The sequence below is a fragment of the Candidatus Vogelbacteria bacterium genome (assembly GCA_021414225.1).
Lineage (GTDB): Bacteria > Patescibacteriota > Minisyncoccia > Phycocordibacterales > XYD1-FULL-46-19 > JAIOOX01.
This window is the reverse complement of the sequence record JAIOOX010000002.1, coordinates 115,343-173,013: the sequence shown is the minus strand read 5'-3', so window position 1 is coordinate 173,013 and position 57,671 is coordinate 115,343. Positions and strand designations below refer to the sequence as shown.

Genomic DNA, 57,671 nt, shown 5'->3' with positions numbered 1-57,671 from the left:
TGACCAACTATAACAGTATCTTTTAGTTTAGGAGATAAGGCGGTCATCACTTCTTTCAAGCTCGGTGCAAATAACCAATCAGCGTCCGTATAACCATTAATCCGCAAAGCCTGAGGTTCAGCCACCTCGAGATGTTCTGGTTTTATTTTAAATTCAAACTCCTCGATTATTTCTAGTTTGGCCCCACGGTCTGGTTGTGGTACTTGGCGAGCAATAATGCCGGCGATTTCAATTATTTCATGCTTAAATGGATCGGTTCCGGTCGTTTCCACATCAACAAAAGCTAAATTGTGTTTTTTCATCTAGATTAAAAATAAAAATTTAAAAAAATAACTTGCTTATCATAACAAAAAGTCATCTTGAGACCAAACTAACGTAAATACTTTGCTTTGTTTTTTACGTGTTCTTCGTGGGTTTTCGCATAATGAAAATTTCCTTCTAGATCAGAGAGGTAATAAATATAATCAGATGGGGTAGGATTCAACACCGCCTTGATAGATTGTAGACCAGGATTACCAATTGGCCCCGGTGGTAAACCTTTGTATTTGTAAGTGTTGTAAGGAGAATCAAATTGGAGGTCCTTGGTGGTTACTTGAAAAGTATTTTTGCCAATAATATAAGGAAAAACAGCGTCTACTTGTAACCGCATACCAATATCAAACCGATTCCACAAAATACCAGCTACCATTTTTTGATCTTCAAATTTAGAGGCTTCCAATTCAACCAAAGAAGCCATGGTGATTATTTCTTTTTCGCCTCGAGCTGACAGTAAAATAGTAGGTCGTAGTGATGTTGTCTTACTGAAAAAATTACTCCTCATCATCTGCATAATCTCACTCTCATTAGCTAAAGGAGAGATGAAATAAGTATCTGGAAACAAATAACCTTCAGATGATGAGGCTAGGTTATAAAATACTGTTTTATTAAAGTTAGAAACATTATCAGCTAAAATATCAGCAATCACTTTAACAGTTACCCCTTCTGGGATAGTGACCTTAAACTGTTTTAAATTAAAATCACCATTGGCTAAACGTTTGGTAATACTAATAGTAGAGAGTGGTTTATCAAACAAATAATCACCAGCCACCATTTTATTATCAGCCAACGGCGAGCGCATTAAAATCTTAAAAACCGTCCTTGACCGAATAAAAGATCGATCGAAAAGATATTGAGCAGTGTCTGGAATAGTAGAACCTTTAGCAATCCGAACATAACCACCAGTTTCAAAATCTTCTGGAGGAGATAGCAAAACATAGTAAATGACACCAGACAAAAGAGTACTGGCCACCACCACTCCAGTTAGAATATGAATCCATCTTGGAATCCAAGCTAAAAAAGCTGGTTCTTCATTTAAACCAGTCTCAGGTGATTCGGGAATAATACTACCCACAGGTAAAGGTGACTCCATGATGATTATACTGGTAAGTTTGGTGGTGGTTCCGCTCGCTTAGACATAATCCGACCAAAGGTTGGAGTTTGAGAAATAGCCCCCGGAAAATGAAATAGAGTAGCTAATTCTTCAGTGTTTAAAACAAAAGTTTTACTAGGATAAGGCATCCAAAACAGACTCCGTAACCGATAAGAGTTAAATAAGTCGGCCTTCATTTTAGCTAAACGTAGACCCATAAAATCCTGCCAAGGATAATCAAAGCTGGTATCAAATTCCCGATCAAAACCATTCAGATTCTGGGAGTTAAATTGTTTAAACATACTCAAAATCGCTCCCTTGTAGTTGTTATTAATTTTACCTTCTGGAGCAAAATAAATCATCCTAATACCAGCTTCAAAACCAAGCTTAGAGATACTGCGCTCAATCGCTTCAATTACATCCTGTTCTCCTTTAGATAAAGACGGGATAATTGGAAAACCAGTAGCTGATAACTGTTTTGAGGCTTTCGTTTTGGCGTCACGCTTCATAATATCGTTAACAAGGGCTTCTCCTTCTTTTTTCCAACCTTCTTTCTCATACCATTTACCGCCTGGTTTTTGTTTTAAATCACGAGCAGCCATAATCGGTATCTGAACCCAAACTTGTTCACCTGGTTTGACTGAACCTAAAAATTCAATAATTGGAGTTAGAGGGTCAACACTCACCAAGGCGTCCTTTTCTTTTTTATCTAAACCATAATCAATATAAGTCTTAATTGGATAAGGATCAGCTTTAGTAAATTTTAGTACGGCTCCCCACATATCCCACTTAGCTTCCACAACCCCATAAGGTATTTTGTGGACATAATCTTCCGCCTCGTGAATTTCAATCTCTGGATATTGAGAATAGGCAGCTGCTTCAAATAGGTCACGAAACTTTTTTTCTAACCGAACAAAGAATTTAACATCTCCACCAAAAGAACACATCTCTAAAGAAAACCAGGAGCGGACCTTGCCTTTGATAAATTTATCAATCAGACTACCACCACCAGTTTGATGCAAGTTGGAGAAAATAATCTCCATACCAGACGGTGTTTTGGATATTTCTTTAGGCATTTTTATTTCCAATAACACCCAATCCATCTTTTTTACAAACCCATAACGAATATAGTAGAGATACAACCGCCAAATAATCAGACAAGAAATCAGTGGTGATAAATAATAGAAAAATGGCAGAATTTTAGGCAACAAATCTAGGTAGGTGTCCCAGAGAGAGAAAATCGACATAATTTAAATTATACACGATTTAAATGATAACAAAAAGAGCTCAGCTATTTTTTAGCTGAGCTCTTTTTGTTTAAACAATACTGTAGCGACCTTGAGAATCTTTTTTAAACAATTTAGGGTTTTGTAGATTAACTAAGATAGTATTTTCCTTAACATAACGCTCTTTCATCACTCGAGCAATAATTTCATCTTTAGTTAGAGGTGATTCTTTTTTAAGAATAGACCGAACAACGTCGGCTACTACTCCAGGGTTATAACCCCATTCAGCTAAAGCGTACAAACCTCGGCCTACTAAAACAAAACGCTTATCTTTAATCAATTCATTGTGACAAGTGGCTGGGTGAGCAATCTTACCAAATAATTTTTCAATCCCTTTTGCTACTTCATTGAAGTGCATTGGTGAGCCATGTTGTCGTAAAACCAAGAAGGCGTAGTCACGAATACCTCGCATGCGAACGTTTGGTGATTTTGACAAACCCCATTCACCTAATGGGTTTTGATTTAGACTTTTAGATAGGGTGATCCAACGACGAGCCATTTCTTTTTCACGGCCCCGAGCGGTATCAGCAATTTCTTTAAGTTCTACCAAGAAAGAATCCAACAATTGGGTTTCTGAAACCAGATCTTTTTCTGATAAGTTGGTACACAAGTTGGTTAGTGACTTGTGGATACGAGTAGCAAAATTCTTATCAGTGGTCCAACGGTGATGAAAATCCTCATCTTCTTTAAGTTTAGTGAAAGCTTCTGATATAACCAGTAAGAAGTGGATGTGGTTTTGGGAACTCTTATCTTTAGCTAAGGCATTCAAAAATTCTAATTCATGAACCACCCCACCAAAATCATTCATTACTTGTTTTAATTCAGTAAAAATAGGTTCAAATTTAGAAAAATCAGCAGATTTTTTGATGCCGTTTAAAGCAAAATTTTCAATCTGACGTACTCTTTCTCGAGTGATACCGTACTCTCCACCAATCGCTTCAAGAGTTAGGTGTTCAGCACTTTTTCCCAAACCATAACGCTTAGTCAGGATATCTCTGGCTCGTTCTGGTAAAAGGCCCAAGAGCTTCTTACCGACCTCTTTGGGTTTAAAAGTGATTAAATCTTTAGAATTCCCTTTTGGCATAATATTATATTTGTAGCATTTTTAATTAAAGACGTCAAGGGTAGGACCTAGACTACTATGTTGATAAGCTTATCTGGCACAAAAATAACCTTCTTAAATTCTTCACCAGTTAACCATTTCTGAACACTCTCACGGCTAATAGCCAGCTTTTCAATTTCAATCTGACTTAATCCCCTTTTGGCTTCAAAAGTATCACGAACCTTGCTATTAACTTGCACCACAATAGTCACTAAATCAGATACTAACTTACGTTTATTATATTTTGGCCAGCCAGCTAAGTGAATTGATTTCTTGTTACCAGTAGACCCCCACAGCTCGTCGGCGACATGGGGTGAAAAGGGGGCCAGTAGTAAAAGTAGGGTTTGGTAAGCTGACACTGGCACTAACTCCAAAGTCTCCAAATTATTAACTAAGATCATTAGAGTTGAAACAGCAGTATTAAAGTTAAATGACTCAATATCTGCTTCAACTTTTTTAATAGTTTGATTTAGTAGAATTTCAGTAGCTTCAGGCAAGGTAGTTTTAGTTGTAACCTTAGATTGCAGACGCCAAACCTTTTCTAGGAACCTCCGACTGCCAATCATACTATCTGTATTCCAAGCAATTTCTTGATCAAAAGGTCCCATGAACATTTCATACAAACGGAGAGTGTCAGCTCCATAAAGTTTGATCACATCATCCGGGTTGATAACATTCCCCCAACGTTTACTCATTTTGCGGCCATCAGCGCCCAAGATTAAACCTAAATTTTTACCAATTCGCTTAAATGGCTCCTTAGTTGAGACTGTTTTGATGTCATATAAAAACTTATGCCAAAAACGAGCATAGATCAGGTGTCTGGTCGCGTGTTCTGAACCACCAACATACATATCGACTGGTGCCCAGTATTTTTCCTTTTTAGGATCAACTAATGTTTTTTTATTTTTAGGATCCATAAACCGCAAATAATACCAAGAAGAACCGGCCCATTGAGGCATAGTATTAGTCTCTCGTTTAGCTGGACCCTTACAAGTCGGACATTTAGTATTCACCCACTTAGCAATATCAGCGAGCGGTGATTCACCAGTCCCAGTTGGCGCATAACTTTTTACCTCTGGTAATTTGACCGGTAAATCTTTCTCTGGAACAGGAACGACCCCACACTTACCACAGTGAATAACCGGGATTGGCTCACCCCAATAACGCTGTCGAGAAAAAACCCAATCTTTTAGTTTGTAGGTAGAAGTTAATTTTCCACCTACTGCTTTTACAATATCTTTTACAGACTTCTCGGATTCCAAACCAGTGAATTTTCCAGAGTTAACCAATACACCTGAACCAGAGTAAGCTTCATTTTCATTATTTATACGCGCAAACCACAAATCTAATTCCGCGCAAGTAAAATTATCTTGATTTATGGTTTTTGGATCAAGCCACACCACCTCGTGTTTATCACTCTCCTCATCAGAAACAGGCTCACGATCTTCGTTTTGAAGTTCAAATAAAATTGCATTAGAAAGGGCAATCCTGTTTTCATCTTTGTGAGCTGCAAAATATTCTCCACGCACCAAGCCTCCTAAAGTACGAACTAATTTTAAATTTTTATAACCCGTCTCTTCAAGAACTTCTCGTCGAGCAGCGATCACAATATCTTCTCCTTCATCTACACCACCAACCACAAAACCAGTCCATGGAAAATTTTTCCACTTAAGACATAGAAGTTTCCCTGTTTTTGGGTTAACAACCAACGCATGAATGGTTTTTCTTTCAACATTTTTTTTACCACTCTGTGGTGGGTTCTTTTTGTCTATCCGTACTGGAACTACTACCTGCTGTACAGGTAACAAATATTTTTTAGCAAACTCAAAATCTCGTTCATCGTGGGCAGGCACAGCCATAATCGCTCCAGTCCCAACGTCACCTAACACGTAATTAGTAATCCAAACTGGCACTTTTTCTTGATTGGCTGGATTGATCGCGTAGACACCAGCGAAAATACCCGTCTTCTCTGGGTTATCTTTGAAGGTAGTTTTAGCCCGATCAATCAAAACTTGGTCAATGTATTTTTTTACTTTGTCTTCAGTCTGCCAACCCATCTCTTGCCATTTTTTAGCCAACTCTGGAGCAATAGCCACAAAAGTCACACCAAAAATAGTATCTGGTCTGGTAGTAAAGACTTCTACTGAATATTTACCATCCGCTTCACCAGTAATACCAGCTAGAGGAAATTTTATTAACGCCCCCTCACTTTTACCAATCCAATTTTTCTGAGATTCTTTGATTGAATTTGGCCAATCTAAAGTTTCCAAGTCTTTCAGTAAACGATCAGCGTATTTGGTAATTTTCAGCACCCACTGGCGCATTGGCTTTTTTTCTACTACCGTACTACAACGCTCACACTTTCCATCTTCTACGTCTTCGTTAGCTAAGCCTGTCTGACAAGATGGACACCAATTGATTGGTTCAAAAGATTCATAAGCTAAACCTTTTTTGTATAACTGTAAAAAAATCCATTGAGTCCATTTGTAATATTCAGGGTCGGTTGTATCGATTTCTCGCTTCCAATCATAATTGAAACCAATCATCGACAACTGTTCTTTGTACCGTTTAATATTTTTGGTAACCGCTAATTTAGGGTGGACTTTGTTTTTAATAGCATAATTTTCCGCCGGTAACCCAAAAGCATCCCAACCCATCGGATGCAAAACATTAAAACCATTCATTCTTTTAAAACGAGAATAAATATCAGTTGCTATATAACCTTTTGGATGACCTACATGTAGACCTTCTCCCGATGGATAAGGAAACATATCAAGAACATAACACTTTGGTTTTTTAGAAGTTTCTTCAGTTTTGTAGAGACCAGTTTTCGTCCAAGTGGTTTGCCACTTTTTTTCAATCTTTTTGTGGTCGTACTCTGTGAGCTTTTTCGGAACGGCCATAATTTAATTTATTCTTTGATCTTTTTAATACCCAACCAAATTAGGGCTATCAGAGCCAAACCTAGGATAATAACTCGTAAGTAGTCGTCCATATCAGACCAGTAGCGGATAGTAGCCACAATAAATGACAACACCCCACCAAATGATAGACCGAGAGAAACAGCCGGGTAAGAACCTAAAGCAAAACCAACCCCTAAAGCAGCCACCCCAGCAATCACCAAAATAATAAAAACATTTCGATTATAAAGACTATTGGCTTCAGTGTATGTTTTCTGGCAAGTAAAGTTTGGATCACAGTAACCTTTTGGTTCTTTGAAGTCAGCTGGTACTGGTTTGGTTATCGCTTGGTTGTAATTAATGTTTTCTGTCCAACCACCACCAATCGCCACACATTTTTCCTGAGTATCTGGAGGTACTGTTACTTGTTGTTGTGGACAAAATTTATCCCAAACAGGAGCGTCATAAACTAAAGCAATGGAGAAATTCACAAAGAGATTAAGCACAATAATAATTCCTAAAATAAGTGCCCACTTGAGGATGTGTGTATTTTTCATAATTCGCACTATACCACAATTAACAGAAAAATAAAATTATCACTAAGGTTTGTAGGGTCCATGAAAAGATGGTAACGTACAAATATTCGGGGTGAAAGACTGGTCAACTCACCCTCTCTCTATTAGGAGTGACAGGATGGACCACCACAAAAATAAAGGGAGGTTTAGTAGCGGCGAGCGAACGATCTATTCAAACCCTGAAATTTTTGTGGTTTTTCCTTTATCTAGATTTTAAACTCGACACAATCACCGTCTTGGACAATATATTCTTTACCTTCAGTGCGAACCAGACCAAGTTCTCGCGCTTTACCCATCGATCCAGCTTCTAAAAGTTTCTGCCAATTGACCACCTCCGCGCGAATAAACTTATCTTTAAAATCAGTATGGATTGCCATACCAGCCACTGGGGCGGTCGAATTTTTCTTAATAGTCCAACCACGTGTTTCGTCTGCACCGGTCGTAAAATAACTCATCAGACCTAAAAGGTCATAACTAGTTTTAATCAAATCATTAACCCCATCATTTTCTACACCCAACTCTTGTTTGAATTCTTCTTTGTCCCCCGCTTCCAACTCTGACAATTCGTGTTCAATTCTGGCATCGACGGTCACAAATTTCGCTCCAGATGTTTTTAAAAATTCTTCAAACCGAGCTGTATCTGCTTGAGGTGAACCAGATTTCTGGTTCAAAACATACATAATCGGTTTAGCCGACAATAAATGCATATTGCGTCGATAAATTTCCTCTTTGTCATCTAAAGAGACAGCCGAGGCTAGCTGACCAGCTTCTAAGGCTGATTTAATTTTTTCTAAAACAATATTTTCAGCCACGGCTTCTTTATCACCCCTTTTTACTTCTCGACTGATATTACCTAGTCGTTTAGTAATGGTTTGTAAATCAGCTAAAATGAGTTCTAGGTTGATAGTCTCCACATCAGACATCGGATCGACTTTTCCAGACACGTGAGTAATATTCCCATCTTCAAATATCCGTACCACTTGGGCAATAGCATCTACCTCGCGAATATGTTGAAGAAATTGATTTCCCAGACCTTCACCTTCCGAAGCGCCTTTGACCAGACCAGCAATATCAACAAACTCAACCGCCGCCGGCACTGTTTTGGCTGATTTAGAAAACTCAGCTAGTTTGTAAAGCCTTTCATCTGGTACAGCGACCACACCTACTGACGGATCAATAGTACAAAACGGATAATTCTCCGCTGGGACACTTTTTTTAGTCAGCGCATTAAACAGCGTCGATTTTCCAACGTTTGGTAACCCGACAATTCCGATCGATAATCCCATTAGACTAATTTTTTAAGTTCAGCTTCGTAATTTTTCATTACTTCCATCGTAGCCTCCATCTGTGGTTTTCCTCCCTTTACTTTAACCTGAACTTCTTCAGCTATTTTTTTAAATAACTCTGGATTTTTATTTATAATATTTAAGAGTTGATCAATCTGCCCTTCGGGTACACCCTGGCTTTTTAGCATTTTACGCATTAAAAAATCTTTAATCATGATTGAAACAGTAGCAAAAAAATGATAGATTTTCAATGTTAAGGGCCTTTAGCTCATCTGGTAGAGCGCATCCATGGCATGGATGAGGCGAGCGGTTCGAGTCCGCTAAGGTCCACTGTATTGACTAAGTTATATATTTATTATATAAAAGTAAAAGAAGTGAAGATTAATTGGTAGCGAACAAGTAACTACTAATAGAGATTTTTGGGAAAATATAGGGAGGTGTGTCGTGGATCCTAACCTAACCAACTTCTTTGACGACCATTGGCGAAAGTCTTTAGAGGACCACGAAAGCGCTTCTATCTTACCTCAACTGGAGACATTCGGCCCTTATTTCAATGGAAAGAAAGGTCGAGTACTCGATCTTGGCTCGGGGCGAGGACAACACGCTTTGTGGTTTGCACGGCATGGTTGGCACGCAGACGCTTTCGATTTGTCGAGTGTAGCAGTTGAACATCTTCAAAAGGTGGCTACCTTTTGGAAACGTTTCTATCCAGAGGGTTCTGTTGAAGCACGGGTTGCGGATGTGGGAGTGACTGACTTAACCCGTCAATACGATGCGATTACGCTTTTCAACTTGTCTCACTATTTCTCAGTCGAGAAATGGAGAGAACTCGTTGATCGGTGCCGGGACCACACTGTCTCGGGAGGGGTACATCTTCTCCATATTCATTTAGATAGCGAATGCGCAAGCGTAATTAGACAAATTCACAATGTCTATCCGCCCATGTTTTTCCGAGAAGAAGAAATTTGCGGGCAGTACCGTGACTGGGAAGTTCTGGAATCTCGTCTGGAAAATGACTTAGCGCCGACGCCAGTAGGTCCGCAACCCCATCGCCTTTTGTGGTTAGTGGTTCGTAAACCATAATCCGTCCTCAACGAAGACCGTTGGAGGGCGGTTTTCTTTTCTTACAATTCCAATCCCACCTTGTGCCCCTTCTCACCAATCTAATTTGAATGGACAAATACAAATAATTATGTTAAAATAATATAGGACCTTAAAACTATAGAGAGGAGAAGGTCAGTGAGAACTCTACTTACTTGTTTTGTCATACTAATCAACCTTGGTGGCTGTGCCACCTTAGTAGGAGAACAAACGGACGAAGGTTGGTACAAAATCGTTGATGTGCCTACCCTCAAAGTTCTAGACCAGGAGGTTTTGACAGTGGTCATCACCACAGATCACGCCCAACCCGCCGGCAACACCGTCGCCGTCAGAGTTGACTACCCTGAACAGCTTGTTATCAAGGATGGGTGGGTGTATCTGCGAGTAACAAAAACAACCAACCGCGGGACAATCTACGCCCCCGCTACCCCCCCGCGCCAAAACCGGCCGGGGGTTTAATTTTTGCTTTGTTTCTGACCACTTAAAAATAAAACTTTTCACTAGTATTACTACAAAATTTCCACCAAGACACGCCCCACTTAGAAAGTTTATTTCTGGTCATCAATAGAGTTTTTTTAAAAACCTTTAATATCTGTACGCCCCATCCCAAACCTAAACTATTGACTTTTTATTTTAAATGTGATAGTAATTATCCCCATAATAATTTGATCTTTAATAATTCAAGAATAGTTTTTCGCCAAGGGTTTAAAGAGGCTTTAGGTAAGGCTTTTTTAAACCCTTGGCGAATTAGATACGGTTTGTATCGAGTTTGTCCAAGCAATCCAGTCCGAGCCTGAAAAGCCGGACACTGTTAAGGAGAAGTTAGAATGTTTTGGTTCACCTTGAAGGCCCTGGCGGCCATCGCCTTGATCGTGGGAGCAAAGTTCCTGCGAAAAATGGCAACCGATCCCGAGCGCGAAGCGGAAGAAACGCGGTACATGCGCATCGGCAGCCGGGTTCTGTACCCGGTGGCCGCCCTCGTCATGTTCTGGGCCTTCATCGGCACCAGTATGGTATGGGTGCCCGCCGGGGAGATCATGACCCTCAACCGGGTCTACCTCGGCAAGTCACTCCCCCCGGGACGCATCGTCGCCTTGGCTGGGGAGCTCGGTCCGCAAGCGCGGATCCTGACCCCAGGCTTTCACTTTGAGATGTTCCTCACGTTGACCCACAAGGTCGACTACGAGGAAGTACTCAATGTGCCCAACGGCCAATGTGCACTCATGTCCGCCAAGGACGGAGCTCACATTACCGGAGGGTCAGCTTTCGCCCAGCCTTGGACGGACGCCGAGAAGATGCTGATGGCCAACGATGCCACCCACTTCCTCACGGAAGGCAAAGGGCAACGCGGACCGCAGACAACGGTTCTCACACCCGGTATGTACACCATCAACCCCCACTTGTGGGCAAAACCGGAAATCATCCCGGCGACGCGCATTGAGCAGGGCACGGTCGGTGTCGTCAAGTCGTCGGTCCTCGCGGCGGTTGACTTCGGAGCGTTTAAGCGCGAAGCACCCAAGGATGGAACCTTGAAAGTGCTCGGCGACCAAACACTCCCCATCGGGCGAGCCAAGGCTCTCCTGGTACCGGTCGGTGCTATCGGTGTGTGGGAAGAGCCACTTCCCAACGGACTCTACTACATCAATACGGCCGCGTACAAAATTACACACGTGCCCACCATAGCGCAGGTGTATGAGTACAAAGGCGGGTACACTCGCCGGACCGTAGATGTATCGGTCGACGACCAAGGCAAGATCGTCGAGAAACTGGCGGAAAAGGAAATCCAGCCCGTTCCAGAAGCGGCCGACACAGCCATCTTTGCCAAGCCAGAAGGCTGGGACGTCCCACAGGAGCTCCGTGTGATGGTGCAAATCAGCCCAGACCGCGCACCCTTTGTGGCAGCAGCCCTCGGCCTGACCGGAGACAACACCTCTGAAATCATCGAAAACCGCGTGGTGACCCCGGTCATCCGCTCGGTTGTCCGTGATGTGCTGGGTGGGGCCCAAATCCCCTTCAAGCAACAGCGGGCAGTACTCGGCACCGACGGCAAGCCGATCATCGACGAGAAAACAGGTGAGCCCAAGACTGAACTCGTTCACGAATTCCGCCCCGTCAAGGTGATGGACTTGCTGGAAAATCGCCCCTCCCTGGAGGAAGCAATGGAACAGCGCGCCCGCACCGAAGCGGAAAAAGAAGGTGTGATGGTGATGGAAGTCCTCTTGTCAGAGTCCTCCATCCCGTCCGAGCTCCTGATCGCGCGCAAGCGTGAACAGCTGGCCCAGCAGCTGATGAAGGCTTGGGTCCAGGAAGAAATGGCTCAGACCCAGCGTCAGGCCACGGAAAACGCCCGGGCGACTGCCGAACAGCAACCCGAACTGGTCAAGGCCGAAATCCTCGCCAAAGCCGCCGAAAACCGTGCGCAAGCCCGGGAAACGGAAGCCAAAGGCGAACAGGCCTACTTGCTCGCTCTCGCCGAAGGCCAACAGGCCCAAGCGGAAGTACTCGGCAAGGAAATGACCGCCCAACTCCAGATGTTCCAGCAGGGCCTCAAGGCCATCACGGAAATCATGGAAAAAAATCCGGAGCTGTTGACTAGCGCCATCGAAAACGCAAAGAAATTCGTGCCCGATGTCGTCGTCAACAACGGCGCCGGTGGTGGGAACAACCTCGAGGGCGCGGCGGCCGTATTTGGCCACCTACTGAACCGGCCGACTGAACAGCCGGCCGAAGCAGTCACGCAGTAAACTATTCTTGAACCCATGGGGCGCCGACTGTCGTAGACAGTCGGCGCCCTTTATCTTTTTCAAATTACCTCACCAGTTTTACCGGTAGATGCATTTTGCTAAAAACTTAACTATACTAGTCTCAATGACTAAGAAAGACCTCCAGCAAATCACCCACTTTGTTTACGAAATGGGAATTCATCAAAAAACACCTCGCTCTGGTCTGTGGTTCCTTGGTAGTGGCAAACAATCAGTGGCTGAACATCTTTTCCGTACCACCATGATCGCTTATGCTTTGTGCTATCTAACTCCTAAAGCCGATAAACATAAAGTTATTTTCATGGCTCTTGTCCATGATATCGGTGAGGGTCGAGTTTCCGACCTTAACTATGTTCACCAGCGTTATGGTCGGTTGGCGGAGGGCAACGCCGTTAAAGATATCGCTGTCAGTGTCCCTTTCGGTAAAGAAATCGAACAAGCTTATTTGGAAGAACAAGCTAAAGAAACTTTGGAAGCTAGGCTTGTTAAAGATGCAGACAATTTAGAATGGCTGGCCACCATGCGGGAAGAAGAAACTAAAGGTAACGCCAAGGCTAAAAGTTGGGCTCTAGATGCTTCCAAACGCATGAAAACACCAGCTGGTAAGGAGATTGCTAAACTCTTACTCTCTACCCACCCAGACGACTGGTGGCACGATGACAAGGACCCTTGGTGGATAGATAGGACCAAGTCTCACCAAAAATGGAAACCGGCCAAAAAAACCAACCAAAAAAGACAGAAATAAAGGGCCAAAAAAGTCTTGAACAGTTAAACCATTTTCGTTGTGGCTTATGCCAAAAATGGTGGTCAATTGGTGATTGCCCTAAAAATAAAAAAGATTGGTTTTGCCCTTGGTGTGGTTGTAAACAAAAGATGTGATTGCCTTTTAAGTATTTTTTAGATATTATCTCTTAGTGCTTAGTTTGTAAGGGCCCTTAGCTCATTTGGTAGAGCGCCGAGCTTGCACCTCGGAGGTGAGCGGTTCGAATCCGCTAGGGTCCACTGAACAGAAAAAACCTCCACCGCTGGAGGTTTTTTCGTGTAGTGGAAGCCGGAGTGATGTTTCGTTAGCAAACGAAAACACGAGGCGGGGTAGCGAGATTTTGAGTTTGACGAAGCTCAAAATACTCGTGACCACAAAGAACATAAATCTTAATCCTTACTCCATATTTATAATTGATATTTTATTATATGCAAACGGGTAAAAAGAAAATTTATCTAGAGGTTCTTTTTTCTTAAAGTAAGTAAGGACATGGCGCCATCAAAAATAACAAAGTAAATTGGGAACAAGATGGTTTTCAGTGAAGTTGTGTCAGCAACAAACACACTGAGAAGACTGGCAAAAAAGAACAGTGACCAGAACCCAAAACTCTCGCTTGTTGGATCAATCCACACTTTCTTGTAAGTCGGAATACCTCCAATAAAATGAGCAGAAAGACTTATTATTAGATTTACCAACGGAGCATCAAAAAAAATCCAGATAAGACCGCTTAATAAAAGTAATACAAGACAATAATATTCAAGTTTTCCAATCGTTTTTATCCCCTTCCAGAAACTAACAATGCAGATAGCAATATTCCCAGACAAAAAGATCAACCCCAAGAGAATAGAGGATGTACTGCTATTGCTCAAAATTACCCCAGCAAAACTATTAATTGAAAGCAGTACCCAAATCACTCGACTGAAAGTGCTCGGTAAATATTTGTTCTTAAGCATTTGCCACACTCCAACAACATACGACAACACTCCAAATGTGATTATAAGTCCGTAAAGAAAAATTTCCATTTATTTAGTTTACTATAATTAGTCTAGTGATGACTATGAGTCTTTCCATCTTTAGGTTTGTAATCTTTAAGATAGATAACAGCCAATAGAGTCACGATTGGGACAGTCATAATTAAACCGATACTCCCAACAATCATTCGGACAATCTCCGTTGCAAATATTTCAGAGTTTACAGTCGCCCCAAAACTAACCGGCGATAAATAAAAATATAAGAGTAGTGGTAAGGCCGCTCCGGTATAAGCCAAGACGAGAGTATTAACCAGCGCCCCCACATGTTCACGACCAACTCGCAAAGCTCGTTTATAAGCCTCTTGTCTAGTTATTTTGGGATTACTATTAAATAATTCTGTTACCACCGCGGCTTGAGTCACTGCAATATCATCCAGCACTCCCAGCACTCCAATAATAATTGCCCCTAAAAGTAGAGCTGTAAAATCCAAAGAACCTTGAGTGTTAAAATTCAGGTAGACAGATTCTTCAGCGGCAAAACCAGACAAGTCCGTCCAGTGAACAGCTAAGATAGCAAAAATTCCAGTAAGTAAAACGGCTATCATTGTCCCTCCATACGCTACCGCTGATTCTCGATTGAATCCATGAGTAAAAAAGATAGCCGCAAAAAGAATCCCTGAGGCCACCAAAAAACTAGCCAACAGTGGGTTCCACCCATTTAGCAACCCTGGCATTAAAATAAAAACAATCACAAAAAAACTACCCACCAAAGCAAACAAGGCCCTCACTCCCTGCCAACCACCAAAAACCACCACCGCTAAAATAAAGATGGTAGTTAGTAAGATTAGAGAATCCCGACGGTCAATGTTTACTATCCCGTAAGTCTCTTGACCACCTAGGTCGATATTGTAATTAAAATAAAATTTATTCCCTTTATCTAATTCTAGGTAATCATTTTCAATTGTTAAAATTTTTCCCACTTGAGGACCATCAAGTATTTCCGCTTTAATAGTCTGATATAAGTGATCAGTTTCAGTTCCAGGAATCTCTCTCCACTCTTCAGCAAGAATCTCTATGACTTTGCCTCGATAAGTTCCTTGATAATCAAGGTGCAATTCTTGAGCACTACTAACGGTTGGTATTAACCAAAACCCTAAAATTAACAGACCAAAAAAGAAACTAGTTACAACAGCACCTCTAAAAGCCTGCTTAATTAAAAATCTATTGGGAGCCATCATATTTTATATATTAACAGCTTGAACACTTATTACATACCCCAAAAAATTCCAGTATATGACTATTAAGACGAGCGAAGTTCTTAAGGTTTTTACTAACCTTTTTAGTGTCAATACAAATATCCGTTTCTTCTTTTGTGCCACATTTTGTACACACCACATGATGGTGATGTTTACCTTGATATTCGTAGTAAGCTTTTCTATCTCGAAAATCAGTTTGATAGACAACTCCCTTTTCAACTAGTTTTTGTAAGACTCGATAGGTAGTAGCTGGATCCACCTCTTGACCTACAATTTTTTGCAACTCCTCAGCCGTCACCGGCTTACTTATAATCTGCAGACTAGCAATGACCAACCTTCTAGCGGTGGTTATTTTTAGTCCGTATTGTTTAAGTATTTGATCAACAGTTGCTTTTTCCATCTGATTAGGCTAACATAAATGCGAATCATTCGCAATTGTAATTAATCAAATTTTAAAAGAATAAATCATAAACATGCTTTATATTCTGTTAGCCTCTTTCGTTGTGATGACCGCCTCCCTGGTTGGAGTAATTTTACTTTGGAAAAGTTTAGGTGACTTTATTGAAAAAAATCTAAGATACCTGGTTAGTCTATCAGCTGGGGTATTTTTAGTTATCTCTTTTCAACTAACCTCTGAGACTCTCGAACACTCTACCACTATCGCCACCGGTCTTGGTTGGATTGTGGTTGGTTTGGTGGGTATCTATGGATTATTTAAACTACTTCCCTCTTTCCACCACCACCATGACAAGTCAGGTGAAAGTCATCCCCACTCTCAACTTGATGTTAAAAGAATTATTATAGGAGACGCCATTCACAATATCGCTGACGGTATATTACTAGTAAGTTCTTTTGCTGTTAACCCTGCACTGGGAGTAATCACAACCATTAGTATTTTTTTCCATGAAGTAATCCAGGAAATGTCAGAGTTTTTTGTTATGAGACAATCTGGATATTCGGTTAAAAAAGCTCTTTTAGTAAATTTCGCCGTGTCATCCACCATCTTGATTGGTTCCTTGGGATCTTTTTTCTTACTAGAAAAATTCGAGATACTAGAAGTTCCTCTCCTAGGAATTTCAGCTGGGGTATTTTTACTAGTTGTCTTTTTTGACCTTATTCCTCACTCTGTCAGACATTCGGAAAAAAGAATCCATCATATTACCCACATTATCTGTTTCTTGGTCGGAATAGCCCTAATGGCTTTAGTTTTATCTTTGACACCACATGCTCACGGTGACGAAGAAAACCACCACCCTGAAGACCTCCACCTTGAGTCAGGTTTAGACCTAGGGACTACTACAATCAATCCAATAAACTAAACGATTAGGAATTTAACCCTTTGTTATCAACCTATCAACACCTAAAAACTTGACATTTATATATAAAAGTGTATAATTAAGAGATAATGTTAACTAAAGCTACCAAAACCCCAAAAACCAATCGGGGTTCTTATAAAAAGACCACCAAGAACGGCTATAAAAAGTTCTGGAAACTTGGCATGGATGATTTCAATACCGCCTCCTTTGATATAAATGAAGAGGGTGAGCTTATTATTCGTGAGGGTAACTACCAGTACAATATCCATAATATTCTAAAAAAATACGGTACTTCCACCGAGATTGTCTTCCCGACTGTGATTGAAAACAGGGTTAGAGACTTGATTGATACTTTCAACGCCTATATTAAAATTTTGGGTTACAAAGGACGATATCATTACCACTACCCAATGAAGGTCAACCAAAACCGGGAATTTGTTTTACCGGCCATTGCCGAAGGCGCCAACTTGGATGTCTCTTCAGCCAACGAACTTTTTTTGGTCAAAAAAATGATCGAAAAAGATCACTTTGACGACAATATTAGAATTATCTGTAATGGTCCAAAAACCACTCAGTACATGGATTTGATTGAGGAGCTATACAAGAAAGGGGTTAGTGTTGTCCCAATTATCGAAGATTACGTCGAACTTGAACGTATGAAGAAATTTTTAGGCCCAGTTGGTATTAGGGTTAACTTAAGTGTGAAAGTTAAGAGCCATTGGGACAAAAAATTCAACCGCTTCGGTTTCACTGAAGACGAATTATTCAAAATCGGCAAAGTTAGAAATCTAACCATTTTGCATTATCATATTTCAAGCCAAGTAGAATCAATTGACGGTTTTATCGCTCCCCTAAAAAGAGCCCTCCAAGTTTATAAAACCCTCCAAGAAAAAAATCCTTCCCTGGATACTCTCGACATCGGCGGTGGTGCAGGTATTCCTTACGATAAAAAAAGAACTTACCATATTAGAAACTTAATCCAGAGAATAGTAAAAACCGCCAAAAGTCACTCTGATAAATTAGGCATCAAACATCCAAACTTAATTACCGAATGGGGTCGTTACGTTTCAGGTCCGGCTCAGATTACCACTTATAAAATTTTAGCGGAAAAAACTATTGATACTAAGAGTAACAAGCGCTGGTATGTCATTGATGGTAGTTTTATGAACGACTTAATAGATAGTTGGGCTATTCACCAACGATGGCAAATCGTCCCTGTAAATGCTCTAAATACCCGCAAACTAAAAAGATGTTGGTTGGCTGGTTCATCTTGTGACAGTGACGACAAATATACCGCTGGTGGTACTCAAGTTATTTTGCCAGACCTGGAAAGTACTGAAAATCTTTATATCGCCATCTTAGACACTGGTGCCTACCAAGACTCTCTCGCCAGTCATCACTGTCTATTATCTAGTCCAGCTAAATTAATTGCTGTTAATGGCGAAATTAAAGTGGCTCGTAAGCGAGAACTACCTGAAGAAGTAGGTAAGATGTTTGGTTGGTAAAAATCTCAAGAACTCTGGTCTAGTCTAGTAATATTTTTCAATATTTTTCTTATGAGCTGCATATGTCTTAGTGCAGTGAATTTGTCGGCGGGTATCGTGTAGATAAAAAATACAATCAGTCTTTTGAGGATTCAAAGCCGCGTAAACTGAGGCTAAACCAGGGTTAGAAATAGCAGTGGGTGGGAAGCCGGAGTGTTTATAAGTATTGTAAGGAGAATCAATGTATTTATCTTTTGAATAAACCATTGGCCACCAGCCGTTTTCTTCGGTGCCTTTTGCATACTGTAAAGTAGCATCAATTTCCAAATTCATCCCAGAAAATACTCTATTCCAGATAATGCCAGAGATCAGGCGCATATCGTGTTTCCCAGCCGCCTCTCTTTCAATTAATGAGGCTATTTTTAAGGCAGTATTGATATTTATTATTTTAGCCGTAGAGGTACCATACCTACTGGTAACTTCCTCTTCAAAGCGATCAAACATTTTTTTACTCGCCGAAGCACTATTCTCTCCCTTGTAAACAGCATATGTGCCAGGATAATAATACCCCTCACTATTAGGTAGACCGTTTGGGTGGTCAGCGTTAGCAAACTGATCCATCTCTGTCTGAGGCCAATCTAAAACCTTTCCAAATCTTTCTGCTACTTGCTCCTTTCGCAAACCCTGTGTGATGTGAACATATTTAATACTAGGGTTAATGGCGTTATTTACACTAGCCACATTATCAATAATAAGATCCTGTACTTGGTTAAGGGGTAAATTATCAAAAAATAAATCAAATTCTTTATCAACAGGATCATCTTTGATCTCCCCCTTTACCAGATCAAGATTGGTATTAAGGGTCACAATTTGTGAATCTTGGTTAAAGGAAAAAGCCACCACCACGACTACGACGCCGACCAGAAAAGTGGCAACCACTAAGAGACGATTAACCTTTTTTTTCATTCTTACAATCATACCGAAAAATTAGCTTGTAGTAAACGTCAAAAACGAGCAACCTAGACGGCCAATCTTACAGCTTCTGCCACCTTTTCGGTTACTTTTTTATCTAGTGGGTCAGGAATGATTTTATCAGGAGTTGGATCAACTACATAATCCGCCAAAGCATGAGCGGCGGCTAGTTTCATTGGTTCAGTGATAGCCCTCGCTCGAGCATCAAGAGCGCCTCTAAAAATCCCCGGGAAGGCCAGGACATTGTTAATCTGATTAGGGAAATCACTCCGACCAGTGGCCACCACATAAGCCCCTGCCTGTTTAGCCTCGTCTGGCATAATTTCGGGCGTAGGATTTGCTAAGGCAAAAATAATTGGTTTATCAGCCATTGATTTGACATGATCCGCAGTTAGAACACCCGGACCGCTGACTCCAATAAAAACATCTCGACCAACCAAAGCTTCGTTAAAGTCACCAGTTATATCAGTTGGATTAGTAAAAGATAAGAGGTTTTTCTTGGCTTCATTTAAGTCTTCTCTTTTTGATGAAATAACACCATGACGGTCAAGCATAACCACATCTTTAACTCCCTGAGAGTACAAAATTTTAGCGATCGCCGTCCCAGCTGCTCCAGAGCCACTCATCACCACCTTTAAAGTAGTTAGATCTTTACCTGATACCTTAACAGCATTAATTAAACCAGCCAAAACAACTACCGCTGTTCCATGTTGATCGTCATGAAAAACTGGAATATTCATATCGGCCTTTAATCTCTCTTCAACTTCAAAGCAACGGGGGGCGCTAATATCCTCTAAATTTATTCCTCCAAAAGTTGGTTCCAAAGCTTTCACAATCATGACAATCTCATCAACGTTTTTAGTTCTTAAACAAATCGGCATCGCATCGATTCCAGCAAATTCTTTAAATAACAAGGCTTTACCTTCCATCACTGGGATAGCCGCTTCTGGGCCAATATCACCCAAACCTAGCACTGCTGTACCATCGGTCACCACAGCCACCAAGTTCCCTTTACCTGTATAATCCCAGACCTTGGTCGGATCAGCAGCAATCTCTTTACAAGGCTCAGCCACACCAGGAGTGTAAGCCAAACTTAACTCTTCCCTGGTGTCCACCTTAGCTTTAACAGTTATTTCTATTTTGCCTTTGAGTTTAAGGTGAAAATCGAGAGCGGCTTGTTTAATATCCATATTATTGTCTGAGTTCTAATCTGATAATCTGACCGGTGCCTAATAATTTAGCCATAATATTACTAACCTCTTCTAGATAAGCAACTCTCATTTTAACACCTTCAGCTTCTGTTTTATCTAACTTCTTAATTTCCTCCAAAATTTCTTTAATTTCTCCTTCCAATCTAATTTTTTGTATTTCTAATTCTTCAAAAGATAGATCTGCGACTGCTCCAGTGTCTGTATATTCTAAATATTCCGCTAATTGCTTTTTCTCCTCTAGGGAAATTTCATTCCAAGCTGGCTCATTATCCAAAGTTTCAATTTTTCTCATATAGTTACTTATTTAAGGCTAAGACAATCAAATGATCAAGAAAATCTGAATAGGAACACCCGACCGCTTCCAAAGCTTTCGGCAAAGTAGAGTTCGGAGTCAAACCTGGTAAAGTGTTTGTCTCTAACACATAGATTCCTCTCGGAGAAAGGATGAAGTCTGTTCGTGAATAGTGGCGCAAATCTAGATAATCATGGACCATAACCGCTATATCCTCCATTTGTTTTTTTTCTTCAGCAGTAAAATTGCCAGGACAAATTTCTTGAGTGACCCCTGAATACTTGTCATCATAATTCCAAAACGCTGACTCCCCTGGTCGGCGAATTTCAATTGGTGGTAAAGCATATTGAGCCTGACCGCGAAAATTATTAATCACCCCACAAGTTGCTTCTTTACCTTTGATATATTCTTCAACCAATACGTAGTCAGAAACGGTAAAGGCTTTAGCAATGGCGTCTGCCAAATCAGGAAAATGTTTAACTACTGTAATTCCTACTGATGAGCCTCGATCAGCCGGCTTAACTATCCACGGTGGAGATACTTTTAAAAAAACTTCTCGAGCATAATCATCAACTTCGCGCCCATCGAAAGCAAAACTTATATTATGAGGCACTTTCAGTCCCTTATTTTTTAAAATTGCATTGGTTTGGGTTTTATTAATACTAACCGCCGAGGCGTAATGACCTGAACCAGTGTAGGGTATACCAATCGTATCTAAGACTTTTTGAACTTGGCCGTCTTCACCAAATTCACCATGCAAAGCATTGAAAACAACGTCAACATATTTAGGCAAAGCCCCTGGAATCACAGGCACACCGTGAACATGCCAGTCACCGTTTTTGGTGATCAACAAATCAACTGGTTCATATTTATCCCGAGATAAAGTTTTTAAGACACCAGCACCAGTAGACAAGGACACGTCATATTCGTGTCCAACTCCCCCTCGTAGGACTCCAACTCGTGTCTTTGACATATAAATTTACTGTGGCAAATAAGATTTAACTTTGGCTACAACATCATCAAGAGTGAAGTTGGCTTTAATTAGAAAGTCGTTAGCCCCCAAACCTTTAGCTTTTTCAATATCTTCTTTTTGACCTAAGTTGGAAAACACCACCACTGGTGTTTTACCTAAACCATCAATCGCTCGCATCTTTTCTAGTGCTTGAAAACCATTCGTCCCAGGCAACAATAAATCCAGTAAGATTAGATCTGGTTTTTCTTTCTCAGCAGTAGTAACAGCACTGTCGCCATCAGCCGCAATAGCCAGATCATATCCCTCCTTCTCTAGACGTTTAGCGGTCAAAGAACGAAGAAATTCATCGTCTTCCACTATTAATATCTTTTGTTTGGCCATAAATATAGAAATTTTAAACTTATTAAAAACCTTACTGGTATTATACCTTAGCCACTAAGGGTTGGCGAATTGGCAAGGTGAAATGAAATTCCGTTCCCTGATTAGGGTTACTTTCAAACCACAAAGCTCCATGATGGCCTTCTATAATGTCTTTGGTGATGTATAAACCAACCCCACTACCATCTGGCTCAGTAGCTACTGCATTAGAAGCTCGGAAAAACTTCTGAAACACTTTAGATTGTTCACTCTTAGGGATACCAATACCACTATCTTTGACAATAATCTCCAAGGAATTATTGGCTGTATTAATTTTTTGATCGTCAACTTTAAGTATTACCGTACCACCTTCTGGGGTATATTTAATAGCATTATCAATCAGGTTTTCTAGCACCATTCTCAATTTACCCGGATCCGCTTCAACTACCGGTAAAGCCTTTTCTGGTTTTTCTAATTTAAAGTTAATTTTCTTACTAGCTATTTGGTTAGAAAACTCTGCCAATACATTATCTAACAGCGACTCAACATCCACTTCGTTTAGCTTAATTTCTGACCATTTAGTTTCGATATTATCAACATGAAGTAAATTGTTAACAATGGAAATCATTTTTTCCACCCCTTCTGAACCTTGGTTAATAAACTTCTTTTGTTCATCATTAACCGAGCCTAATTGACCAGACATCAACATATTAAAGGTCCATTTAATACCAGATAGCGGTGTTCTCATCTGGTGAGCGGTCACTGAAATAAATTTTGACTTAGCTTCATCTAAAGCAGCTAATTCTTGTTTTGCTAGTTTCAACTCCAGTTCTTTAGCGTAAAGCTTGCGGTTATTTTCTTCCATTTTTTGACCATATTTCCGCACCCACTGCAGTTGCTCATCATGAGCCAGATTTTGTTTTACTACCTTTTTATGAACAGAGAAAATATTAAAAGGCTTGATCAGTTGATAGTTATGAGACAAGACCAAAGCTATTAGTAAGTAACTAGCCCCATAAGCCAACTCCGAGCCTATTAAAAGAGGACTTGGTAGGTAAAGACCACCCAATCGAACAACTATCAAAATCAATCCAGAGATCAAGCCAACCATAATCGGCCCAAATGAGTTAAACAAGACAACAGCTTCAACCAGAGGAATAAGTAGCAACCAAGCTGACCAAGTAAATTCTGGATACAAGAACAAAACCACCACCCCTGTCAGTATTAAATCAACACAAATCTGCAGACAGCTAATTAACTGACTTAGTAAAACTGATTGTTTGTTCTCAATGTACTGACAAAGAAAAAGAAGAACGAAGTTAAACAACGCCGATCCAAAAAAAACAATCATTAAAGGTCCCACCACCCCAACTGTTTGGGTGGGCAGAGCTAAGGCGGAAGAGGTCTGACTTTGTAAATAAATAATTAGAGCGGAAAAACCTATTCCCAATATCAAATAAAACCACCTCATCAAAACGAAGCGGATATTTGATTCTATTCTAAATTGCTCTATTTCGTTCACGTTATTATAGAAAGTGGAATAATCCTAATGTTAATTTAATCTTGCGCAGGCGGGTAGACGAGCAGAACAAAAAATTAACAAATTTTTATGTGTATTAAATTAAAGTTAGGATTACGTAACTATTTTACCATGCGGTCGCGACGATTCCTATGATAAGCGAGTGCAAATCTGTGGGCTTCGTTGTTGGCCAATAAAATTTCTGATTCATATTTTTTTATTAGCATCTCATCTCCCATAAAGTCTCGCGGTTTATGACGTTCATCTTTAACCACCGACACAACAGGAATAACCACATCTAAACCAGCTAACACTTTTTTGGCTCGATTGATCTGGGCTTGTCCCCCATCAACCACAATTAGATCTGGGTAACGCCACTCTTGGTGAGTAAACCGTCGTTGTAACACTTCAGCCAAATTAGCAGTATCGTCGGCCTTGTTTTTAGTTAAACCTTTTAGTTTAAACTTCCGATAACTAGTTTTATCTAAATCATTCCCAATCGACACCACCATCACCCCCACCGTATCCTGTCCAGACAAGTGAGCGATATCGTAAGCTTCAATTTTAAAGCCTCTATTTTCCGTCGTTGGTTGATTCTTAATTAAAGCCACATCTCGAATATGATTAAGGGCAAAAATCTGGTTACGAATTTTAGCGGCTAGTTCAAATTTTTTTAACTTAGCCAGTTGTTTCATCTCCTTTTCCAGAGTTTTTATCAATTCCGATTTTTTACCATCAAAAAATAACTTCAAGTTTCTGATCACTTTCGCATAATCCGCTTTGGAAATTTCTCCCGAACACACCCCCGGACAAAGACCAATCTGTCGATTAAAACACGGCTTACCTGACTCTGGTTCACACTTATCACGATACGGAAAAATCCGACGAATAATTTTCAACGCCTCTTTTAATTCAGATCCGTGGGGAAAGGGACCAAAACTATACTTAATAGTATCTGGATCAATATCAGTTATCAGATCCTTTCCTCTAACTGACAGTAATCGAGGCCAATCTTCTTTAGTAATAATCACCGACCAAAAACTCTTATCATCTTTTTCTCGAGTATTATATTCTGGTTGATGTTTTTTAATTAAAGCTGCTTCTAAAATAAGGGCTTCTAAAACTGAGTTTGTTTCCTCAAACTCAACCGAGTCAGCCAAGGCAATCATTTTTTCAATCTTTGGTCCGCGAGTGGCAACTATATCTTTATTAAAATAGCTTTTAACTCGATCTTTCAGCGAAGTAGCTTTACCAATATATAAAAGCTTCTTCTTGGTTTTGAAGAAATAGACCCCCGGTTTATCGGGAAGGGTTTTTACTAAAACAGCCTTATTTTCCATTGTTTAAATGTACCATACTTAAAAATACTTGACAAAAGACTATGTAAATGTATAATAAAATATGGATACTAGGTCTGGTTGGATTTACTGTCACTCTTGCTCTGTTACTAACACAGATTGTAAAATTATTTGCGCAAGCAAATTGAACAATCCGGCAACAAGTGGATGGTGTCTGACTCACCGAAATCCTCATCCCCATTCTGGTCCCGTTGCTAACTTGTCGCAAGATGAGTTACCGGGGCCTTTTTTCTTCCATATTTTTTATAAAAACTATTGACATAAAAATAGATAGTGGTAGGATTCATTACGGAGACAGGAGAACCCAAAAAAGTTATACTAAAGAGCATTTGAACACACTCTCCCCAAAACCATAATCTGTCGGACTCTGCGGCAGATGAAGGTACTACGGCCCAAAACGTAGTAAAGAAGGTAGTGTTGTTCTGTTTACCTTTAGCTAGAACTGTTAGGAAATTTCTCCTCACCTGGGGCTCGGTACGCTTTTACGCTGCCGGGCTCTTCTTTTTTATTTCTTCCGCTTCAAAATTTTTCGTAAATAGTTTGCCGTATGTGAGTCATAATTGTTAATCACCTCTTCTGGTGTGCCTTTAGCCACCAAATCACCTCCCCCTTTACCACCTTCCGGACCAAGATCAACAATATAATCAGCACATTTAATCACGTCTAGGTTGTGTTCAATCACCACCACCGTATTACCTTTGTCTACAAGCTTTTGTAAGATAGCCACCAGATTATTAACGTCTTCATAGTGTAAGCCAACAGTAGGCTCATCTAAAATATAAATTGATCTTTGGACAAACGGTCGGTAAAGTTCTGAAGAAATCTTCACTCGCTGAGCCTCCCCACCAGAGAGGGTCGTAGCAGATTGACCAAGCTTCAAATAACCCAAACCAACCTCTGACAATGTTTTTATCCGATCATAAATAGCTGGAATATCTTCGAAGAAAGTTAGAGCCTCTTCTACAGTCATATCTAACACATCTTTAATATTTTTCTTTTTATACAAAATCTCCAAAGTCTCTTTTTGGTAACGGGTGCCATTGCAGACGTCACAGTTTACATACACCGTTGGCAAAAAGTGCATTTCCACTGCAATCGTCCCATTACCCTGACAAGCTTCACAGCGACCACCTTTCACGTTAAAAGAAAAGCGAGACGGTTTCCAACCACGCACTTTGGCCAACTCAGTCGAAGCAAACAACTCTCGCATAAAAGAAAAAGAACCAGTATAAGTAACAGGATTAGAGCGTGGTGTGCGACCAATTGGAGATTGGTCAATTAAAATAGCTCGACCGAGATATTCACTACCAGAAAATTCAGCACAGTTAAAAGTTTCATTAGACCGATAACGTCGATCAAACCGAGCTTGAAGATTTTTGTGTAAAATTTCATACACAAAAGAGGATTTACCTGAGCCAGAAACGCCAGTAATCGCCACCAATCGCCCTAAAGGAATATCAACATTTAAGTTTTTAATATTAAAAATATTGCCGTTTCTGATTTTTATTTGACCCTTCTCTGAAGTCCGCCGCTTATCTGGGGCGGTCACCATTTTATCACCACGCAAGTAGTCTACCGTTAAAGAATTAAAAATGTTCTTCTTAGCTGTCAAAAGTGTTTCAGTCTCATCAGCCACCACCACATTACCACCGTGAATCCCCGCTCCTGGACCAATATCAACCAAATAATCAGACGCAAAGATTGTATCCTCATCATGTTCTACCACCACAATAGTGTTACCCAAATCCCGCAAGTTAAGTAACGTTGTGATCAAGCGATCATTATCACGACTATGCAGACCAATAGTCGGCTCATCAAGTACATAAAGCGTTCCCACTAGTCGTGAACCAAGCTGTGAAGCCAGTCGAATACGCTGAGCTTCCCCTCCGGATAAGGTGTTGGCTTTACGATCAAGGGAAATGTAGTCCAAACCAACATCCAGTAAAAATTTGATCCGTGATTCTATTTCTTTCAAAACCGCTTCAGCAATCTCCTGCTCTTTTTTGGTTAATTTTAAACCTCCAAAAAATTCAAAAGCGTCTTTGATTGATAAACTGGTAACATTTACAATATTTAATTTATTTTTTGCATCCTTCAAGAAAACATGGAGTGATTCTTGGCGGAGTCGTGAGCCACCACAGACCGGACAAGCTTCTTCACCAAACATATGTTTAGTACCCAAACCATGACACTCAGGACAAGCCCCATATGGTGAGTTAAAAGAGAACAAGCGTGGTTCAATTTCTGGGTAAGAAAAACCATCGTTAGGACAAGAGAACTTAGCCGACAACAAAAAAGACTCCTTCGCCTTTGCCAAAATATCAGTTTTATCAGTATCTTTACCAACCACAATTCGCACCAACCCATCAGTTTCTTTTAAGGCTCTCTCCACTCCTTCAGATAACCGACTAATTGCATTATCGTAAACTGCCGTATCAATACTTTTACTCAAATTACTACCCTTCTTGGCTACTTCGCGATTAAAATCTGGTACATCTATTTCATCAACTAATACATCGATATCGTGCTTACTAGTTTTTCCCAACACTATCTGCTCGCGTAATTTATAACGTTTAGTATCAATTAGAACTTGGCTATAACCTTTATCCAACAAATCATACAGTAGTTGATAGTATTCCCCCTTCCGACCACGCACGAGTGGTGCGTAAATTTGCAAGGTAAAACCAGTCTCATACTCTTTACCAGGCTTGCCCGTTACTTTATCTAGCACTAATCCAACTATTTCTTCATTGGAAAGTTTTTTTATCTCTTCACCACAAACTAGACAATGCGGTCGGCCAATCCGCGCAAATAACACGCGCAAATAATCATATATTTCAGTAATAGTCGCCACAGTCGAGCGCGGGTTTTGGGACCGAGATTTTTGATCAATAGAAATCGCTGGAGAAAGACCGGTAATCTCATCAACATCTGGCTTTTGCATCTGACGCAAAAACTGTCTGGCATAGGCCGACAAAGATTCTACATAACGGCGCTGACCTTCCGCAAAAATAGTATCAAAAGCAAGGCTTGATTTACCCGAGCCAGAGAGACCAGTAATAACCGTCATCTTATCTCGAGGGATTTTGACGTCGATATTCTTGAGGTTGTGAGTTCGCGCCCCCTTAATATTGATATATTTTTCTTCTGAGTGCTTCATATAGTTACAGACAAAGCCCCGAGCACTTGCTCTAGGGTATGTGTATCGTACTTTAGCATATTCTTCAGAGAAAAGAAAAACCGGGCGCGCCTCGATGGACGCGCCCGACTTAAGATTATTGGCAAAGTTTTTAGCCTTCGCCAGGCTTCACTCCAACCTTGCCAATTGGCGTCGGTGGAACAAGAAGCATTTTTTTGTCTGTTGCCAACCAGACATACTCACCAGAATCCAACCGATCCTCAAACCACACCGCTCTCAATGGTTGACCTGCGGAGCGGGAGAATAGGATCAGCCATTTCTTATCGTGCGGGGGAGCAAGTATTACCGCCGAATGAATCCAGACAGTATCCTTATCTGACAGCAGGTCGCTGAAGTTGTCCATGATCTGGCCCTGATCCCGACCAGAATTATTGAGAAGAGGGATTGTGGACGCCATTATGACAACAACCACAAGCACCGCAATCACCGTCTCAATAAAGGTAAACCCTTTCGTCTTCATCTTTCTATTCCTTTTGAAAAGATCTAACAAAACCTCAAACAACTGGTTTGAAATTCTTTCAGACCTAACTATATCCTATTATTGATTATACACCTATTAATCTAATTTGTCAATGCTTTAATCTCATCCCGTAAGATAGCCGCGGTTTCAAAATCCAAGTCTTTAACCGCCTGGCTCATTTGCTTTTCTTTATCTTTAATTAGTTTTTTGATATTGCCACCATAAGCTACCTGATCGATAGCTAGCAAATTGCGCACCGCTTTCTCCCGTTCGCTCATTAAGTTTTCGGTAATATCTTTAATATTTTTCTTAATGGTGGTTGGGGTAATGCCATGTTTAGTATTGTAAGCCACCTGAATCTTCCGGCGACGATTAGTCTCATCAATCGCTTTCTGCATCGAACCAGTTACCACATCAGCATAGAGAGTTACCCGCCCTGCACTATTACGTGCCGCTCGGCCAATCGTTTGAATTAACGATGTCTCAGATCGCAAAAACCCTTCTTTGTCAGCGTCGAGGATACCAATAAATGACACCTCTGGTAGATCGAGACCTTCGCGCAGTAAGTTGACCCCAATCAAACAATCAAAGGTTCCTTTGCGGAAGTTAGTTAAAATTTGAATTCGCTCTAAAGTTTTTATTTCACTGTGTAAATATTCCGCTTTAATACCCTCCGCTTTTAGAAATTCTGCCAAATCTTCGGCCATCTTTTTAGTCAGTGTCGTCCCAATCGCTCGAAAACCTTTTTTGATTTCTATTTTGGCTTGAGTAATAAAATCTTGCACTTGGCCTGGGTAAGGACCTTTTTGCACTACTGGTCGAATAGTTAACTCTGGATCAATCAAACCAGTCGGACGAATGATTTGCTCAACCACTTGCTCGGAATGATCTCGTTCATAGTTACTAGGTGTAGCACTAGTATAGACCGCTTGTCCTATCCGCTTTTCAAATTCATCAAATTTAAGTGGTCTGTTATCCAGAGCACTAGGCAACCTAAAACCAAACTCAATCAAAGTTTTTTTCCGACTAGCATCCCCTGCATACATCCCACCCACTTGCGGAATAGTGACATGCGACTCATCAATCACCGTGAGAAAATCTGGAGAGCCGTCCGCTTTTTTTGGAAAGTATTCCAAGAGAGTATCAGGAGCTTCACCAGCTTTCCGTCCTGACATATGGCGAGAATAGTTTTCTATCCCACTGGTGTAACCAATCTCAGCAATCATGGCCAAGTCATAAGTAGTCCGCCTTTTTAACCTCTCCACCTCCAACAACTTGCCTTCTTTTTCTAGCTTCTTTAATTGCTGGTCTAATTCAGCCTTAATAGTCTTAATCGCTTTTTGGCGAGCATCACCACTCGTAATAAAGTGTTTAGCTGGGAATAAGAAAAATTCCTCTGGCTCACTAAGAATAGAACGACTAATAGCATCAATATGTAAAATATTTTCAATCGTATTCCCACTAACCACAATATTGTAAACTTCTTTTTCAGACGGCGGCATAATCTCAATCGAATTACCAGTCACCCGAAAAGTACCTGGGGTCAAATCAGCACTAGTTCGATCATAATAAATACTAACTAATGATTTTAGAAATTCATTTCGTGAAATGGTCTGACCTTTTTTAATCAATAAATGTTCTCGAGCATAATCTTTCGGGCTACCCAAACCGTAAATACACGACACCGACGCCACAATAATCACATCCCTACGAGTCAGGAGAGCTTGGGTCGAGGCGTGACGCAAGCGATCAATCTCTTCGTTGATAGAGGCATCTTTTTCAATATATGTATCCGTCACCGGCATGTAGGCCTCCGGTTGATAATAGTCGTAGTAAGACACAAAATAATGGACGGCGTTCTCCGGAAAAAAATCTTGATACTCTTGGGCCAGTTGTGCGGCCAGAGTTTTGTTGTGAGCAATTACCAAAGTCGGCTTATTCATCTGGGCAATAACATTAGCCATGGTAAAAGTTTTACCAGATCCAGTCACACCCAAAAGCGTCTGGTGTTTGAAACCTTTTTTGAGACCTTTAAGCAAACCTTCAATCGCTTGAGGTTGATCTCCGGCTGGTTGATAGTCAGTGACTAATTTAAATTTATCTGCCATTAGTTATCTTAATCTAACAAAAACTAACGGGTCGGGGAAGCACTCAGCTCCACCGACCCTTTGAAGTAAACAAAACTCACCCCCTCTCGACTTTGTGGCCACTCAACAAGTAGTAGCCTAAAGATAGTACAACCATGAGCGCTAGCCCACAGACTAGCACAAAGCACGTCCATACCGCCTTTAAGACCATTCTCATATCAAAGTCCCTATTTTGGTGGGTACCTGGAGATCCAGATGCCCGACTGCACAAAGAGTATTACTACCCACACAGTGTGAGTAGCAGCGTAAAACAAAGCCACCAATTTCCACCTCATCAGAGATCTCCTAGGGTATTCAATAATCCGACCCTATTTAAACACAAAACACCGAAAAAGCAACGGTACTTATGCTAAATAAAGAAACTTTATTTACGTCTAGTCAAAATATTATTTTTCACTTCCTCAAAATTATCATCTAAAATCGCCCGGCGTAACTGTTTTACTAAATTAACTGAAAAATACAAATTATGGATCGAAGCCAAAGTCCCAGCCACCATTTCCTCAGCTCTAAATAAATGTGACAAATAAGCTTTCGTATAGTTCTGACAAGTATAACAACCACAGTCGGCTTCAATCGGTGTAAAATCAGCTTTATATTCAGCATTGCGAATATTGATCCGCCCAGTCTTTGTTTGCAGGGCTCCATTTCTGGCCATCCGAGTAGGTGCCACGCAATCAAAGGTATCAATGCCATTTTCCACTCCCAAAATTAAGTCCTCCACTTCCCCAATTCCTAACAAATGTCTTGGTTTGTCAGCTGGTAAAATAGCATTAACCACCGCTACAGATTGTCCAATATCCTCTTTATCAAATGAACCACCAATCCCGAAACCAGCAAAATCCATCCCACCTATCACTCTAGCCGACTCTTCTCGCAAATCTTGATATTTACCACCTTGAACAATACCAAACAAACCTTGTTTTTCATCCCCTAGACGTTGATGCTCTGCCAAACTACGCTCCGCCCAAGCATGAGTCCTGTTCATTGCTTCTTTTTGATAATTATAATCAGCGTTTGGTGAAGTACATTCATCAAAAGCAAAAATAATATCAGCACCCAGATTATGTTGAATCTTGATCGAGCTTTCAGGGGTGAAGCGGTGTTCACTACCATCAATATGCGATCGAAAAGTTACCCCATCATCATCTATTTTAGCTAGTTTAGCCGCCACCTCGACCGGATCTCTGTCCACCCCTTGATTACCCTTTTTAGCAAACTTAGTTACACCACCTTCACCATAAGCAGCTCCTAAGGAAAAGACCTGAAAACCTCCCGAGTCAGTCATCATTGGACCTGGCCAATTCATAAAGCAATGCAAACCACCAGCCTGAGCCACAATCTCATCACCGGGTTGTAAATATAAATGATAAGTATTAGCCAAGGTAACCTGAGTTCCCAGAGTAGCCACTTGTTCTGGAGTCAGAGCTTTAACTGTGGCTTTAGTACCCACCACCACAAATGCTGGTGTTTCAATATCACCATGGGGAGTATGAATTACCCCAGCTCGCCCAAGGCCATTGGGTAAAGTTTTTAAATTAGTAAATTTTATTGGAGACATACAGCTTTAGACGGTCGCCATTATTGCTTCGGCACAAGTTTTAGAGCAGGTTGGTGATTTTTCAAAACAAGTATCACAAATAATAATATGGTCGTGGCAAGTTTGATTAGCACAATTGATATATTTTTCGGATGGATCACCACAGATGTCACACTTACCGATCACCTCTTGCCCCTCACCACCAGGCATTCCCATCACTAATCGATTATCAAAAACATAAAGTTTGCCTTTAAAATGACCCATCGGAAATTTTTCCATGTAGGTTACAATCCCTCCTTCCAACTGATAAACATCTTTAAAACCTTTTTTTAATAAATACCCAGACGCCTTTTCGCAGCGTACTCCACCAGTACAGATAGGCACTACTTTTTTGTCTTTAAATTCTTGTAGATCATCTACCACTTGTCGTAAGTCTCTAAAATTATTAAGTGGCGGTAAAACCGAGTCAGCAAATCTACCCACTTTCATTTCATACTGATTGCGCATATCAATAATAACCAAGTCTTCCCCTTGTTCTAACCATTCGTGTAGCTTCTCCGCTGGCAAATGAGGGGCAGTAAACTCGGCCGGGTTAAAATCTTCTTCTCCTAAATGAAGACTAACTATTTCTGGTCGCACTTTAACAGATAACTTGGGAAAAGCCTCTCCCGTACCAGGACTACGTTTAAACCACATATCAGCAAAACGCGGGTCAGCTGTTAGCCACTGTTCATAAGCTTGTGTATCAGCCAAAGCGCCTTCCAAAGTTCCATTGATACCTTCCTTAGCAATAATAATTCGCCCCTTGAGATTGTGGGTTTTACCAAATTCCTTATGAGCCAACATCAGCTCTTCAGGATTATCAATGGTTATATATTTATAGTAAAGTAAAACTTGGTACTCCATATGGAAAAATATTAACGCTGTTGATCAATAAAATCAATCACTCGATCGACAACTTCACTAAATGGCAGATTAGTATTTTCAATCACTAAATCAAAATTAACGTCAGCCTGACAATCAGTCACCCCATAATATCGAGCATAACGGTCAAAAATAGCATCTTCCCTCTCAAGGGTTAGCCGGCGAGCATCATCTAAAGACACATCATCACGACTAGCCACTCTAGCTAACCGAGTATCAAAATCACAGTGTAATTTAATCTTGATTGAATCTGGAACAAAAAACCAAGCCATTCGGCTTTCAATTATAAAATCATCATTATTTTTACCATAGTCAGCTATTTTTTGATCCAACATCTTATCGTAGACCGGATCAGTCAAAGACAGTTTATCTAATTCATTAATAGTTAAACCCAATTCCTTGGCTTGAGCCCTAAACATATTGCCGGTCGACAAAAATTCCAAGCCCAACTTATCAGCCACCGCTTTACCAGTACTAGATGTCCCTGTTCCCGCTAAACCAAATAGAGTTACTTTCATTGGCGGATTCTAGCATAAAAAAAGCTTTTTGTTTATCAGACTTCCAGAAACTTATTAATAAAAAAAGAAATCCCCGCCGCCTGTCTAAACAGGCGGCGGGGACGCACTAGGGAAAAACTAGAATTACGAAGTCAGGATTTCCTCCATAACTTCGTCAGGGATATCGCCAACACCAAGAGGCATCAGGATATCAAGACACTCCGTGAGAATTACTCCCGGAGCTGGGGTAGCGTCGATGTCAATCTTTTGGGCCAGGACTGACCCATCCAAATCGGAGAGGACCCAATCCACCTGACGGGCCCTCAATTCGTGGCCATCGAGACGGATTTTTCGTTTAACAGGATCAATGTCGTCCGCCCGAGGAGTACGACCAGCCAGCCGGTCTTCTTCAATCCGTTTAAAGATTCTCTGCTCCGCCTGGTCGCGAGAGAGTAACAGATTAATCCAACAGAAAGAAACATTGAAAGGCAGCGATTGTCTCAACAATGACACCAACCTCGCTTGCTCCTCGTCTCGCGGGAAGCCGTCGAGAAAGATGAATTGATGGCCATTATCAACAGCCGCCTTAACACCTTCCTCGACCGCCACTTTCACGAATTCGATAGGCACCAACAGGCCGTTGTCCATTGCCCCCAAGATCTGATTTGCGGATTCCGGGTGGGCTTTGGCATAGTCACGCAAAAGCCCAGAAGTCTCGAGACAGATAATACCTGGGATTTTGGCCAGGAATCCACAGAGAGTTCCTTTGCCGGTGCCAGGCCAACCAGTCAGGAAAAACAAGAAAATAGCCTTGGACCAAAAGCGACACATACACACACCCTCCAGTTGAAAAGAACTAAACGCACAAAAGGGACGACAGGCCCCTTCTGATTAAATGCCAGCAAATAGTATGGGACACCTAAAACTAAAAAGCAAGGCTTTTGTGTCTATAACAAAACCTTCACCACCTGACGCTTACCTTTTTGAATGATGGCTTCGGGAGTTACTTCTACATCAACTGATTTCACCACCTCATCATTCATCCTCACCCCACCCTGGTCAATCACTCGCCGAGCCTCGCTTTTACTTTCAACTAAACCTGTTTCCACTAAAACGTCGAGGATATTAGCACTAGTCACTTTTACTTCTGGAATCTCTTCTGGTAAACCCTTATCTCGAAAAACAGTCTGAAAATATTGTTGCCCTTCTTTCGCTCCCTCTTCACCGTGATACAACTTGGTAATTTCTAAAGCCAAAATTTCTTTTAAGTCACGAGGGTTGATTTCTCCTTGCTCTAACTGTTGTTGATATTTTTTTACTTCGGCCACCGGCAAAGTAGTACAGTGTTCGAAATATTTACCAATCAGATCATCTCGCAAACTCATTACTTTTCCAAACATATCTTTTGGTTCATCAAGAAGATTGATAGTATTTCCCCAACTAGAACTCATTTTCCGGCCATCCAAACCTTCAATTAAAACCGTCGTTAGAATATCCTGTGGTTCTTGATCATAATGTTTCTGTAATTTTCGGCCGGCCAGCAAGTTAAACCATTGGTCAGCCCCACCCAACTCCACGTCAGCTCGGACGGCTACAGAGTCATAACCTTGCATGATCGGATACAATACTTCTCGCAAAGACACTCGAGTCCCTTTGTCTAAACGGGCTTTAATATTTGAACGAGCAATAAAATCATTGAGAGAGAAAACGTCGGCTTGCTCGCCTATTTCGTTATATAACAAACCACCCAACCAATGCGAGTTATAAACCACTTCAACCAAATTAATATTTAAAATCTTTTCTGCTTGGCGTAAGTAAGCCTGCATATTTTCTGTAACAATCTCTCGAGAAAGCATTGGTCGTTCGGCGTCTTTGTCACTAGTGTCACCAATCACGGCCGTAAAATCACCAATCAAAAAAATAATCTGGTGACCAAGATCTTGAAATTTCCTCAGTTTTAATAAAGGGATAGCTCGGCCGATGTGAAGATTGGGACTAGTTGGATCGATACCTAATTTTACTCTTAATTTTTCACCGGCTTTGAGACGAGCTTCTAGATGAGCCCGATCGACAATATTATCAACACTGCGGGTTAAAATTTCCGCGATAAGAGTTTCTTGTTCAGACATAGAGAAATTATAGCGCGTTTGATAATTGATTCAAAATATTTTAGTATAATTGACTTTGTTTTATTAAATATGTATAGTCTCAAAGGACCGACACAGTAACCATGGAGGAAGTGTCAGGATGAAGTGGATGTTGAGTCTTAGAAATTGGCTAATGATTTGGTTCTGGGAAATGGAACTGAGGAGGATCCAAAAAGAACTAGTTATCATCAATGCCAACATCGAAAGCAAGTGGGGCAACCCACGTCGAAATGTGGAGAACAAAATTCGTCTCCAGACAGCAGAAAGATCGATGAAAAAGAAGCTCGATAAACTCAAAGGAGGGGCCGATGTCGCCAACCAAGAATCAGCTGCATAAACAGAGAAAGATCTTGGGTCGCCACAGGACCTTGTTGAAAAAGGTCCAGGAATCTGGCTCTGGCAACCTGAAACGGAAACTCCGTAATCTAGAAGCCAGAATGCGCCGAGAAGGACTTCCATCATAACCGCCGCACTCATACGGCCGTTCCCGCGATCATCTTCGCGGGAACGGTTTTTTTCTTTTAGTTAAATTGACTTAAAACTTTAGTCCTTGTAAAGTTATTATTGGTATTAGAACCTATAGACAACAACCATAGGGGGAAGAACTTTATGTTTTACCATCCGATAATATGTCTCCAGCTCCTGCTTATCGGTTTCCGAATTTGGTCACTCGAGATGTTCCTTGAGTCTGCCGACGAGCAACGAGAGGAATTAACGGATCAAATAAAACCAGCCATAGCTGAGCTGGAAAGGCTCTACCAAGAAAAAACCAGTATGGAGATGTTGTATTTTGTATAAACTTCACTCCAAACACCCACAGCCTCGCGAACTTCCCAGTTCGCGAGGCGCTTATTTTTCTTCCGTTTTCAAATCAAGTGAACAAGAGTTAATACAAAACCGCTTACCAGTTACTTGCCCTGAGCCTATCGAAGGGTCTTTTGGTCCGTCATTGAATACGTGACCTAAATGAGCGCCACAATTATTGCAAACCACTTCAGTCCGAATCATACCGTGACTTTCGTCTGAGATTTCTTTTACTGCTCCCGGTAAAGCCTGATCAAAACTCGGCCAACCAGTCCCTGAATCAAATTTGGTATTAGAATCAAATAGTTTCGCTCCACAAACAATACAGTTATACATCCCAGAATCTTTAGTACTTACATACTGACCAGTAAAGGGAGCTTCCGTTCCCTTTTCTTGAGTGACAGTATACTGCTCTGGAGTTAACCTCTGCCTCAACTCTTCTTTATCCATATAATATTTAAATTAGGCTTTAGTAATATCGCGATAAGAGAAAATACCCAACGTCCAATCTAAAGCAATTTTGAAACGCTTTTCCCAAGAAATAAATTTAAACAGATAAATAGTGCGCCATAAATACCAAGCTACCCGGCCGGAAAACCTTAGAAACATCATCTCAGCCACCGCATTCCATTGACCCAGCGACACCAGCGAACCCATTGATCGATATTTAAAAGATTGAAAATTTTTAGTCCCACGAATCTCTTCCGCCAAATTGTAAGCTACCGTATCAGCTTGGCGAACCGCCACTTGAGCTAACATTGGGAGTGGTTTACCAGATTTAGAATCAATAACTGAAGCCACGTCACCTAAAGTATAAACATTAGCCCAACCGGTCATTTGCAAAAAGTTATTAGCCATTAGCCGACGCCCAGGATCAAGAGCTACTTCTTGTTTAAATTTAGGGGTATTGGGAGTGGTCCCAGCCGTCCAGATAATAGTCCCCATTTTAATAAAAGTTTTGCCAGCCAACATTACCCCATCTTTTTTAACTTCAATAATAGTCGAAGCCAGATGAACATCTATTCCCCTATCTTTTAAAACCCGTAAAGCTTCTTGCCTTAAGGATTGGTGCAATTGAGTCAGTAATTCTGGCGCTTGAGAAAACAAATATAATCTAATTTCACTAGGTTTAAAAACATTAGGGTAGAGATTGATCATATTATCCCAAAACAATTCCGCCATTTCCGCTACCAATTCTACTCCAGTCGGACCGCCACCAATCACCCCAAAAGTTAGTAATTCCTTTCGTTTAACTTTATCTGTAGTATTGGCCGCCTTCTCAAACGATTCAATAATTCGGGCGCGTAAAGTGATAGCATTACGCAAATCTTTAAGAGTTAAAGTGTATTTATCCGCTCCTGGTACACCATAAAAATTAGTCGTCGAACCCAGGGCTACTACTAAATAATCAAAATTAATTAAACCTTGTTTGGTACTAACTGTTTTTTTTGCTAAATCAATAGAGCCCACTTCACTCACCACCAATTTTACTGTAGTGCGATACAAAAGCTCTCTCAACGACTCAACTACTTGATGATGACCAACACTCCCAGTCGCCACTTCATGAAGCATAGGCGTAAACAAAAAATAATTAGTTTGATTTACTATGGTAATATCAACTTCTTCATCTTTAAAATACCATAACAATTCTTTAACCGTATACAGACCACCAAAACCGGCCCCCAACACAACAATATGCGGTTTAGTAGACACCGATTTAGTTGAAGCCACTTTCATCACTACTTATTGTAAATGATTTTTAAAGAGACACCAAAGATAAACACTGGATATCATTTTTATAAAATTATTTTTTCTTTTCTTTTTTCGTTTTGAGTAAATTTATTTGCACCGAATCCAACACCCACTCTTCCAATTCCCTTGGTTGTTCCAAAATTTCCGCCGGCACCTGCCAATAAGACAAGGTTGTATCTTTTTTACCATTAAAATAAACAAAGGGGTGACTACCGGCTAATTCATATTTAACCCGATTTGTTTCATCAACTTTAAAATACAATTCTCCATCGGCAATAATCCCAAAAACTACTCCATCTAGATATAAACCAAACCCACTAAACATCCGCTTGAAAGTCACTCCAGACATGTGGGCCAATAAATCATAAACTACATAATCACAAAATTCTGATGAGGTCATATATTATTTTTTAAATAAGCCAACCTTTTATTTTCTTCCAATCTTTCAATTGCATAACGCAACATCGTCCTAGGCATTTGCTGATAATGTTTGTTTAAGAATTTTTCTAAAACCAATTCATTTCTTTTACCAATCTCTCGCAACATCCAACCAACTGCTTTGTGAATTAAATCATGAGTATCATTTAATAAAATTTCAGCTAGAGCGAAAGTTTTATCAAATTTATTTTGTTTAATAAAGTAAAAAGTCGATACAATCGCAATTCGTCTCTCCCATAAGTTCTTAGACTTAGCCAATACATCCAACCAATCTTTTGGTTTATCTAAGAGATAGGCACCAACTATTTTATCGGCTGACAAATCAACCAAATCCCAATTATTAACTTGTTTAATATTTTGTTGGTAAAAATTGAAGATCTTAGTCCTAGTTTGGCTACCACCATGATTAAATTGCTCAACCAAGATTAATAAGGCTAGTAATCGCTCTTCGTGAATCTTGCTCTGGAGTAATTTCTTAACTTCCAGTAGAGACAACTTGGAAAATTGCTTAGCAACTCGCCTGGTCTCAGGCACTGACACCCCCATAAAAATATCACCTTCACCATACTGACCTGGTCCAGTCTTAAAAAAAGAAACTGAGATCTTGGCCCGATTTTTATTACTTAATCTTTTTAAAGCCAGTTGAGGCGACATAAATTAAATTTTACGGCTGTCGTAAGCCCAATGAAGCAAAGCTTGACGTTGGCGAGGACGACAACCAAAATCTCCTACTCGACAATGATGGGCAATCTGAGCCAAGTGACGTCTCATATTTTTCCAACGTTTAATTTGTCTTTCATCCTCTACTGGCAAGCGACGACCTTGATAATAACGACAGTACCATTGAAACCAACCGCGCGGGTCATGATCTTCATTGATCCAACCTTTCTGGCGCCAAATCGCGAGTGGTTGAGAGGCTTTAATTTTGAAAAAATTTAATTTAGGATAAGCTTTCTCTGGTGACAATTTAGCTTCTTTAAACCAGCTAGCTGGAAACTCGCCTCGGCAGTCAGTCATATACTTACCACCAAAAACTCCCAACTTTAACATCTCAGCTGGAGTTAAATCTGGTTTAAAGTCTGGGTCAAATTTTTTCCCCACGGGCGCAACCAGCTCATATTTATAACCCTGCTGCATTTTATCGTTAACAGTCACAATTTTTTTCATAATTTTATTTCTTAAACTCAACAAATAATCGAGCTAACCGAATATCATCAAAAGAACAATCAAAACCTTCTTTATCTAAAATAGTTTTGACCGGTGACAATTTATTATCTTTGGTTTTATGAAAAGCTTTTTTAATCTTAGTTAACAGATCGTGATTCGGCTTCAGGTGATCTAATTTTACTGGTACCTCGTTGGTTAAAGCTTTTTCTAAATGGGTGAAAATAGTACTCGTCGTCAATTTTCGTTCTTTGGCTACCTGAGCAATAGTTTTACCTTCAGAAATCATTTTCGCGGTCTCCACTTCCGTCGCTCCCTTGGTTTTGTCCACCAAAGATCTTTTTTGTTTGCTAGTTTTTTTATCTTTAACTGTTCCAACTTCAGGCCAAGTCCCACCCACCCGAGCCACAAAAGCTCGATGTTTATCTGCCATTTTTTCTTCCCCCAGGCTTTGCACCGCTCGTTCAGCTAAACGTGACTGTTTATGTAATCCCACATCAAGACTTGCCACCCCAGGATGAACCGACAAAGCCATATTGTTGAACCCCTGCAGATACAGACCATCGAGAGTCCGCAATCGAGATAATGCCACATAACCCATCCCGTGAGTAAAAGAGCGAGATAGGTCGATCACCGCCGAATCCAAACTCATTCCCTGACTTTTATGGATAGTAATCGCCCAAGCTAAGCGCAACGGCACCTGAGCAACCTCGGCTTTTATTTTGCCATCTTCTTCGATCGCCCAAGATTCAGGAAAAACTTTAATAATTTTACCCTGCTTGGTTTTGATCACTGGCGCATCAGCTTCACAGGACACCACTGTCCCCAAAGTGCCGTTCACATAACCGCGTTCATAATTATTTTTAACACACATTACCAAAGCCCCGGGTTTCAAAGCTAAATGTTCTGGCGCTAAGACACTTTTTTTGAGAGTTTCAACTAAGTTACTTTTACCTTTGGTGACCATGTCGTAATAATGAACATCTTCTTCCAAGGTAGCGAGTTCAGCGAGGTTGACCCGGTCAATATCATGATTGTGAGCATAAAGTCTCGTCACCGTCATCTCAGCCTCATCCAGACCCACTCGAGACGACAACTGGTCGACCACATCCTGGTCCACCGACCCATTACGAATAGCATTTAAAATATTAGAAAAATTATCATCATGTTGACGATGTTGTTCGGTAAGATAACAAATAACCGGATCCAGCGCTCGCCACGCTCGAGCATTATAAGCAAAAGCGGTCACGTCATCTGATTCTCGATTACGGTCAATCGGCGGTAATTGGAAAAAATCACCCGACATAATAATCTGTAACCCACCAAATGGTTTGTCTCCATCTTTAAACAAGCGACAAACCTCGTCGACCAAATCAAGGGTGCTAGCGTGCAGCATCGACACCTCATCAATAATCAACACTTTAACTTTACTAAACCGATCGTGTAAATATTTTCGACTACCTAATTCGTCTAAATCATAAGGACTCAACTCTTGTCTAATTCCAATCCCTGTAAAAGAGTGGATAGTTTGGCCACCTAGGTGAGTGGCGGCAATACCAGTCGAAGCGGTGACCGCAAAACCAATTCCACAATCACTCAGCCACTCAATATACCGATTGAGTAAATAGGTCTTACCACTACCAGCGTTACCAGTCAGAAAAATACTGGCCCCAGTTTTTAAAATATTAAGAGCGTCGGTTTGAGTCATAAGCTAAATAATATAAAGATCAGCTCCATAACCACCAACTCCCAAATATTCCGCCTGACCAGCCACAATTTGCTCATAAGGTTTGCAAGCAAAGCAACCACCCTCCCCTTTTGGGCATAAGAAAGTTTTTGTTTCGCGAGCTTGTTTAACCTGTCGAGCTACCGCCAACACTTTGGCTTTAGCCTCATCAGGATCCGGCAAAACCATATCAACTGGCTCATCATCTCGATCGAGATACCAATAAGCCGCGCCCGACACTTTGCGCTTTTGCAAAGCATTTAACAACAATAAATATATCGGCAATTGCAATGAATCATCACTTTCTTCATGCTTGCCAGTTTTAAAATCTAACACTTTCACACTGTCGTCGGCTTCAATATATTCCAACCAGTCTATCAAACCACACAGAATAATATTATCATCCTCTGATAAATAAAAGTTGGGCGGCATGGAGTTGTGAGCCTCTGGTAACTTAACTGTTTTTTGAGCTAAAGGTCCAGGCTGATTAATCACTCTCTCGATCATGGCTCGGCCGCGCGCTTTAGCTTCACTCTCTTCTCCTTCGGATTTGAAACCACCCTTCCGGCCAGACACTTCTTGCCAATTTATTTCAAAATCAGACAGTAAATCTCGTTTCAACCGGTCAGCTACGGGTATAGTCTTCAGAGCTTCAATCGTATTATGAACCGCCTGACCAAGTGACATTGCCGGACTAACCAAACTAATTTTGTGATTAGTCTTAGGGTCTTTATAAACATTATGTAAAAAATAAGCGCGCGGGCATTTCAAAAAATCCCCCATTGAGGAGTGCGAGACCCACACCGCTGTATACTTGTCTATAGCCATGATTTAGTATTTTACCACAAAACCGACTCTTCGCCGGTTTTGTGGTTTATATCTTTAATTTAAAGCTCTAGTTCCCAAAAGCCTCGTCCTCTTCGTCAGCCACCGCATCATCTTTGGTAGCGTGAACTCGACCGTCGATATGGTTAGCGGGAGAATAAATAGTGTAGAGCTTAAGATCTACATCACCAGTATTAATCAGGTTGTGCTCTGAGCCAGCTGGTACCAACAAAGCGGTCCCATCTGCCAAAGGATACTCCTCATCATCAACCACCGCCTTCCCTTGCCCTGCTTCGATCCGGAAAAATTGATCAACCTTATGCACCTCTACCCCAATCTCTTCTCCAGGCAACAAAGACATCAACACCACCTGACTGTGAGGAGCGGTGAAAACCACCTGCCGAAAATTAGTATTAGTAATTGTTTCTTCTTCAATATTTGTAATATAAGGTTTAGACATATTTTTTAAAATTAAATTAATAACTACACTTTAGACTTCTCTGATAAAGCCATAAAGAAAATGGCAATATAAAACAGTAGGCCAATAAAACAACTAGGTACACCTAGTGAGAAAGCACCTACACCACTCGTCATCCAGACTGGTAGATCTAAATAACTAGAATAGCCGGCAAACAATATTCCTACGGCCGACACAGTCATGATCCAATTTAAAGCCGAATTAATCTTCAAACGATTACTAACCAACAAATAAGCCAAAATAGCTAAAGTCAGATAGATAGCAAAACCATAGTAACAAGCTGGATAACCAAAGAAAATCGGGCACGATTCTTTTAAAGCACAGTTATTACTTAATAATTTGACTGCACTGAGATAGCCGGCAAAAATTGTCCCGCCAATACTCAGGATTAAAATAGTCCTTTTCATATACCCAGTATTATACACCCAAGCTACAGCAATTTTAAGACCTCAGGATAGGCTTCTTCAGCACTCGTAAAGACTGAATAACCATACTTTTGCGCTTCAGCTTGATATCGTGGACGTTCACCGTAGAAAAAAGACTCGGCTTCTAATTTTTGCAATTCCTCAGTGTCACCCCAACGTGGGTCAGCTATATTACGTCGCAATGTTTCCTCAAAAGTGGTTCCGATCAAACAAAGACCAGACCAATCTAAATCTCGTTTAACTAAATGAGGTAAAAGATTAACCCCTTCAAAAATAACCGGTCGAGCTTCACCAGCAAAAGACTGGATATATTCTATAATCCCCGGCCACAACTCTTCTGATTGCCAGACCAAGTTGACCCATTGTTCGTCAAAAGTAGTGGTCGTGTAATAAGTTTTTTCGTCTTGGTCTAGATAGAAATTAATCGCTTGTTTAAATCGTGGATCGCCAGCCTCTTTCTCTCGCCAATCATCAATCCGCACATGTACCCCACCAGTCTCTTTAGCTAACTTTTCTGCTAAATATGATTTACCAGAAGTTGGAATACCGGTGATAAAAAAGTCTTTGGACATTTTTAACGATTGATATACGTCACCGTTAACTGAAGAACGGTCGCAAAGCAGACCCACGCTAGATAAGGCAAATTGACGAAGGAGACCCAAGAGGCATAAGGATAAATAGCCACCAGAGCCCAGACTAGAGTGATCAAAACCAATAAAATATCCAAAGCCGCTAGATAATTGTTTTGCAGGCCGAATTGGATTGGTGAGAAAATAAAATTAAACAAAAGATTCAGTAAAAATGGTAGCACTACCATAAAGGAGACTCTTTTGTTTAGGAACAGATAACCAACATAGCCAAATGACCCCGCAATGATCACATAGAGAACAGTCCACACTGGACCAAAGAGCCAAGCTGGTGGGGCCCAGGTCGGCTTGATCAAAGTTTGATACCAGCTATAAGTATTATCCATAAAATTAGTTAGTTGAGGTAGACTCGCCAACTGGGCACTTGAACTCACAGTTTGGACCAGACCGACCAACATAAGAACCATCAGGACACATTTTGGCATCCATCGTACAAAAGACCGCTTCAGTTGGTGGAGTCACCGGCTTAGGATCAGAGACCGTCACCGGTTCAATCACACTTAATTGCCCAGACTTAACTGACAAATTGATAGTTTTAGGTACACTTGGCACCGCTGCCATCGATTCGTTTTCACCTCGATCAAGAATAAAAACATCAACTAAATAATCAACACCTGTCTTAATTGAATTACCAGTCTCTACTTCACTAACCTTAACTCGATCACCCAGCAAGACCATAGATTTTTGGACTAACTTCCCTTGTTTGTTTTCAAACAAGACTAAATAAACAAAGTTACCGCTACCACCATAATCAACCACCATTGTAGTCAAAACATCAACTCGATCACCTACTTTTTGAATCTCGATTATATTACCTAGTGTCACACTTCCTTTGATAGGAGTATCTTCCGCTGAAAATTCCGCATTACCATTGACCAGGGTCACCCCCTGAGACACATCATCTAGGTCGATGGTAGCTGTCTTAAGTAATTGCTCCGCTTCACCAAGACTCAAGGTAACCGGAGTACTAGAAGCCTGATCACCAAAAAGAGACTTAAAAGTTGGGTTCTTTAGATAAGTTATATAGACATAGCCGCCAATCACCACCGCCACTAGGAGTAGCAGCAGGATAGTGATCGTTTTGAAGTTGTTTTGTTTTTTTGCCATATTAAATTAATTATTATCATTCACACAACCACCGATAGTCATCTTACCATTTTCCTCAACAAAAGCGGTGTTACCCTTATTCCAAAAAACAAAAGATTCCTCCGTATTAGCATAACGAGCACCCGAGGCAGACATCACTTGAGGTAAAATCAGAGTTCGACCATCAGACAAAACCAGGTCGACCTGACTATTGGCAAAAGTGGCTTTAATAGTTTCCCCTTCAGCACAAGTGAAAACAAAAGCGCGACCATTGTCAGTCAAACGACTCAATAAACCTTGTTCATAGGCATAAATAAGTCCACCCACCAATACAATTAAAATAACTAAAATAAAATTTCTAGTGTTCATATTTATCTAGTATAACACTTTTTAGCGCCTCTGGTGGATTGCCTGCAACCAGGCTAACCGCTATTGATAGACACCTTGCATGAGCAAAAAACTAGCCAACAAAATAGCTATAAGTGATAATAAAATTAAATAATTAGCCGTACATAAATTAACTTAGATTAGTATAGTAAAATGCTCATTGAGTGGCATTCTGTCATATAATTTGCCATGATAGACAAGCATGGATAAAACAAATTCAATTTATGATGTGGTCGTGATCGGTGCTGGACCAGCTGGCATGATGGCAGCGGGTACTGCCGCCGCCACTGGCGCCCAAGTTTTGTTGATTGAGAAAAACGACAGTCTTGGCAAAAAACTTCTCATCACTGGTGGTGGCCGCTGTAATCTAACCAACGCCGAATTTGATAATCGAAAACTGCTAGCCAAATTTAAAGACAGTGATAAATTTTTGTTTTCCGCTTTTGCGAAGTGGAGCGTACAACACACGCTAGATTTTTTCCACCAACATCAACTGGACACCAAGGTCGAAGCCGAGGGACGAGTCTTCCCAGTCAGCAACAAATCTCAATCAGTTTGGGATGTTTTAGTCAGTGAACTCAAGAACCACAATGTAGAAATTTTATCCAACTCCCCAGTCAAAAAAATCTTAACTGATCAAGGACGGATTACGGGTGTCCAACTAAAAAATAATACTATTATTACTAGCCACTCTTTTATCCTAGCTACCGGTGGACAATCTCGACCAGAAACCGGCTCAACTGGTGACGGATTTAAATGGTTGGAAGAACTAGGCCACCAAGTCACACCACCAAGCACAGCTTTAGTTCCCGTTAGTCTAAAAAATTCCTGGCTCAAAAATCTCCAAGGGATTAGCCTGCCCGACGTTAAAATCACTATTTTTCAAAATGGTGTCAAACAAGCAAAACAGCACGGTAAAATCTTATTTACCCATTTTGGTGTCACCGGTCCGACCATCTTAAATATGAGCCGAGAGATTGGTGAATTATTGAAATACGGCGAAGTCTCCATGACTATCGACACCCTCCCTAATCTAGCTGAAGATAAATTAAATACTGAGCTAGTGGCTACCCTTCACCAGGACAGTAACAAAAAAATAAAAAATGTTCTCAACCTTCTAATTCCCTCTGGTTTAGTTGCCACCATTTTAGAGCTAGCCCAGATCAACCCCGACCAACCTTGTCATAGTGTTACTCGCGAGGAAAGACTAAAACTAATCAAAACCCTAAAACACCTACCCGCTGAAGTAAAAGGTTTGTTAGGTGAAGATAAAGCCGTAACCTCTAGTGGCGGAGTCAAACTAACTGAGGTTGATTTTAGAACCATGCAATCTCGTCATTACTCCAATCTTTATATCATTGGTGACTTACTAGATATCAACCGTCCTTCTGGTGGCTACAGCCTCCAACTATGCTGGACTACTGGTCACGTCGCCGGCGAAGCTAGCACCAAGAAACCTAATTAGAAATCAAAGTACCCACGTCAGCCCCACTCACAATCTGACTGACATTACCTTTGGTTAAAAGATCAAAAACACGAATCGGCAGGTGATGGTCCATCGCTAAAGAAATAGCCGCATTATCCATGACATTTATTTCTTGGTTTTTTAAGACATCTAAATAAGAGATTTTAGAAATTGCTTCGGCGTCAGGATATTTGTTGGGATCTTTGGTGTAAACTTTATCAACTTTAGTCGCTTTCAATACTAATTCACAATCAATCTCCAAAGCAGTTGAAACAGCCGCGGTGTCAGTGGTCACATAAGGATTACCGGTTCCACCAGCCACGATTACCACTCGGCCTTTTTCTAAATGACGAATCGCTCGACGGCGAATATATGGCTCAGCCACTGAGTTGATCTGAACTCTCGTTTGCAACCGGGCAGGCTGACCTTTCTTTTCCAAAATATCCACCAAGGCCATCCCGTTCATCACTGTTGCCAACATACCCATATAGTCAGCAGTTGCTCGTTCGATCATTGATTCGTTTTTAGCTAGAGTTGCTCCTCGCAAAAAGTTACCTCCACCAACTACAATCGCCAACTGAACTTTGGTATCAGCCAGTAGTACTTTTATTTCTTCTGCTAAAGTAGCCACAAAATCAACATCAATACCGAAAGCTTGTTTACCAGCAAATTGTTCACCCGACAACTTTAGCAATACTCTTTTATACATGATTTATTTGATTAACCATCTCATCAACTTGGACAAATAAATCTTCAAATGAACCATTATTTAAAAACAAATACTTTGCCCTTTTAATACAAGCGGCTAAATTTTGTTTATTGGGATCAACACTAGTCATCTCCCTTTCCTCATCAGCTTTAAAGTGATCAAAAGACACATTGTCAGTACTAGAGTTACGCAAAACAATCCGGTCGTAACGGATTTTTGTTTCAGCGTCTACCGCCACCAAATAAAAATTTGGCAAATTTTCCAAAACGTCAATTTCTCCCGGAGTTCTAACTGACTCGATCACCGCATTGTGGCCGTCAGCAAAAGCTAGTTTATATAATTGCTCTACGATATAACCAGGGTGATTTTTGGCTCGCAAATCGTTACCCACTTCCACCATACTATCGCGATTGACCGGCAAACCTCGCTTGATCACTTCAGCTGTTAAAAAATCTCGCGCCGAGTAGTGTTTGAAGTCGTATTTATCTTTAAGATGATCAACTACCGTTCCTTTTCCTGCTCCTAATGTTCCAGTAATACCAACGATAATCATAATATTACCACCTACTATATCATCCTCAATCCAGACTGCCAAATTAGGCCCAAAAACCAAGAATAAGACCAAAAACGACAAATAAAACCAATTGGTAACCAGCTTGAATTAAAAATCTAGCTTTCGCTACTTCTTTGGAATCGTTATTCCACAGAGCACTACCTGCCAAGATTGGCACCACAAAACCCAACCACGCCAACAAAGCGTAATTCAAAGCCTGAACACCATTCAAACCCGTAATTAAAATAGCTAAGACGGACACCTGAACCGCCGTCATCAAAAATTGTAAAAAATAAAGCGGTTTAGCTTTTTTCTGCATTTCTGCTCGAGCCTGTAATGTTAGATCGTCAGCCTTAATAACCTTCAACCATAATTTACCAAACAAGGGCCCATACCACACAAAACCAATAACTAGAGAAATCGCTGTACAGACGAGAATCAATAAATAAATCATAAAAATTAATTATTAAATAATATTAAAACCACTATTTTTAGCCAAAAACATAAACTCAGTTTTAGTTTCTTCTATTTTCTCGTAATGCATAGGAACAACCATCTCAATTTTTTTGAATTGCTTAATAAACTCCAAAGCTTCCGTTGGACCAAAAGTATAAAAAGTTCCCACAGGAATAAGAGCGTATTGAACTTCTAGGTCAGTTACTTGTAAGCCGGACGGATAAAACATATCACCAGCAAAGTATAATTTTTGCTCATCAACAGTCATCAAAAAACCAAAGTTTTCTCTAGGTTTAACTTTTGTATTGGGCCCATGGTCAACATCAAAAACAGTTACTTGAATATCTTCAATATTAAACCTGTCTCCAGTTTTAATCTCAATGATTTCACAGTCTAAGTTTTCTTCGCCTATTATTTCTAAACATTCCCGGTTAAGAAAAAGCTTTTTAGGCTTTAATTGTTTGATATGTTCCAACGAAAAATGATCACCATGAAGATGAGAGACTAGAACAGCGTCAACCGACAACCCATCAAGTTTTTCAATTGGTGTATAAGAACCAATATCTACCGCTAATTTATAACCCTGATCGGTCTCTAAAACAAATCCTGATTGTTCGAATTTGGTTATTTTCATAACCTTATTATAACATATTTTTTAATCTAAAATATGGCTCAACCGAGCTATTTAGCCAAATCCAAAGTCTCATCTATTCTAATCTGCTCTACGAATTCTGGCACGTGAGATACCAAGATCATCGCCCCTTGATACTGATCTAAGGCTTTGGCAATGACTGGTAAATGACGGAAGTTAATGTGGTTGGTTGGCTCGTCCAAAATCAAAATCCCTGGTTGTTCGATCACCAAGCGAGCAAAAGCCACCAAACCTTTTTGACCTTCTGACAGATTACCAATTTTTGTATTGATCACATCACTAGTAATAAGAAAACCAGAAGCGATTGAGCGGATTTTTTCTTCATCTAGTCGGCCGGTTAGTTTAAACGACGCATCCGCTAAAGATTTATAAACAGTCTCATTAAAATTTAAGGTTGAAAAATCTTGACGATAATAACCAACCCGCACATCAGCCAACAAAGTCGCCCCTTCAGCTTTACCGGAAGCCAAAGCCTCTAGCAAAGTACTCTTTCCAATACCATTAGGACCAGCCAATAATAAATGTTTATTTTTACGCAACTTAAGATTAACAGTTAGTTTTTTAGGCTTACCATTTTTCAAAACAGACACTGATGATAATGTAATCAAATCTCCCAAAATATCCGGCTGAGCTGGGATCACAAACGGGCGAATAGTTTTGTCTTCTTTGCGCACATCAACTTTTTCCTCTTCTAAGTTCTCCGCCAAAGTTCTCATCCGTTTAGCCACCATACGTAAATTACCCCCCTTCATCGCAAAAGCATTAGCCTGATCCTTCTTAGCCTGAATCTCTTTGGCCAGTAAAGCGTTTTTACGGTTTTCTCTTTCCATTCGAGCTTCAATCTGGTTTCTCACATCGGAGTAGTCTCCAACATATTGTTCAATTTTTCTAGTATAAACATCTAGATACAAAACCGCATCAGTAAAAGCGTTCAAGAAAGTGGCATCGTGAGAAATAACCACGACCGTTTTTTGATAGTTAATCAAGAAATCTGTTAAGTGAGTGATACCCGCTTTATCTAAGTTGTTGGTTGGCTCGTCTAGTAATAAAATATCTGGTTCTTGAATCAAAGCCGAAGCTAAAACCAGTCGAGCCTGTTGACCACCAGAAAATGATTTAATGATCCGATCATGAACCTGTTCGTGACCCTTGAGGTTGACCACTTCCAAAACCTCATCGATTCGTGGATCAATATCATAAACTTTATCTTTAAAACATTTCTGGAAAAATTCCCTGACTGTTAAGTCCATCTCTTCCCGTGGAATCACCTGTCGAGACAAAGCGATCGTGGTTCGAGGAGCTAAGTGAACACTACCTTCTGCTGGCTCATTGGCTCCCGTAATCAAAGAAAAGAGGGTACTTTTCCCTGCTCCATTTTGACCCATGATCGTCACTTTCATTCCTCGTCTAATAGCAAAATCCACCTCATCTAGGATGGGTTTGTTGTGACCATAATCAAATGAAACTTTTTCAAAGCGGATAACCACTTCACCGTGTGCCATAATAGTTATCCTTAATTAAGCTATTTCTTTTTACTGACTGACTTTTTAGCCGGCGCCTTAGTACTCACCGCTTTTTTAATTACCGCTTTTAGGTTGGCTGTTTTTTTAACTTCCTTTTTTGATTCTGAAGATACTTTTGGTGCAACTACCTCTTTTTTATTTTCAGTCAATCGCTCAACCGCATTAACCAAACGATCTAATTTTAGACTAATTTCACTTAGTTGTTTTTTCATTTCATCACCACCTGGAGCTGAAGGACGAGAAAAATCTGGTCGAGCAGACGCTGATCGATCATTGAAATCTCGACGAGGGGCTCGGTCGCCAAAATCACGTCGTGGTCCGCGATCGTCTAAACCCTTTTTACTACTAAAACAGTCGCTACAGTAAACTGGTTTGTCGCCAGTTGGACGGAAAGGCACTTCACAAATCTTGCCACATTCAGCACAAGTGGCTTTATGCATTGGTCGATCACCGTCTCGGTCATTACCCCAACTCTTTTTAGGAAAGCTTGGTCGGCCACCACCGTTACCGCCTCTGAAACCGCCACCTCTATTTCCTCCTCCTTGATAGTTTCCCATATAGTTATTTGTATTAGTTACTTACCTGCCTAGACAAGTTGTTATTATTATATTGTAAAGTGTACGCTTTTTCTGGCCAATAAGCAAATTTAACCGAAAAACACCCCCAGATTACTCCAAGGGTGCTTTTACTTAGACAAAACTTATTCTTTTGTCTCTGTTTCTACTTCTACTTCTGGTTCACCCACAGTTGTCTCTACTTCGGTCTCTACTTCAGCTGGGGTAACTGTAGTAGTTGTAGTTGTTGTTTCATCTGACATAACAATATTTTCATTAAGTCTGCTAAGGCGACTGGACGGAGTATATACGACTAAGACAATAATACCTAATTTATTTGAAGTAGTTGATGATAGAGACCACCACCACACTGGCGGCTCCTGTAAAAAATGATCCCCACGCCAAATCAACTAAAGTGACGACTAGGGGCCAATCTTTCAAAGTAGCCTGGTTCGTCAAATCATAAGTAGCGTAAGCCACGAGACCAAATAAAGCCCCCATGACAAAAATCCAGACCAAACTAGAACCCTGTTTCAAACCAGGAGAAACAACAAACAAAGAAACTCCTAAGGTATAAATCAAGTAGAAAATAACAACCGGCGTAAAACTAACTGTCGACGCAAACAAGTGGCCAAGCCAACCTTTATAGTTAGAGACCATCAGTGATAACCAAATACCATCAAACACAGCCAACGTCACCAAGGTGACTAAGTAAATAATAATATTCATAATTAAACCTCGCGGAAAGTTACCCCAGTTGGTAAAACAAATTTAGAATCATCTGAATTCCAAGTCTGGCAATCATAATCTCCAATCTGCTCAGCGTTAAATGAGTAGGTTCCAGACGTTCCTGTTTGATTATCGACTACTTTTTGATCTGCCACCTTAGCTTTGAAACCCATAGTTGGGGCCATAGACGTCCAGGTGTAAGTAAAACCATCACGCACAATCAAGGTGGTATCAATACTCACCCCTTGGACTTTGGTATTATATTCTCCTCTGATCATTTTGTTGTTCAGATAAGTTAAGCCTTGGGTATCGACTCCTCCAATCGATTGGTTGATAGTACATTTGTAAGAACCGCCGATTTTAATAAATTCCGAAAAAGGAATTTTCTTACTATCACCCGCCTTAGTGATAGTTTCTGACTCATTAACCAAACCAACCGTCTGATTTGATTTAAAAATAAAGTAACCACCACCTACTACCACCAGACCCACCAAAACCAAAGCTACTATCTTTACTTGTGATGACATATATATTTTGCAATTTAATAATTAGTCTTGATTTTATTCCTTTTTTAGGACAACACAAGACCCTTTCTTTGCAATTCTCGTCTGAGTACTAAATAATCGGGTATTGTTTCGGCAACCAAAAGCCAAAACCGAGATGAATGATTAAATTCTTTTAAATGACACAATTCGTGAACGATAACGTAATCAGATAAAGATTGAGGCAATAAACCCACTTTATAATTAAAATTTAAATTCCCCTTCTTCGAACAACTACCCCAGCGAGTGCTCTGATTACGAATCGAAATGGCACCATATTTAAAACCATAATTTTCATTTAACTCTGCCACTCGTTTAACAATATTTTTCCGGACCTGTTCTTTGTGACTAAGATAGTGTTTTTTCTTTTCTGTTGGAGTTAGCCTCTTGGGCAAACCAAGTTTTTCAGCCTCAGCCAGACGATTATGACTGATCTCCACCTGACGTTTAATCCAATCCTGCTTATCAGCGACAAACTTTTCGGCCAGCCTAAGAGGCACTCGCCAAGGCACTGTCACCAACACCGAACCATCAGATCGAACAGTGATTCGTAAATTTTTGGCTAGTCGGTTTTTCTTAATGATATATTCCATAATCTAAGTAAAAATAATATCACGGAAAAAAGAAACGGGCGCCTCGACATCGTCGAGGCGCCCATAGACTATGGCGAGACCCGTAAAACGGATTCGTTGCATCTGACACAGGCAGACAACCTGACCAGAATTCACACCGATTGGACTAGCTTTTGACCGTACTGGCTCGGGCTAATCTTCTCGTCAATCGCCTCGTTCTAGACCGAGGGTTGAAGTCTGTACCGGACTGTGGCCTTACCCAGCCCGGCGATGTGAACCAGTCCAATATAATACATCATATTATTAAAAAGTAAATGCCTGGATATTTTATGAATTCATCAGTCACAAAACAAACCCAATTTCTTTTCCCTTTTCCAACTCTTTATTTCCGCCTCTCGTTTTCGACCTTCAGCCAAAGTAGCCAACTCTTCTTGGTATCTTAACACCACCGGCCGACGCACCTTCGTGTAATGAGCCCCTGATTTAGAGTTATTATGTTGATGTAATCTTTTTTCGAGATTGTTAGTACAGCCAACATAAAGTGACCCATCTGCACATTCTAAAATGTAAACAAAATGGGTCACAAAATATTTATTAATTAGCTTTATTTTTACCAAGCTGCCAAAATCGCACCCATAGCCGCCATCATTAATATTGAGCAGCCAACCTCATACAGCCATAATTTATAATTTTTACCCATCCAAATAACATCCATTGACGATGAAGTAGCCAAGAAACCAACCGCTAGCCAAATACCAAAAATAGCACCTCGAGACGCTGTCATCTGACCCATGACCGGTGATGTAGACACAGCCCAAATAATACCCGCCATCACAAAAGCAGTCACAAAGTTAGCCAAAAGGTTCCATAACATTTGCGGAATCATATCGGCAAACTTTTCCTTCCCTGTCGGATGAATATCGGCGAGTTTCATCCACAATTTCCCTCCGATCGGACCGTGTAATAGAAAACCGATCACAAAAGCCACGATAGCTGCTACTAAAACACTAAGTAAACTGAATGGAAACATAATATTTTTATTAAAACTACTAATTAATTAGATTATAGCACTTAAAAAGACAACTCCCACCTGACGAGTATAAAGAAATTTCTATGTAATCTTTTTTAGCACCCCTTTCCTTTTGACTATATTTTTATAATCCCACTGTATCTCTTTAGCCTTTTTCAACCAGCGTTTTAGGTTCTTCTTATTGATTTGCACCACATCTGTGTATCTAATTTCAGCCGCCTTAAAGCTACCTGATTTAAGTAAATCCTCCTCATCAAAAGATTGTCCACTCCAGAAAAGAAGCCGGACACAATCTTTCAACCTATCATAGCCAACAATTGGATTGCCGTCTAAAAACCAAACGGGATTAGCGTGCCAGATTTTATTTTCTGCGTTTGGAAGATTTAGGGTTATCTCTGCCGCTAGTACATCACACACGTCTTTATCTTTTTTAGATAAGTTTTGGTTATATTTTTGAATCTCAATCGATAGTTCATTTTTTATCGTTCGCATATTTCCTTTAGCTTTAAAAGGGCTTTGGGCCACATTCCTTCAAACATTTCTTTCATCGCTTGAGATTCCGGACTTGATTCCATCTCCATATCTATGGCCAGTAAAGTTTCTACGCCTTTGTCAGTGAAAGTATAGTTCTCAAAAGCTGGAAGCCACTTCTTCACAGCTTCACTAGTGGTGTCTTCTACCCCATTTTTCATTTCTCCTAGATGTTTAATGGAAACAAATTCATACGGAACATTTTCAGCTATTTCTGATACCATCCCCGATCCACCGGATCCCAAAAATTTTATTTTACTTCCCTTGTCCCAAGAACCTTCGTAGTAAGAAGTTGGCTCAAAAACACTAGTCCACTCTTTGTACGTTTCTAACTCTAACATCGTATTCCATACCTTTTGTACGGGTGTGTTTATTACTATCTCAAAATGCATTGTTTCTTTCATATTGATGTCATTATACTAATTTGTAAAATTTTTGACTATCAGTGAGGCGCCAACCTCTCTAATCTTGTTTAATGTAAATACTTCTCTGTCTGCAACAGCCTTTTAATTTCCGTCTGAATATCGACAATATCTTGATCAGTTAGTGGCTCTAGTTGGCCCACCTCTTGTTCGAAAGCCTCAGCGGTCAGAGGAAATCTTAAAGCCCAGCCATATTGTTGATTAGTCGCTCCCTTGGCTCGACCGTACAGATGAATATGCAACTCGTGCCTCCAGTTACCATTGTCTTGGTAGTTAATTCGGCCTAGGTCTATACCATTTTTTGCTAAACCAATTTTCATAGCCTCACCCGCCACCATGGTTAGCATTATCAATTCTTTAGCTAACTCTAGACTTAGTTTGGTTCGATCTTCGACTGGCACTTTAGGATCGATAATCAAATGACCACCATCAGTTCGACTCAAGTGTGGGTTACCCAGAGTAATCACTTGGAAATTATCAGTTTCAAAAATTAGTTTTGGGGTGGAGCGCATTAGAATAGTTATTTAAAATCCTACTAAAAATTTAAACTACCGCCTGAGCACAATGCGAACAACGCTTAGCTTCAAGTGGAATTTCACTTAAACACTCTTTGCATTTCTTGGTTGTTGGATCAACTGATGGTTCTTTACGAGACTTAGCAATAAGCACATTCATCGGCTTCACCACAAAGAAGAAGACTGAGCCAGCTACCAACAAAAATGAAATGAGGGTATTAATAAAATGACCATACATAAACTGACTACCGTTTAAGGTAAAATAAAGACCACTAAAATCTGGCACTTTAGCAATAGCGGCAATCAGTGGAGTCAGAAGATCAGACACCAAAGCCGTGACAATTGTTCCAAAAGCAGCACCAATCACGACACCGACAGCCAGATCAACTACATTTCCTCTTAAGAGAAAGGTTTTAAATTCATTCAACATAAAAATCTAGTAAAATATTAATGATTCTACTTTACTGTGTTTACTAACACGTGGCAAGGGCGATAAATTTACCCCCACAAAACTTAGTTAGAAAATTTTAACCCCCTTTGTAATTAATCCTCAACCACTTTGATTGAATCAAAGATTACTCCATCGAGATCAAATATTAATAGTTTAGTTTCCATGTGTTTACACTTTACCGCACAGGGGTTTTTGGGGCAAACTAATAATATTATTTAACTATCCTAATTTTGAATAAATATTTTATATAAAAAGAAAGGTCTGCGAATCCTGAAAGGACTCGCAGACCGTTTTTGGAACCAAAAGGAGTATTACTTGTAGCTGACGTTGGCTTCCTTGAAGCCCTCAGTGATCGGGCCGATCATCGCTTCCACATCGCCGCACACCGCGTAGCGCATGTACGGATTGAAGTGAACACCAACAATACCCGTTTTCATGATCATCAGACGATTGAACTCCTCGGAGTTTTCAATCACCTGACCGAAGGCGCGTTTCGGACACTGCCACAGAGTGAAGAACCCGGCTTGAGGTTGGACAGCCAACTCCAAACCATACTCCTGAAGGACGTTGGTGAGGAGTTCTGTCCGTCCGGTGTACAGCCGTCGCGTCGCATCCAGCGACTCCCGATCATGTTCCAGAACGTGCAGAATTCCACCAGCCAACGCTGCGTTGAAGCCACTGTCACTGTTGCCTTTCACATTGGCCACGTCGGCAATGAAATCGGCCGAACCGACCATTGCGCCGACTCGCCAACCAGTGAAGTTGCCTATCTTGGAACCGGAGTAGGCTTCGATCCAGGACAGGTTCGGGTAATCCACCGCCACCGCCGCCAGGGTACAGTGCTCATTGGTGTGAGGCAGCGCCGCGTAGGCGGCGTCGTTGAACAGTCGCAAGCCATAAAGTTCGCAGTAGGCGCAGAGGGCTTTCCAATACTCCCGCGAAGCGACTTGCCCGGTCGGATTGCTCGGGTAATTGGTCATGACCAAACTTGACCCGATCACGTTGAGATCTTCCGGATCGAAACGGAACTGATTTCCGGGATTAGTCTCCAGCGCTTGATGACGCACTTGCGCCCCGTTGTCCTCCAGATAACGGCACTGATCCGCCGGAGTGGGATACCCCGGTTTGGTTGTGGTGTACACCCGGAGCGGCTTCTCCATTGGCGGCAAACCATGAAGACAAGCCATGATCACAATCTCCAGCATCGACTTGATGCCGGGAATCGGGAGATAGGCCAGCCGTTCGCCGAACTGGTCGAAACGAGTTGTCGGCACATGAGCTTGCACGAAACGCTGAGCGAAATTCGGAATCACACAGCCGTTGTCCTGGTACTCATGCCACTTCTCCTCGTCGCTCATGATGAGTTCGGCCGCTTTGACTCTGGCCGAGAGGAAAGCCGGCCCCGTCGGTTGTCCGATGGACAGCCGAAAAA

Annotated in this window: 62 protein-coding genes and 2 tRNA genes (2 of these 64 running past the window's edge); 9 read left to right on the top strand and 55 right to left on the bottom strand. The window is 40.7% G+C overall.

Translation table 11 applies throughout. The annotated features are described in order from the left end of the window. From K8Q91_01585 to K8Q91_01550, 8 genes are all read right to left on the bottom strand, one after another. Positions 1-302: the 5' portion of a 3'-5' exonuclease gene (locus K8Q91_01585; GenBank protein ID MCE9628664.1), read on the bottom strand. The gene continues 250 nt to the left of window position 1, outside the view; only the first 302 of its 552 coding nucleotides appear in the window; the start codon lies at positions 300-302; the stop codon falls past the left edge of the window. Positions 303-370: 68 nt separating this feature from the next. Next, the gene (gene mltG / locus K8Q91_01580) at positions 371-1,408 is read right to left on the bottom strand and encodes an endolytic transglycosylase MltG (GenBank protein ID MCE9628663.1); all 1,038 of its coding nucleotides are present in this window, start codon (positions 1,406-1,408) and stop codon (positions 371-373) included. A gap of 5 nt (positions 1,409-1,413) precedes the next feature. Beyond that, positions 1,414-2,655 (bottom strand): hypothetical protein, encoded by a 1,242-nt coding sequence (locus tag K8Q91_01575; GenBank protein MCE9628662.1) that lies wholly within the window; start codon positions 2,653-2,655, stop codon positions 1,414-1,416. 70 nt (positions 2,656-2,725) lie between these two features. Continuing rightward, the gene (locus tag K8Q91_01570; protein MCE9628661.1) at positions 2,726-3,778 is read right to left on the bottom strand and encodes a hypothetical protein; all 1,053 of its coding nucleotides are present in this window, start codon (positions 3,776-3,778) and stop codon (positions 2,726-2,728) included. Between the two features lie 47 nt (positions 3,779-3,825). Next, positions 3,826-6,699, bottom strand: coding sequence for a class I tRNA ligase family protein (locus K8Q91_01565; protein ID MCE9628660.1), 2,874 nt, complete (start codon positions 6,697-6,699; stop codon positions 3,826-3,828). Positions 6,700-6,707: 8 nt separating this feature from the next. Continuing rightward, positions 6,708-7,253, bottom strand: a complete 546-nt coding sequence (locus tag K8Q91_01560) for a hypothetical protein (GenBank protein MCE9628659.1) — start codon at positions 7,251-7,253, stop codon at positions 6,708-6,710. A 224-nt stretch (positions 7,254-7,477) separates the two neighbouring features. Then, the gene (gene ychF / locus K8Q91_01555) at positions 7,478-8,557 is read right to left on the bottom strand and encodes a redox-regulated ATPase YchF (GenBank protein ID MCE9628658.1); all 1,080 of its coding nucleotides are present in this window, start codon (positions 8,555-8,557) and stop codon (positions 7,478-7,480) included. Next, a complete protein-coding gene (locus K8Q91_01550) occupies positions 8,557-8,772 on the bottom strand; it encodes a hypothetical protein (GenBank protein ID MCE9628657.1) in 216 nt (71 codons plus the stop codon). The genes ychF and K8Q91_01550 overlap by 1 nt, the downstream gene beginning before the upstream one ends. A gap of 42 nt (positions 8,773-8,814) precedes the next feature. Here K8Q91_01550 and K8Q91_01545 point away from each other — a divergent pair. The 5 genes from K8Q91_01545 (at position 8,815) to K8Q91_01525 (ending at position 13,422) form a co-directional block, all read left to right on the top strand. Beyond that, a tRNA-Ala gene (locus tag K8Q91_01545) sits at positions 8,815-8,887 on the top strand. A gap of 114 nt (positions 8,888-9,001) precedes the next feature. Beyond that, a complete protein-coding gene (locus K8Q91_01540; GenBank protein MCE9628656.1) occupies positions 9,002-9,640 on the top strand; it encodes a class I SAM-dependent methyltransferase in 639 nt (212 codons plus the stop codon). A gap of 845 nt (positions 9,641-10,485) precedes the next feature. Further along, positions 10,486-12,402, top strand: a complete 1,917-nt coding sequence (locus K8Q91_01535; protein MCE9628655.1) for a hypothetical protein — start codon at positions 10,486-10,488, stop codon at positions 12,400-12,402. Between the two features lie 124 nt (positions 12,403-12,526). After that, positions 12,527-13,165 carry an HD domain-containing protein gene (locus K8Q91_01530; protein MCE9628654.1) on the top strand — a complete coding sequence of 213 codons (639 nt, stop codon included), beginning with the start codon at positions 12,527-12,529 and terminating at the stop codon, positions 13,163-13,165. Positions 13,166-13,349: 184 nt separating this feature from the next. Then, positions 13,350-13,422: transfer RNA gene (locus K8Q91_01525), tRNA-Ala, on the top strand. 216 nt (positions 13,423-13,638) lie between these two features. Here the strand turns inward: K8Q91_01525 and K8Q91_01520 are convergent. The 3 genes from K8Q91_01520 to K8Q91_01510 are packed head-to-tail and all read right to left on the bottom strand — an operon-like array spanning position 13,639 to position 15,810. Then, positions 13,639-14,205, bottom strand: a complete 567-nt coding sequence (locus K8Q91_01520; GenBank protein ID MCE9628653.1) for a hypothetical protein — start codon at positions 14,203-14,205, stop codon at positions 13,639-13,641. Between the two features lie 23 nt (positions 14,206-14,228). Continuing rightward, positions 14,229-15,392 (bottom strand): YibE/F family protein, encoded by a 1,164-nt coding sequence (locus tag K8Q91_01515; protein ID MCE9628652.1) that lies wholly within the window; start codon positions 15,390-15,392, stop codon positions 14,229-14,231. A gap of 10 nt (positions 15,393-15,402) precedes the next feature. Then, positions 15,403-15,810, bottom strand: coding sequence for a transcriptional repressor (locus tag K8Q91_01510; protein ID MCE9628651.1), 408 nt, complete (start codon positions 15,808-15,810; stop codon positions 15,403-15,405). Between the two features lie 73 nt (positions 15,811-15,883). On the opposite strand from K8Q91_01510, the gene K8Q91_01505 reads away from it, so the two are divergent. Together K8Q91_01505 and K8Q91_01500 are read left to right on the top strand one after the other, a co-directional pair. Then, positions 15,884-16,729, top strand: a complete 846-nt coding sequence (locus K8Q91_01505) for a ZIP family metal transporter (GenBank protein MCE9628650.1) — start codon at positions 15,884-15,886, stop codon at positions 16,727-16,729. Positions 16,730-16,815: 86 nt separating this feature from the next. Further along, positions 16,816-18,231, top strand: coding sequence for a hypothetical protein (locus K8Q91_01500; GenBank protein ID MCE9628649.1), 1,416 nt, complete (start codon positions 16,816-16,818; stop codon positions 18,229-18,231). Between the two features lie 24 nt (positions 18,232-18,255). On the opposite strand, the gene mltG (K8Q91_01495) is transcribed toward K8Q91_01500, so the two are convergent. The 15 genes from mltG (K8Q91_01495) to tyrS form a co-directional block, all read right to left on the bottom strand. Beyond that, positions 18,256-19,176 carry an endolytic transglycosylase MltG gene (mltG, locus tag K8Q91_01495; protein ID MCE9628648.1) on the bottom strand — a complete coding sequence of 307 codons (921 nt, stop codon included), beginning with the start codon at positions 19,174-19,176 and terminating at the stop codon, positions 18,256-18,258. A 53-nt stretch (positions 19,177-19,229) separates the two neighbouring features. Then, entirely contained in the window at positions 19,230-20,372 is a 1,143-nt protein-coding gene (locus K8Q91_01490; protein ID MCE9628647.1) for an NAD-dependent malic enzyme, read from the bottom strand. Between the two features lies 1 nt (position 20,373). Further along, the gene (locus tag K8Q91_01485; GenBank protein MCE9628646.1) at positions 20,374-20,685 is read right to left on the bottom strand and encodes a hypothetical protein; all 312 of its coding nucleotides are present in this window, start codon (positions 20,683-20,685) and stop codon (positions 20,374-20,376) included. A 4-nt stretch (positions 20,686-20,689) separates the two neighbouring features. Then, on the bottom strand, positions 20,690-21,658 hold the full coding sequence (locus tag K8Q91_01480; protein ID MCE9628645.1) for a D-alanine--D-alanine ligase: 969 nt from the start codon (positions 21,656-21,658) through the stop codon (positions 20,690-20,692). Positions 21,659-21,664: 6 nt separating this feature from the next. Then, positions 21,665-22,039, bottom strand: a complete 375-nt coding sequence (locus tag K8Q91_01475; GenBank protein ID MCE9628644.1) for a response regulator — start codon at positions 22,037-22,039, stop codon at positions 21,665-21,667. A gap of 40 nt (positions 22,040-22,079) precedes the next feature. Further along, complete coding sequence (locus K8Q91_01470) at positions 22,080-23,537, bottom strand: HAMP domain-containing histidine kinase (protein ID MCE9628643.1); 1,458 nt, start codon at positions 23,535-23,537, stop codon at positions 22,080-22,082. Between the two features lie 119 nt (positions 23,538-23,656). After that, complete coding sequence (locus tag K8Q91_01465) at positions 23,657-24,874, bottom strand: UvrB/UvrC motif-containing protein (GenBank protein ID MCE9628642.1); 1,218 nt, start codon at positions 24,872-24,874, stop codon at positions 23,657-23,659. 523 nt (positions 24,875-25,397) lie between these two features. Beyond that, positions 25,398-28,052, bottom strand: coding sequence for an excinuclease ABC subunit UvrA (uvrA, locus tag K8Q91_01460; GenBank protein MCE9628641.1), 2,655 nt, complete (start codon positions 28,050-28,052; stop codon positions 25,398-25,400). Positions 28,053-28,182: 130 nt separating this feature from the next. Beyond that, complete coding sequence (locus K8Q91_01455; protein MCE9628640.1) at positions 28,183-28,488, bottom strand: hypothetical protein; 306 nt, start codon at positions 28,486-28,488, stop codon at positions 28,183-28,185. Positions 28,489-28,652: 164 nt separating this feature from the next. Further along, positions 28,653-30,659, bottom strand: a complete 2,007-nt coding sequence (gene uvrB / locus K8Q91_01450; GenBank protein ID MCE9628639.1) for an excinuclease ABC subunit UvrB — start codon at positions 30,657-30,659, stop codon at positions 28,653-28,655. 403 nt (positions 30,660-31,062) lie between these two features. Further along, the gene (tgt, locus tag K8Q91_01445) at positions 31,063-32,256 is read right to left on the bottom strand and encodes a tRNA guanosine(34) transglycosylase Tgt (GenBank protein MCE9628638.1); all 1,194 of its coding nucleotides are present in this window, start codon (positions 32,254-32,256) and stop codon (positions 31,063-31,065) included. A gap of 6 nt (positions 32,257-32,262) precedes the next feature. Further along, a complete protein-coding gene (locus K8Q91_01440) occupies positions 32,263-33,141 on the bottom strand; it encodes a rhodanese-related sulfurtransferase (protein ID MCE9628637.1) in 879 nt (292 codons plus the stop codon). Between the two features lie 11 nt (positions 33,142-33,152). After that, a complete protein-coding gene (locus K8Q91_01435) occupies positions 33,153-33,677 on the bottom strand; it encodes a cytidylate kinase family protein (GenBank protein ID MCE9628636.1) in 525 nt (174 codons plus the stop codon). Positions 33,678-33,800: 123 nt separating this feature from the next. Beyond that, on the bottom strand, positions 33,801-34,487 hold the full coding sequence (locus tag K8Q91_01430) for a nucleoside monophosphate kinase (protein ID MCE9628635.1): 687 nt from the start codon (positions 34,485-34,487) through the stop codon (positions 33,801-33,803). 116 nt (positions 34,488-34,603) lie between these two features. Further along, positions 34,604-35,785 (bottom strand): tyrosine--tRNA ligase, encoded by a 1,182-nt coding sequence (gene tyrS / locus K8Q91_01425; GenBank protein ID MCE9628634.1) that lies wholly within the window; start codon positions 35,783-35,785, stop codon positions 34,604-34,606. Between the two features lie 151 nt (positions 35,786-35,936). Between tyrS and K8Q91_01420 the strand changes: the two genes are divergently transcribed. After that, entirely contained in the window at positions 35,937-36,140 is a 204-nt protein-coding gene (locus tag K8Q91_01420) for a hypothetical protein (protein ID MCE9628633.1), read from the top strand. 512 nt (positions 36,141-36,652) lie between these two features. On the opposite strand, the gene msrB is transcribed toward K8Q91_01420, so the two are convergent. From msrB to K8Q91_01355, 13 genes are all read right to left on the bottom strand, one after another. Then, positions 36,653-37,057, bottom strand: coding sequence for a peptide-methionine (R)-S-oxide reductase MsrB (gene msrB, locus K8Q91_01415; protein MCE9628632.1), 405 nt, complete (start codon positions 37,055-37,057; stop codon positions 36,653-36,655). A 12-nt stretch (positions 37,058-37,069) separates the two neighbouring features. Continuing rightward, positions 37,070-38,344, bottom strand: coding sequence for an NAD(P)/FAD-dependent oxidoreductase (locus tag K8Q91_01410; protein ID MCE9628631.1), 1,275 nt, complete (start codon positions 38,342-38,344; stop codon positions 37,070-37,072). Positions 38,345-38,411: 67 nt separating this feature from the next. Continuing rightward, complete coding sequence (locus tag K8Q91_01405; protein MCE9628630.1) at positions 38,412-38,759, bottom strand: TfoX/Sxy family protein; 348 nt, start codon at positions 38,757-38,759, stop codon at positions 38,412-38,414. After that, the gene (locus K8Q91_01400) at positions 38,756-39,451 is read right to left on the bottom strand and encodes a DNA alkylation repair protein (GenBank protein MCE9628629.1); all 696 of its coding nucleotides are present in this window, start codon (positions 39,449-39,451) and stop codon (positions 38,756-38,758) included. Before K8Q91_01400 ends, K8Q91_01405 begins: the two co-directional genes overlap by 4 nt. A gap of 3 nt (positions 39,452-39,454) precedes the next feature. After that, on the bottom strand, positions 39,455-39,964 hold the full coding sequence (locus K8Q91_01395; protein MCE9628628.1) for a hypothetical protein: 510 nt from the start codon (positions 39,962-39,964) through the stop codon (positions 39,455-39,457). Between the two features lie 4 nt (positions 39,965-39,968). Then, positions 39,969-41,669: an AAA family ATPase gene (locus tag K8Q91_01390; protein MCE9628627.1), complete on the bottom strand. Its 1,701-nt coding sequence runs from the start codon at positions 41,667-41,669 to the stop codon at positions 39,969-39,971. Between the two features lie 3 nt (positions 41,670-41,672). Then, positions 41,673-42,515: a PD-(D/E)XK nuclease family protein gene (locus K8Q91_01385; GenBank protein MCE9628626.1), complete on the bottom strand. Its 843-nt coding sequence runs from the start codon at positions 42,513-42,515 to the stop codon at positions 41,673-41,675. Between the two features lie 67 nt (positions 42,516-42,582). After that, positions 42,583-42,972, bottom strand: coding sequence for a cupin domain-containing protein (locus K8Q91_01380; GenBank protein MCE9628625.1), 390 nt, complete (start codon positions 42,970-42,972; stop codon positions 42,583-42,585). Between the two features lie 23 nt (positions 42,973-42,995). After that, entirely contained in the window at positions 42,996-43,397 is a 402-nt protein-coding gene (locus K8Q91_01375) for a hypothetical protein (protein ID MCE9628624.1), read from the bottom strand. Between the two features lie 23 nt (positions 43,398-43,420). After that, the gene (locus tag K8Q91_01370) at positions 43,421-43,987 is read right to left on the bottom strand and encodes an ATP-binding protein (protein MCE9628623.1); all 567 of its coding nucleotides are present in this window, start codon (positions 43,985-43,987) and stop codon (positions 43,421-43,423) included. Positions 43,988-43,989: 2 nt separating this feature from the next. Continuing rightward, the gene (locus tag K8Q91_01365; protein MCE9628622.1) at positions 43,990-44,388 is read right to left on the bottom strand and encodes a tryptophan-rich sensory protein; all 399 of its coding nucleotides are present in this window, start codon (positions 44,386-44,388) and stop codon (positions 43,990-43,992) included. Positions 44,389-44,392: 4 nt separating this feature from the next. Beyond that, positions 44,393-45,169 (bottom strand): hypothetical protein, encoded by a 777-nt coding sequence (locus K8Q91_01360; protein MCE9628621.1) that lies wholly within the window; start codon positions 45,167-45,169, stop codon positions 44,393-44,395. 6 nt (positions 45,170-45,175) lie between these two features. Then, positions 45,176-45,517 (bottom strand): MliC family protein, encoded by a 342-nt coding sequence (locus K8Q91_01355; protein MCE9628620.1) that lies wholly within the window; start codon positions 45,515-45,517, stop codon positions 45,176-45,178. Between the two features lie 220 nt (positions 45,518-45,737). Between K8Q91_01355 and K8Q91_01350 the strand changes: the two genes are divergently transcribed. Further along, positions 45,738-47,000, top strand: coding sequence for an NAD(P)/FAD-dependent oxidoreductase (locus K8Q91_01350; GenBank protein ID MCE9628619.1), 1,263 nt, complete (start codon positions 45,738-45,740; stop codon positions 46,998-47,000). Here K8Q91_01350 and pyrH read toward each other — a convergent pair. From pyrH to K8Q91_01270, 16 genes are all read right to left on the bottom strand, one after another. Then, complete coding sequence (pyrH, locus tag K8Q91_01345; protein MCE9628618.1) at positions 46,993-47,709, bottom strand: UMP kinase; 717 nt, start codon at positions 47,707-47,709, stop codon at positions 46,993-46,995. The two genes, K8Q91_01350 and pyrH, sit on opposite strands and share 8 nt — an antisense overlap. Beyond that, positions 47,702-48,262: an AAA family ATPase gene (locus tag K8Q91_01340; GenBank protein MCE9628617.1), complete on the bottom strand. Its 561-nt coding sequence runs from the start codon at positions 48,260-48,262 to the stop codon at positions 47,702-47,704. The genes pyrH and K8Q91_01340 overlap by 8 nt, the downstream gene beginning before the upstream one ends. A gap of 43 nt (positions 48,263-48,305) precedes the next feature. Further along, entirely contained in the window at positions 48,306-48,716 is a 411-nt protein-coding gene (locus tag K8Q91_01335; GenBank protein MCE9628616.1) for a DUF1761 domain-containing protein, read from the bottom strand. A 12-nt stretch (positions 48,717-48,728) separates the two neighbouring features. Further along, positions 48,729-49,352, bottom strand: a complete 624-nt coding sequence (locus K8Q91_01330; GenBank protein MCE9628615.1) for an MBL fold metallo-hydrolase — start codon at positions 49,350-49,352, stop codon at positions 48,729-48,731. Positions 49,353-49,399: 47 nt separating this feature from the next. Further along, the gene (locus K8Q91_01325) at positions 49,400-50,872 is read right to left on the bottom strand and encodes an ATP-binding cassette domain-containing protein (protein ID MCE9628614.1); all 1,473 of its coding nucleotides are present in this window, start codon (positions 50,870-50,872) and stop codon (positions 49,400-49,402) included. A 20-nt stretch (positions 50,873-50,892) separates the two neighbouring features. Further along, positions 50,893-51,450 (bottom strand): hypothetical protein, encoded by a 558-nt coding sequence (locus K8Q91_01320; GenBank protein MCE9628613.1) that lies wholly within the window; start codon positions 51,448-51,450, stop codon positions 50,893-50,895. 330 nt (positions 51,451-51,780) lie between these two features. Further along, complete coding sequence (locus K8Q91_01315; protein ID MCE9628612.1) at positions 51,781-52,176, bottom strand: DUF2177 family protein; 396 nt, start codon at positions 52,174-52,176, stop codon at positions 51,781-51,783. 2 nt (positions 52,177-52,178) lie between these two features. Then, on the bottom strand, positions 52,179-52,703 hold the full coding sequence (locus K8Q91_01310) for a hypothetical protein (protein MCE9628611.1): 525 nt from the start codon (positions 52,701-52,703) through the stop codon (positions 52,179-52,181). A gap of 44 nt (positions 52,704-52,747) precedes the next feature. Continuing rightward, a complete protein-coding gene (locus K8Q91_01305) occupies positions 52,748-53,242 on the bottom strand; it encodes a M48 family metallopeptidase (protein MCE9628610.1) in 495 nt (164 codons plus the stop codon). Positions 53,243-53,628: 386 nt separating this feature from the next. Next, the gene (locus tag K8Q91_01300) at positions 53,629-53,874 is read right to left on the bottom strand and encodes a GIY-YIG nuclease family protein (GenBank protein MCE9628609.1); all 246 of its coding nucleotides are present in this window, start codon (positions 53,872-53,874) and stop codon (positions 53,629-53,631) included. Positions 53,875-53,900: 26 nt separating this feature from the next. After that, positions 53,901-54,320, bottom strand: a complete 420-nt coding sequence (locus K8Q91_01295; protein MCE9628608.1) for a DUF1761 domain-containing protein — start codon at positions 54,318-54,320, stop codon at positions 53,901-53,903. A gap of 81 nt (positions 54,321-54,401) precedes the next feature. Continuing rightward, positions 54,402-54,812, bottom strand: coding sequence for a DUF1801 domain-containing protein (locus K8Q91_01290; protein ID MCE9628607.1), 411 nt, complete (start codon positions 54,810-54,812; stop codon positions 54,402-54,404). Next, positions 54,800-55,255 (bottom strand): SRPBCC domain-containing protein, encoded by a 456-nt coding sequence (locus tag K8Q91_01285; GenBank protein ID MCE9628606.1) that lies wholly within the window; start codon positions 55,253-55,255, stop codon positions 54,800-54,802. The genes K8Q91_01290 and K8Q91_01285 overlap by 13 nt, the downstream gene beginning before the upstream one ends. Before the next feature lie 68 nt (positions 55,256-55,323). Further along, positions 55,324-55,785, bottom strand: coding sequence for a hypothetical protein (locus K8Q91_01280; GenBank protein MCE9628605.1), 462 nt, complete (start codon positions 55,783-55,785; stop codon positions 55,324-55,326). A 31-nt stretch (positions 55,786-55,816) separates the two neighbouring features. Further along, positions 55,817-56,218, bottom strand: a complete 402-nt coding sequence (mscL, locus tag K8Q91_01275) for a large conductance mechanosensitive channel protein MscL (protein ID MCE9628604.1) — start codon at positions 56,216-56,218, stop codon at positions 55,817-55,819. 332 nt (positions 56,219-56,550) lie between these two features. Beyond that, positions 56,551-57,671: the 3' portion of a pyridoxal phosphate-dependent aminotransferase gene (locus tag K8Q91_01270; protein ID MCE9628603.1), read on the bottom strand. Its footprint extends 88 nt past the window's final position; the window shows 1,121 of its 1,209 coding nt (coding positions 89-1,209); the start codon falls outside the window, past its right edge — the gene reads right to left on this strand; it ends in the stop codon at positions 56,551-56,553.

Coding starts and splice junctions, on each gene's coding strand:
- mltG (MCE9628663.1), bottom strand. CDS start 1,408: ATGGAGTCACCTTTACCTGTGGGTAGTATTATTCCCGAATCACCTGAG.
- K8Q91_01575 (MCE9628662.1), bottom strand. CDS start 2,655: ATGTCGATTTTCTCTCTCTGGGACACCTACCTAGATTTGTTGCCTAAA.
- K8Q91_01570 (MCE9628661.1), bottom strand. CDS start 3,778: ATGCCAAAAGGGAATTCTAAAGATTTAATCACTTTTAAACCCAAAGAG.
- K8Q91_01565 (MCE9628660.1), bottom strand. CDS start 6,699: ATGGCCGTTCCGAAAAAGCTCACAGAGTACGACCACAAAAAGATTGAA.
- K8Q91_01560 (MCE9628659.1), bottom strand. CDS start 7,253: ATGAAAAATACACACATCCTCAAGTGGGCACTTATTTTAGGAATTATT.
- ychF (MCE9628658.1), bottom strand. CDS start 8,557: ATGGGATTATCGATCGGAATTGTCGGGTTACCAAACGTTGGAAAATCG.
- K8Q91_01550 (MCE9628657.1), bottom strand. CDS start 8,772: ATGATTAAAGATTTTTTAATGCGTAAAATGCTAAAAAGCCAGGGTGTA.
- K8Q91_01535 (MCE9628655.1), top strand. CDS start 10,486: ATGTTTTGGTTCACCTTGAAGGCCCTGGCGGCCATCGCCTTGATCGTG.
- K8Q91_01530 (MCE9628654.1), top strand. CDS start 12,527: ATGACTAAGAAAGACCTCCAGCAAATCACCCACTTTGTTTACGAAATG.
- K8Q91_01520 (MCE9628653.1), bottom strand. CDS start 14,205: ATGGAAATTTTTCTTTACGGACTTATAATCACATTTGGAGTGTTGTCG.
- K8Q91_01515 (MCE9628652.1), bottom strand. CDS start 15,392: ATGATGGCTCCCAATAGATTTTTAATTAAGCAGGCTTTTAGAGGTGCT.
- K8Q91_01510 (MCE9628651.1), bottom strand. CDS start 15,810: ATGGAAAAAGCAACTGTTGATCAAATACTTAAACAATACGGACTAAAA.
- K8Q91_01505 (MCE9628650.1), top strand. CDS start 15,884: ATGCTTTATATTCTGTTAGCCTCTTTCGTTGTGATGACCGCCTCCCTG.
- K8Q91_01500 (MCE9628649.1), top strand. CDS start 16,816: ATGTTAACTAAAGCTACCAAAACCCCAAAAACCAATCGGGGTTCTTAT.
- mltG (MCE9628648.1), bottom strand. CDS start 19,176: ATGAAAAAAAAGGTTAATCGTCTCTTAGTGGTTGCCACTTTTCTGGTC.
- K8Q91_01490 (MCE9628647.1), bottom strand. CDS start 20,372: ATGGATATTAAACAAGCCGCTCTCGATTTTCACCTTAAACTCAAAGGC.
- K8Q91_01485 (MCE9628646.1), bottom strand. CDS start 20,685: ATGAGAAAAATTGAAACTTTGGATAATGAGCCAGCTTGGAATGAAATT.
- K8Q91_01480 (MCE9628645.1), bottom strand. CDS start 21,658: ATGTCAAAGACACGAGTTGGAGTCCTACGAGGGGGAGTTGGACACGAA.
- K8Q91_01475 (MCE9628644.1), bottom strand. CDS start 22,039: ATGGCCAAACAAAAGATATTAATAGTGGAAGACGATGAATTTCTTCGT.
- K8Q91_01465 (MCE9628642.1), bottom strand. CDS start 24,874: ATGGAAAATAAGGCTGTTTTAGTAAAAACCCTTCCCGATAAACCGGGG.
- uvrA (MCE9628641.1), bottom strand. CDS start 28,052: ATGAAGCACTCAGAAGAAAAATATATCAATATTAAGGGGGCGCGAACT.
- K8Q91_01455 (MCE9628640.1), bottom strand. CDS start 28,488: ATGGCGTCCACAATCCCTCTTCTCAATAATTCTGGTCGGGATCAGGGC.
- uvrB (MCE9628639.1), bottom strand. CDS start 30,659: ATGGCAGATAAATTTAAATTAGTCACTGACTATCAACCAGCCGGAGAT.
- tgt (MCE9628638.1), bottom strand. CDS start 32,256: ATGTCTCCAATAAAATTTACTAATTTAAAAACTTTACCCAATGGCCTT.
- K8Q91_01440 (MCE9628637.1), bottom strand. CDS start 33,141: ATGGAGTACCAAGTTTTACTTTACTATAAATATATAACCATTGATAAT.
- K8Q91_01435 (MCE9628636.1), bottom strand. CDS start 33,677: ATGAAAGTAACTCTATTTGGTTTAGCGGGAACAGGGACATCTAGTACT.
- K8Q91_01430 (MCE9628635.1), bottom strand. CDS start 34,487: ATGTGTCGCTTTTGGTCCAAGGCTATTTTCTTGTTTTTCCTGACTGGT.
- tyrS (MCE9628634.1), bottom strand. CDS start 35,785: ATGTCTGAACAAGAAACTCTTATCGCGGAAATTTTAACCCGCAGTGTT.
- K8Q91_01420 (MCE9628633.1), top strand. CDS start 35,937: ATGATTTGGTTCTGGGAAATGGAACTGAGGAGGATCCAAAAAGAACTA.
- msrB (MCE9628632.1), bottom strand. CDS start 37,057: ATGGATAAAGAAGAGTTGAGGCAGAGGTTAACTCCAGAGCAGTATACT.
- K8Q91_01410 (MCE9628631.1), bottom strand. CDS start 38,344: ATGAAAGTGGCTTCAACTAAATCGGTGTCTACTAAACCGCATATTGTT.
- K8Q91_01405 (MCE9628630.1), bottom strand. CDS start 38,759: ATGACCTCATCAGAATTTTGTGATTATGTAGTTTATGATTTATTGGCC.
- K8Q91_01400 (MCE9628629.1), bottom strand. CDS start 39,451: ATGTCGCCTCAACTGGCTTTAAAAAGATTAAGTAATAAAAATCGGGCC.
- K8Q91_01395 (MCE9628628.1), bottom strand. CDS start 39,964: ATGAAAAAAATTGTGACTGTTAACGATAAAATGCAGCAGGGTTATAAA.
- K8Q91_01390 (MCE9628627.1), bottom strand. CDS start 41,669: ATGACTCAAACCGACGCTCTTAATATTTTAAAAACTGGGGCCAGTATT.
- K8Q91_01385 (MCE9628626.1), bottom strand. CDS start 42,515: ATGGCTATAGACAAGTATACAGCGGTGTGGGTCTCGCACTCCTCAATG.
- K8Q91_01380 (MCE9628625.1), bottom strand. CDS start 42,972: ATGTCTAAACCTTATATTACAAATATTGAAGAAGAAACAATTACTAAT.
- K8Q91_01375 (MCE9628624.1), bottom strand. CDS start 43,397: ATGAAAAGGACTATTTTAATCCTGAGTATTGGCGGGACAATTTTTGCC.
- K8Q91_01370 (MCE9628623.1), bottom strand. CDS start 43,987: ATGTCCAAAGACTTTTTTATCACCGGTATTCCAACTTCTGGTAAATCA.
- K8Q91_01365 (MCE9628622.1), bottom strand. CDS start 44,388: ATGGATAATACTTATAGCTGGTATCAAACTTTGATCAAGCCGACCTGG.
- K8Q91_01360 (MCE9628621.1), bottom strand. CDS start 45,169: ATGGCAAAAAAACAAAACAACTTCAAAACGATCACTATCCTGCTGCTA.
- K8Q91_01355 (MCE9628620.1), bottom strand. CDS start 45,517: ATGAACACTAGAAATTTTATTTTAGTTATTTTAATTGTATTGGTGGGT.
- K8Q91_01350 (MCE9628619.1), top strand. CDS start 45,738: ATGGATAAAACAAATTCAATTTATGATGTGGTCGTGATCGGTGCTGGA.
- pyrH (MCE9628618.1), bottom strand. CDS start 47,709: ATGTATAAAAGAGTATTGCTAAAGTTGTCGGGTGAACAATTTGCTGGT.
- K8Q91_01340 (MCE9628617.1), bottom strand. CDS start 48,262: ATGATTATCGTTGGTATTACTGGAACATTAGGAGCAGGAAAAGGAACG.
- K8Q91_01335 (MCE9628616.1), bottom strand. CDS start 48,716: ATGATTTATTTATTGATTCTCGTCTGTACAGCGATTTCTCTAGTTATT.
- K8Q91_01330 (MCE9628615.1), bottom strand. CDS start 49,352: ATGAAAATAACCAAATTCGAACAATCAGGATTTGTTTTAGAGACCGAT.
- K8Q91_01325 (MCE9628614.1), bottom strand. CDS start 50,872: ATGGCACACGGTGAAGTGGTTATCCGCTTTGAAAAAGTTTCATTTGAT.
- K8Q91_01320 (MCE9628613.1), bottom strand. CDS start 51,450: ATGGGAAACTATCAAGGAGGAGGAAATAGAGGTGGCGGTTTCAGAGGC.
- K8Q91_01315 (MCE9628612.1), bottom strand. CDS start 52,176: ATGAATATTATTATTTACTTAGTCACCTTGGTGACGTTGGCTGTGTTT.
- K8Q91_01310 (MCE9628611.1), bottom strand. CDS start 52,703: ATGTCATCACAAGTAAAGATAGTAGCTTTGGTTTTGGTGGGTCTGGTG.
- K8Q91_01295 (MCE9628608.1), bottom strand. CDS start 54,320: ATGTTTCCATTCAGTTTACTTAGTGTTTTAGTAGCAGCTATCGTGGCT.
- K8Q91_01290 (MCE9628607.1), bottom strand. CDS start 54,812: ATGCGAACGATAAAAAATGAACTATCGATTGAGATTCAAAAATATAAC.
- K8Q91_01285 (MCE9628606.1), bottom strand. CDS start 55,255: ATGAAAGAAACAATGCATTTTGAGATAGTAATAAACACACCCGTACAA.
- K8Q91_01280 (MCE9628605.1), bottom strand. CDS start 55,785: ATGCGCTCCACCCCAAAACTAATTTTTGAAACTGATAATTTCCAAGTG.
- mscL (MCE9628604.1), bottom strand. CDS start 56,218: ATGTTGAATGAATTTAAAACCTTTCTCTTAAGAGGAAATGTAGTTGAT.